Below are 57245 nucleotides of genomic sequence, written 5' to 3'. Positions count from 1 at the left end.
GCTTGATAAACTCCGGTAGCCACTCATCGATCGGTTTCGCACCGGTTGTCACCTCCTCCGCTAGCCGCATGTAGTCGTCGCCTACCTCCCTGCCCCGCTCCCGACGCGCGGCGGCCTTGCTCGCCATGGTGGGGAGCAGCGTGTTGACGGTCGAGGTCCCATGCACGACCTCGCTCGACCCGGGCAGGTTGCTCGTGAAGTAGCGGGGCGAGAGCTGTTGGGACCGCTCACCAGGAATCCCCGCCAGCACGGCGACGGCCGGCAGCACCACCGCCGCGGCCGGCGCCGCCCACCGCCACAGCCCGGGACGCTCGAACATCCAGTCCTTTATGCGCAGCAGGGTGGCCAAGAGCGCGCCCAGGCCGATTGGCGCCAGGAACCAGACCGGCGAGAGCCGCCAGCCCCCCACCAACGCGGCGTACGCCACGACCAGCATCGACGCGCCCAGCGCCAGCATGCCGGCCAGGATCTCGCTCCGCACCAGCAGCGAGAAGAGCTGCCCCACGGCGTACGCCACATACACTCCGACCAGCGCGGTGAAGAACAGTTGTGAGGCGACCTCAAGGACCTGGGCCTGCTCCATCTGCTCGGCGGCGATCGCGAGCGGGTTCAGGTCGCCGCCCGACATCCGGAACCGCCAGAGGTCCAGCCTCCCCAGCTCGGGCAAGTTCCGCCACACTGCGACCCATAAGGCCTCCGCGGCGACGACTAGCAGCAGCGTCAGGTAGCCGAGCCACACCACCTGCCGCGACAGCCACACGCCCCACGGGCGGCCGGCGTGCTCGGCCAGGAACCGGTAGCTGTGGCGCCGCTGGTCGGCGCGGAACGCTAACGCGCCGAACAACGCCGGCGTGAACAGGGGGCAGAGCATCGCGAGCCAGCCAGCGTCCGCAGAGAACGCCACGGCGAGCGCGAAGCAGCCCGACAACGCGACGCCGATCAGCGCCGCGGCGAGCGCCGTCTTCCAGCTCTCCCGGTGCGTCTGCCAGACGAGTCGCGTGAGCATGCCGCTCCGCGGCGGCCTGGTCGTCGCGCGGTCGGCAGCTTTCGTGCGGCCCCGGACCCTGGCGGTCTTCGGTTGGTCGAGCCAACGCAGGCCGAGCCAGGCGTCCAGTCCGGCGGCCAGCAGAACGAGGACGAGCCGACCCGGGATGGCGGCCTGGTAATCGTGGAGGGTGAACCCTTTGGCGTTCTCAACAGTAAGCAGCATCGCCGCCTGCCCGCTCAGCGACGCGGCCGCGATGGCGGCCACCGCGGCCAGCAACGGGTTGCGAATCAGCAGCGAAGCGAGCAGCCCCCACACAAACGCTTCAAGGATTGCGATGGCGCCCTGGCTAGCGATCATGCCGGCGAGAGGATCGCTCGGCCAGCGAACGCCGGATGCCAGCCACCCGCACGCCGCCAGCGTGGTAAGCACCGTCAGCGTCATCGCGATCCCGGCGACGACCTTTCCAGCGAACACCGCCGGCGCGTTGCGGGGGAGCCACTCAATCAGCGCGGCGGTGCCCTCCTCCCGCTCGACGGAGAACAGCGTGACCGCGGCCGCCACGGCGAACAGCGCCGCCGCGCTGAAGGCAATCGCCAGCATGGCCTCGGCCGTCGACGACCGCGGCACGAACAGCCATGCCGCCGCCATCACGAGGCAGGCGACCGCGGCCACGCCTAGGGCCAGCCCGCTGAGCATGCGGCACTCTTTCCATAGGAAGCGCTTGGCCAGACGCAGCGTCTCGGGCGCGGCGGGCGCTGTGGGGTAGGTGCCTGCGTTCATGGCGTGCGGCTTTCTGGTTTCGATAAACGGCTTTGGTGCACGAGTAGAATGGCGGCCGCGTCAGACTTGCTCCAACGGCGCTCGATGCTCCGCCGCCTGGCGTAGCGGGCCGCTCTGCTTCATGTAGGCCACGAAGATCTCTTCCAGGCCGGGCGTGCGGCGGTCGACCACCGCTACCGAGTCCAGCTCCGCCAGGCGGTCGATGGCCGCTTCGTCGTCCACGTCGCGCACCAGCAGCCGCCACTGCTTGCCGCGACGGCTGCTCTCCAAAAGCGTGCCGGGCGTGGGCGGCGGGGCGGACGCGGCGCCCTGCATCGTGGCGGTGATCTCGTAGGCGCCCAGCTTCAACCGGTCGAGCGGGTCGACCGCCAGCACCCTGCCCTCGCGGACAATCGCTACCTGGTCGGCCACGCGTTCCACCTCGCCGATCAGGTGGCTGGAGAGCAGCACCGTGTGGCCCTCGGCCGCCAGGTCGACCATGCTCTCGAGGAACTCCCGCCGCACCAGCGTGTCCAGGCCCGACGTCGGTTCGTCCAGCACCAGCAGGGGCGGCCGGTGGGCCATCGCCAGCGACAGCGCCACCTTCGCCCGCATGCCCTTGGACATCTTGCTGATCTTGCGGCCGGGGGGGACGCGGAAGCGGTCCAGCAGGTTGCGGTAGTGCTGCTCGTAGCCGTCGGGGTAGAAGCCGGCGGTGAACCAGCCGATCTCGGCGGCGGTCATCCACTCGTACAGCGTCGGCCGTTCGGGCACGTAGCCGACCTGCCGGCGGATCTCCTCGCCGTGACGGGTGCTGTCCCGCCCCAGCACAGACACCGCGCCGCCGTCGGGCGTCAGCAGGCCCAGCAGCATGCGGACCAGGGTCGTCTTCCCGGCGCCGTTCTCGCCGAGCAGCGCGAACACGCACCCTTTGGGCACGCGGAGGGTCGCCTCGTCGACGGCTGTGAACGAGCCGTAGCGCTTCGTGACCCGGTCGATCTCAATCACGTTGGTCATGCGTCTTCTCCCGCGTGCGGCCCTTGGAGAGCTTCTTGAGTTCCGATTCGAACAGCGTCTGCACCTCGTCGACCGGCAGGCCGGCGCCGAGCGCCTCGCGCAGCACGTCGTGCACGCGGCGCCGCATCAGGTCGCGGCGCTCTTTGCGGCAGGCGGTCTTGGCGCCGGCGCGGACCGCCATGCCGGTGCCCGGCACGGCCTCGACGATCTCCTGCCCCTGCAGCTCGCGGTAGGCGCGGGCCACGGTGTTGGGGTTCACGGCCAGCTCCTTGGCGAGCTCGCGGACGCTGGGGATCAGGTCGCCGGCGGAGAGCGCGCCGTCCGCGACGGCGAACATCACCTGCCGGGCGATTTGGTCGTAGACCGGCACGCCGTTGGCGGCGTTGACTTGCACGAACACGGCAAGGTTCCTCGTGCGAGGTAGGCTGACAAGCGATCTAGTGTTCTAGCACGATAGTACAGTAGCGGGGCGCGGGGGCGGAGTCAATCTTTTTTTCTTGTGGGTCCGGCGAGGGGGCACGGGTTGCGCCTCTTCGCCGGAAGGGGGCTGCTCCTAGCGTCCCGCCCGCTCGAAGCGGATCGACTTGCCGTTCTGCCGGATGACGAGCGTCAGGGCGGCTATCGATTTGCCGTCCCGTTCGACTTTGACGACGTCGGTCTCGGCGAAGGCGGCCGCGTCCCACCGGCCGGTCGTGGCGAAGCGGAGGTCGGCGCCGTCGCTACGTCCTAGGTAGCCGTAGGTGATCGGCCCGTGCCAGTTGATCAGCGACCGGGCATGGGGTCCCTGGCGTTGGACGGTCAGTGTGCGGCCCTGGCTGTCGCGGTACTCGCCGACCAGCTCGTCGAGCAGAGCCCGGTCGAGGTCCAGCTCGGCGTCGGCTTGAGGCTTGTCGTACGTGACGGGCGGCTGGCCGGCGAGCAGGTTCTCGCAGCTCGACTTCACCACATTGAACGGCGTCGACGCGTCGCTGCTCGCCAGCACGAACAGGCAGCCGTCGTCCGCGGGGTCGCGACGCACCGACGCCAGGAAGCCGCGGACGCTGCCGGTGTGTTCGTGCACCACGGCGCCCGATTCCAATGGGCGGACCCGCCAGCCGAGCGCGTAACCGGCGTCGCCGGGCGTGGTCATCTGGGCGTAGGACTCGTTGCTGATCAGCTTGCCGGCCGCCAGCGCGCGGTCCCACTTCCAGAGGTCGATCAGGTTGGTCACCAGCCCGCCCATGCCGCGGTACTGAAAGCCATACTCGCCGTAAGGGTGGTCGAGCGCCGAGCGGTCGGCGCCGCGGGTGGAAGCGCCGACCGCCACGGTGGCGCCACGGGGCGCCCGCTGGCCGGTGAAGCGGGAGCTGGTCATTCCGGCGGGCTTGAAGATGCTCTCGCGGACATACCGCGTGTAGGGCATGCCGCTCGCCTGCGCGACCACCTCGCTCAGCAGCGCGTAGCCCTGGTTCCAGTACTCGTGCCGCGTGCCCGGCTCGGTCCGCGGCCCGCCCGCGAGGAACGTCGGCAGCACCTTTGCCAGGTCGGTCCCGGCGCCGCGGGAGTTGTCCCGCGGGATGCCCGAGGTGTGCTGCAGCAGGTGCCGCACCGTGATCGCCTGGCAGTCGGCCGGAACGCCGGGCAGGTGCTTGCCGATCGGGTCGTCGAGTGACAGCTTGCCCTCCTCCGCCAGCTTCATCACCGCCACCGCTGTGAAGGGCTTGGTGCACGAGGCGATTTCGAACAGCGTTTCGACGGCGATCGCCTCCGAGTTCTTCCCGCCGGTCTGTCCGACGCCGACCGCGGCGATCACCCGCCCGCCGCGGCCCGCCAGCACGGCGCCCTGGAAGCCAAGGTCCTCGTGCGCCTGACGAACGAACGCGACGATCGCCTCGCCCGTTTCGCCCTCGGCGGTGAACCCGTCGTACGCGATTCCGGGGCCAGCAGGAAGAATCAGTACAGCGCCTATGGCGAGCAAGAGAAGGCGAAACATCGAGCGTCTCCCGAGTGGAATTGCTGTTTGCCGCACGCCGATCTAGTCTATCACGACCGCCGGCGTAGGCAATCGCTTCCGGGAATAGAATGCGACGCGACTCCGGAAGGACAGATTGGATCAATCGTCGCGCAAAGTAACAGGTCGCCCCATGACCGACGAGAATCCCTACGAGAGTGCGAAGTCGGCGCCGCCGGAAGCTGCTAGCGGCAGGGCAATGGCGTTTGTAGGCAAGGTTGCGCTCGCCATCGTCGCACTTCTGCTGTTAGCAGCGTTGCTGCTCCCAGCGACGCGGTCGGCGACTGGCGCTGCCCACCGCAACCATTGTCTGAGTCAGCTCAAGCAACTCACTCTCGCCATGGCGAACTACGAGGCCGTTCACGGGACGTTGCCTCCTGCCTACACGGTAGACGCCGAAGGCAACAAGCTGCACAGCTGGCGGACGTTGCTGCTTCCGTATTTAGAAATGCAGCCCCTCTACGAATCGATCGACCTCACCAAGCCATGGGATGATCCAGCCAACCAGCACGCCCGCGAGGCGTCAATCGACGTGTACAACTGCCCGAGCGCCGTCCATGACGAGGGCATGACGACCTACGTCGTGGTGACGGGCAAGGGGATGGCGTTTGATGGGCCGACGCCGACCAAGCTGAGCGATGTGAAAGACCTAGAGAGCGAAACGCTTGCGATCGTGGATGTTAACGGAAAGCGGGCGGTTCACTGGATGTCGCCTGACGATATCACGCTTGAGCAGTTGGAGGTCTTCTGGACCGAGGAGCACGGCCACCATCCAGGGGTAGTGCAGGCTGCCTTCATCGACGGCCGGGCGCGGGCCCTGTCCCAGCAGATGCCGCTGCTGCAGCTGCGGGCGATGCTGACCATCGCCGGCGGCGAGACCATTGGCGAAGAGTAGCGCGGCCGATCTCCAGGCCGACCAGCGGCAGCAGCCAGCTGAACCACGCGGCGTACGGGTAGATTCCGATCAGGCCGAACACCTCCGAAACGCCGCCGATCAACCGCAGCGCCACCGCCGAAGTCAGCAGCGCGAAGGTCCGTTGCATCCACTCGCGGTGCCGGTCAAAGTCGCGCTGCACCGCCGCCTTCCAGCCAAGCGCCGCGGTCGCGGCGGTCAGCACGGCCAGCGTGGCGAAGCCGACGCCGGCGATCGGGCCGGTCGCCGTGTAGCGGGCCATCCACAGCCCGCTCGGCGCCAAGAGCAGCAGCACCGCGGCCACGTGCAGCTTGCCCAGGGTCCGATGAAGACGCGGCCACGACCGCCACGCCCGCTCGGCCATCAGCGCGAGCCCCGACAGCAGGCAGAACGGCCCGGAGGCTAGGTGCGCGTAGAACGCCCACTGGTAGGCGCCAAAGAATGTGGTCTCGCGTCCCAGCAGGAATTCCGAACGGAAGTTGGGCGGGAGGTACTCGCCGTAGCCGAGCAGGATCCGCAGCAGTGTCTGCAGCACGAGCCAGCAGGAGAGCCACAGGATGACGCGTTGGGAGAGCAGGCTGTTTCGCATAGCGAGAGCCGATTCGACTCGGTGACCAACGGTTATTGCTGCTGGCGTTTGAACTGTGAGAATCGGTCGCGGCGCAAGTCAGGCCTGCTGAGGTACACCGACTCTACCATGCGCCCAACGCCTGACGGACCACGATCATCTGGCCCAGGTGGTACGCGTTGTGATCCGCGACGAGCAGTGCCTCGCGGAGGAGCGTCTGCCCCTCGCCCCACGGGAACGGAGCGAGCAGGTCCAGACTGGGGTCGGCGACTAGCGCTTGCAACTGGTCGGCGTCGTTGTGAAACGCGGCGATGGTTCGCTCCCAGGCGTCCGCGTCGGGCGGCGCGTCGTGTTCCGGCCAATAGCCGTCAGGAAAGTCGGGCGACTCGTGCGCCGGATTGCGCGAAAACTCCAGGATGTCCCATTGGGCAATCCGCATGTGCTCCAGCAGGCGCCAAGGCGTGTGGGGTGTGCCTGGTGGCTGCGCGCCCTGCAGCTCTGGCGGCAGATCGGCGACGACCTGGTCGAAGCCGATGTGGGCGTGTCCGCCGCGTAGCAGCCACAGAACGTGCTCTCGTATGTCGGTCATGCGGATCCCATGGGTAGCCGGTCGACACCTTGACGACACCAATCTTGATCGATGGCGTGCGGAAAGAGAATCCTTGCATTTTGTTTGCCAATAAGAACGGGGCCGCCCCAACTGTTGGAGCGGCCCCGCGTGTGGTAGTCAGTGCTAGTTGCCGTGTTGGCTAGCGGTTCCGCCGCCGGGTCGCGGCCGCGGCGACGACGAGCCCCGCCAGCGCTACACTCGACGGTTCGGGCACGGCGCCCGCGGCAACCAGCGCGTCGCCGACGTCAACGCCGGACAGGTCGCTGGACGCCAGGCTGTTCTGCTGCAGGAACCCGGCGAACTCGGGTGAGACAAGCAGGTTGGCGGCGATGTCCAGCGACGAACCGGTCGCCGCCAGCGAGCTTGGGTTCTCGATGTCGAAGAGGATCGCGGCGATGCCCACGGTGCTCTCGACGAAGAAGCCACTGGCGGCCCCGCCCAGCGTGCCGGCGCGGGCGCCATCGAAGCCGATCGTGAAGTTGCCGACCTCGACGGAGTCGCTGTTGAACAACACCGAGCCCTCGTGCTCGATGGCGCCAGAGAACGTGCCCAGGAAGTCGTCCGAGTCGTAGGCGAAGGTGGTGGGGAGGAGCGGGGCGGAGGCGGTGCGGGGATTGATCGGGAACGCGACCGAGCCATCGCCCAGCGAGCCCGGCGCTATTACCGCGTCGCTAACGCCCGAAAGGCTGAGCGAAGCCGCGGTCTCGAGGGCTGCCGTATCGAGCAGAACATTCGTCTGCCCGCTGTTCACAAACGAGGTGTCGGCGGCGGCGGGACTGACTAGCAGCAAGCAGAGCAGGGCGGGCAGCGGGAGTCTGTACTTCATGGTTCCTCTCCAGGTGGTCGGGACGGAAGGTGAACGCGAGATGCAACAGCGGAACATCGCCGCCAGGGTGGGGGGCGACGCTGTACAGAAACGGGGCGGATGCCCCGTGCGGGTGGTGGGGGTGCTGACGAGTGTCAGCGTGCGATGCAGATTGGCGGCTTCCGAGTCATGAGACGCGACCATCAACGAAAACGAGCGACGGAGGCCGACGGCCGACCACCTCGAAGACCCTAGGCGCCCACCGCCGATCGGGAAGGGCTGTTTCCAAAAAGTCCGCGCGGGGGTCTCTGCACGCCCGGCGCCCGCTTTGCACTTCGGGTCCCCGAGTCGCCCCCGCTGTTGCCGACCACCCCGCCAACTTAAGAAGGTTGAGAAGCGCCCATGCCGTTGTCCTCCACACTCCCCTGCCGGTTCACTGCTCTGGCGTTCCTCTTCGGCGCTTGTGTGCCTGCTTGGGGGCAAGCAACGCGTTCTCATGAAGAGGCGATACTCGATGAGGTGAAGTCGGTGCGTCGAGAGGTTGAGTCGCTCAACGAGAAGATTGATCGGCTGGAAAAGCTGTTGCAGGGTGATCGCTCCTCGGGTGACTTCTCGGCGGTCAGGCTGCGCGTCGAGTCACCAGATGGGACGCCGCTCGAGGGGTTCCGCGTCCGCCTCACTTCTGGGCAGCAGGGCGGCCGGCGGATCGAGGCCACCGGGGTCTCCAGCCCGGAGGGCGTCGCGCTCGATCGGCGGCTGCCGTACGGCGAGTACCGGCTGCGGGTCGACGATCCACAATACGAATGGGGCGAGACGTTTCGTTCGGTGATGATCGAGCCCGGCGTGGCGACCGACCGCGTGATCGTCGCCCCCGACCCAAGCCTGCGGGCCACGGTGCGGCTGGAGTCGGAGCTGGACTTCACCGGGCTTAAGGGGCTGCGGTTCGGGACGCTCCGCCGACCATCCGGGGCAGGGGTCGTGATGTACGACGCGCCCGAGCCGGGCGAGGAATCTGACCGCTGGGAGACCTTCCCGCGGCTCGGCGACGGCATCTCCTTCGCGGGGGTGATCGTACGCGTCAGCTCGACCCAGACGCTGCCGCAGCCCGACGGGGAAGACGCCGACTGGATCACGGGGTCGCAACGGTTCCTGCTGACGCGCGACAAGGCGTACCGCGTGCTCGACACCGATGGCGCGACGGTTGACCTGCCGGACGAGGGCTCGGCGTTCCGACCCAACAAGGACCACGAGTCCGAGTCCACCCAGCGGTACGACGCGGGCTACCTGTTGGCTGAGCTAGAAGAGCTGGACGCAGCTACGCCCGTCCTGGAACTCGCCGCCGGCGACGCCCAGGTGATGCTGACGAGCCTCGTGGGCCGCGCGACGGACGACGTCGCTCGCGCGCTGCGCCAGCGTACCCGTGAGTCAACCGACCTCGAAAACCCCACGGTCTGGCTAACGGCGCGGATCGACGAGGACTCCGCGTGGGTCCCTCGGTTCCTGAAACCGCCGGAGGCGACGTCCGACGGCAAGACCTCTGAATGGGCCCACGGCGAATCAGGCATCATGCACATCGTGATGCGCACCGTCGAGCTGCCGCCGGGCGACGAGGTCACGTTGAGGATCGAGTCGCCGTAAGGTGCGTGAAGATTGGCACGCGGGTGTGCGACATTCGCGTCCGAATGAGGACGGACTCGCAACAACGGCGCACGAGTGTGGGAACCGCGAACCAGCGCCGCTACCGAACCCTACACTCCGATTGCTATCAGATTCTTGTAGAAACCGGCCACTCAGCGCGGTCCAATAGAGGTGTCGCTGCTCTTGCGGGGGCGTCGGGCCTGCCCCGACGCAGCCGGACGTGAGAGTGCTGCGCCGGCGTCCATGGGGAGCGAGACTTTTGTCCCTATCGGCGCGCAGCAGAGGACAAAAGTCGTCCGAGCAATTCTAGGGGCAACAAGGTGCAAGCTTGTATAGCAGGGTGAAACGGCATTCGGCGCCTGAGGTGGGTGGCGACTTTTGTCCCTAAAAATCGATGCGCCAGAACGGGACAAAACTCTGCCTGACCATCGCTGAGGCTATGCCTTGCCGGCCGGCGGCAGGGCGCGGTAGGCGGCGCGGATTGGCTCGGCGCCGTGCTCGCGTTCCAGCCGGCGGATGGTGAAGTGTGCGCGGGCCAGGTTCTGATAGTGGTCGATGAAGTAGGTGTTGATCAGCGCGCCGCCGACCGCGCCGATCACGGGGATCGCCTGCGCGGCCAGCTTCTCGCTGACCACCACGCCGAACCGCTTGCCGATGGTCGAGATGAGCTGCACCAGCGGCGGCGCCGCCTTGTTGGACAGGCCGTGCTTGAGCACGTGCTGCGACGCGTCGTGGATCTGCCGGCCCATCGCGATGCGGACCGCGAGGTAGCCGATCTCGGTCTCGTCGTCGATGTCGGAGGACCGCCCGGGGTCGAGCGCGAACACCTCCAGGCAGGCCAGCCGTGACTCCATGTCGGTGAGGTCCTCGCCCAGGCTGCGGGCGATGTCGGCCACGCTGCGCAGGATCAGCACGGTCGAGACCGGCAGCTCGGCGGCGATGGTCGCGCCGCCGAACGCGCCGCCCGCGGCGCCGCTGAGGCCGGCCATCAGCTTGTGGGAGAAGTTGCGCGGCTTCGCGGAGACCGGGTCCGTGTCGCCGAGCGTGTTGACGGCGAAGTCGAGCGCCACGGAGAGCGACTTGTCGACCGCGGCGTAGAGCGTCTTTTCCGCGGAGTCGGGCAGCAGCTTGAGCGAGGCGGTGATCGGCGCGCCGATCATCTCGGTCAGTCGGTCGGCGATGCCGCGGTGCTCGAGGATGTCCCGCGCCTCGCGGAGCTCTTTGAGCACGTGTTCGGGGAGCCTGTTCGCGGGGACCGGCGGGTTGGGGTTTTCGTCCATCGGAGTCCTCGGTTGGTTGCCGCGGCTGGCGGCTGCTACTGCGGGGTGGGTTGCCAGTCCAGTTCGTCCAGGTCGAACGAGCAGAACACGATCTGGTCGTACAGCTTGTCGCCCGCTTCGTAGAGCAGGCCGACGCGGTTGTCGGCGAGCCGGGCGAGGTCGGAGTAGGCGGCTGGCCCGGCGCCGACGACGCACCGCTCGGCCCAGGTGGCGGCGTTGTCGCGGCTCAGGCGGAGCGTCATGTCGCGCCGCTTGGCGGGGTGCGACGGGCCGGAGTAGACGATCAGCGGGCCGTCCCGGTCGTGCAGGGCGATCGCCGAGTTCTGCACCACGGGCGACGCGAGCGCGGGCTCGGGGCGGAAGCCGGCGGTGAACGACCGGCCGCCGTCCTCGCTCACGGCCACCGCGCGGGTGGCCGGGTCGGCGCCGTGCTGGTCGCGGGCGTTCACGTAGATGCGGCCGTCGGTCAGCTGGAGGGCGACGCACTCGTTCGGGTGGACGGCGGAGTCGGGTTCGGTGGTGTCCCGGGCGCCGATCTGCCACGAGCGTCCGTGGTCGTCGCTGTAGACGAGGTGGGCGCCCCAGCCCCCGGTCGATCTGCTGCGGTGGTCGCACGGGATGACCAGGCGGCCGGCGTGCGGGCCGCTGGTGAGTTGCAGGCCGTGCACCGGGCCGGTGGCGTACCAGTTCCAGTCGGGGTCCTTCACGTCGGCGGTGATATCAACCCGGTCGGACCACGTGGCGCCGTGGTCGTCGGAGAAGCAGGAGAAGACGCGGTCGTTGTCGCGGGTGAACAGCAGCCAGACCCTGCCCGGGTGCTCGGGGTCGGCGGCGTCGACCACCGGCGTGGGGTTGCCGAGGGTCACACCGGCGTCGGGCGAGTCCCACTCGTCCTGCACCAGCTGCAGCCTGCCCCAGGTGGCGCCGCCGTCGGTGCTCCGCTTCACGACGAGGTCGATGTCGCCGGCGTCGCCCGGGCCGTTCTTGCGGCCTTCGGCGAAGGCGAGCAGGTCGCCGTTGGCGGCGCGGAGCAGCACCGGGATGCGGAAGGTGTGGTAGCCGTCGTGGCCGGAGCGGTAGACGGTGGTCTTGGGTGGTTCGGCGGCCGCGGCAGGGACGCCGGCGGTCGCGAGGCACAGCAGCGGGAGGGCGGCGAGCAGACGGATCGGGGGCATTGGGGGTCGCGCAGGGGTGAGGGGCGAGCCGGCGGTGTCGCGCTACTCGTAGCAATCGTTCGGGTCGGCCTCGGCGAGGTCAACCAGGAAGTCAGCCACCTTGGCGGTCACGGCGTCGAAGTAGCGGGCGCCCTTGTCGGCGGTGGCGGCCGAGGGGTCGCCGACGCCGGTGTCGTCGGTGACCTTGGTCCACTGCCTCGGCGCCCAGGCCCACTTCTCACGGAACGCCTGGATCCGCCACTGCCGGGCGGCGCCGGGGCCGGCCTCGTCGAGCGGGCGGACCAGGTCGGGGGCGAGGTGCAGCAGCAGGCTGGTTTCGAGTTCGTCGGCGTGGTCACCGCCGTGGTCGAAGTAGCCGTCGCGGGGGACAACCGCGAAGCCGTTCACCACGCTCAGGAAGACCGTGGTCCGCGCCTGTAGCTCGCGGACCATCTGGTTGAAGTGGTTGCCGCCGTGGAAGTTCAGCACGACCAGGTTCGGCACGCCTTGGCCCGCCAGGCTGTCGACCACGTCCCGCAGGACGAGCGCCTGCGTCGAGGGGTTCATGTTGATGGTCAGCGGCAGGTCGAGCTGCTGGGTGTTGACGCCGAAGGGGAGGGTGGGGAGCACCACGGCGCGGGCGCCACGTTCCCAGGCGCGGCGGGCCGACTCGATGGCGACCGCCTCGGCCTCGAGGTTATCGGTCGCGTAGGGGAGGTGCAGGTTGTGGGCCTCGGTCGCGCCCCACGGCAGCACCGCGACCCGGGACTCCGCCTGGCGGACCATCGGCAGGGTGCACTCGGCCAGCACGTAGGGTCGGGCGGGCATCGGCGGCTACCGTTTCTTTTTCTGCTTGCGGAGCTTCTTGATCATTTTTTCCCGCTCCTTGCGGGCCATCGCCTTGTCCTTGGACGACAGCCGCTTGCCGGTGCCCTGCTTCTTGCGGGTGAGGGCCCCGGTGGGGTTCTGCATCATCTCACCCTTGATCTGGTTGAACATCTTCATGCGGTCCTTCATGCCCTTGCCGGCCATCGACTTCATCATCTGGGCCATCGGCTCGAACATCTTGACCAGATCGTTCACCTGGTGGGGCTCGACGCCCGAGCCGGCCGCGATGCGGCGGCGGCGGCTCTGGTCGATGAGCTTGGGGTCGCGCTTCTCGGCCGGCGTCATCGAGTCGATGATGCCGAACAGCTGCTTCATGTCCTGCTCGGGGTCCATGTCCCCCATGCTGTCCATCATCCCCTTCATGCCGGGGATCATGCCCATCACCTTGCGGAGCGGGCCCAGGCGGGTGATCTGTTTGAGCTGCTTCTTGAAGTCGTCGAGGGTGAACTCGCCCTTGGCGAGCTTCTCCTCCTGGGCGCGCATCTCCTCTTCGTCGAATTCGCTCTGGGCCTTCTCGACCAGCGAGAGGATGTCGCCCTGGCCGAGGATGCGGCCGGCCATGCGGTCCGGGTGGAACTCCTCGAGCGCGTCGAGGTGCTCGCCGGTGCCGATGAACTTGATCGGCACGCCGGTGACTTCTTTGACCGACAGCGCGGCGCCGCCGCGGGCGTCGCCGTCGAGCTTGGTCATGATGACGCCGTCGATCTCGAGCGCCTCGTTGAACGCCTTGGCGCTGTTCACGGCGTCCTGGCCGGTCATGCCGTCGACCACCAGGTAGATCTGCTCGGGGCTGCACTGCTTGTCGATCCGCTCGAGCTGGCCCATCAGCTCGTCGTCGATGTGCAGCCGGCCGGCGGTGTCGAGGATGACCGTGTCGGCGCCTAGCTTCTTGGCCTGCTTCACGGCGTTGTTGCAGACCTTGACCGGGTCCTGCTCGCCGCGCTCGGAGTAGACCGGGATGTCGAGCTGCTCGCCCAGCACGTGGAGCTGGTCGATGGCCGCCGGACGCTGCAGGTCTGCCGCCACGAGCAGCGGCTTGCGGCCGCGGCTCTTGAGCATGCGGCCGAGCTTGCCGCAGCTGGTGGTCTTTCCGGACCCCTGCAGGCCGCACATCATCAGCACGGTGACGTCGCCCGGGCCCTTGAGGTGCAGCGAGTGGTCGACCGGCCCCATCAGCTCGATGAGCTGCTGGTGCACCACGCCGACCACCTGCTGGCTCGGGTTGAGCGACTTGAGCACCTTCTCGCCAACCGCGACCTCGGTCACGTTCTTCATGAACGTGCGGACCACCTCGTAGCTGACGTCGGCCTCGAGCAGGGAGCGCTCGACCAGCTTCAGGCCGTCCCGCATGTTCGACTCGGAGAGCTTCCCTTTGCCGCTGATGGACTTCAGGGCGGAGGAGAGGCCGTCTTGCAGGTTTTCGAACATAACCGACGTTCTAAGCAGTACTTAGGTAATGGCGTGCGGGACCGCAGAAACCTCCAATGTAGCCGATTCCGCCCCGCGTCGACAGCCGATGGGCCACCCCGTGGCGAGCGGCAGACGAATCCGCAAGACGGAAACAGCCGAGGGCCTACGGCCATCGGAGACGCCGCTGGAGTGTTCAGCCCCGCGGGTTCCACTGCGACGGTGGATCAGGCGGGGGCAGGAAGAGATCACGGAGCTCGTGGAATGCCCAACGAGTCTGCCGGACACTGTCAACTTGCTCAGAATACCGAACCGCGAATGACAGCATTGCGTCGACAAAGTCGACTGAGGCTCCTGCCGCTGCAGCGATATCGATGCGGCGCGGCTGAGAAATCGAGCCCGGGGACCGACGTTCCTCCGGCTCCAAAGCATCAATTACCGCAATGGCGTGCTGGGCGTCCTCCGTGAACGAAACCCCGCCGAAGGGAGACGCCATACCAGGCATCGCCTGGACGCCAGCCGCAAACGCCTCGTCGTTGGCAAGTCGCAAGAGAACCCGTCGGAGCGCCTCGAGTCTGTCCGGCGGCTCGGTAGTGGCGGACATTGATAAGGGGCTCGTTACTCGTTCTGCCCTTGCCGGCAGGTGATTGTCCGACGGATGTAATCCGTCGGCTATTTACTGGCGGCCGCGGTCAGCGCTTCGGCGACCTTGCCTGGCTCGAACACGCCGAGCTCGGTCACGATGCCGGTGATCAGCTCGGCCGGCGTGACGTCGAAGGCCGGGTTGTAGGTCTTGGCGTCGTCGGGGGCCGTCTGCTTGCCGAAGCCGCGGGTAATTTCGTCGTCGCTGCGCTCTTCAATGGGGATTTGATTGCCGGAGGCGAGCGTCAGGTCGAAGGTGGTGCTCGGGGCGGCGACGTAGAACGGCACGTTGTGGTAGCGGGCGGCGATGGCGGCCGCGTAGGTGCCGATTTTGTTGGCGGCGTCGCCGTTGGCGGCGATGCGGTCGGCTCCGACGATCACGGCCCCTACCCTGCCCTCCCGCATCACCTGGGCGTTCATCGAGTCGGTAATCAGCGTCGCGTCGACGCCGCGCTCCATCAGCTCCCACATTGTGAGCCGGGCGCCCTGCAGCAGCGGGCGGGTCTCATCGGCGTAGACCTTCGGCTCGCGGCCGCGGCGGTGCAGCTCGAAGATCACTGCCAACGCGGTGCCGTCGCCTCCGGTGGCGAGCGCACCGGTGTTGCAGTGCGTTAGGATGCCCGCGCCTGTTGGCAGGTCAGCCAGGGCGTCGGCGCCGTGGCGGCCAATCGCCGCGCACAACTCGTGGTCTTCGGCGTGGATTGCGCGGGCCTCGGTGAGCAGCCGAGCCGCTAGGCGGGGCGCCTGATGATCGGCGATTGCGGCCCGCATGCGGTCGAGCGCCCAGAACAGGTTAACCGCAGTCGGCCGGCTGGTCGCCAGGTAGTCGCACGCCGCGGCGGCCGACGCCTCCGAGTCCCCCGCCAAGCAGACGCCGTACGCGGCCGCGACGCCAATCGCCGGGGCGCCGCGCACGCTCAGTCGCTTGATGGCCTGCCAAACGTCTTCGACGGTGCGGCAGTCGAGGTAACTAGTTTCGGTGGGGAGCCTGGTCTGATCGAGCAGTCGCAGATGACCGTCGAATTCGCCAATCCATTCAATTGTCTTCGCCATGCCGGCGATTATAACGCGTGCCGACCTGTCAGGCATTGAGCACAAGTGGAACACTGGTGCCCACTAACGGGATCCGCTGGATTCGACCTCGGACTTGCCGCGAATCGAACGCTGCACCGGGCCAGTACTAGTGTCGACTAGCGTTCCTCTCAGGAGGGTAGGCTTCACCGCTCGAACTGGTCGGAGTACTCCAGCCCGAACGTATCGGCCACCGGACGGTTGGTGACGGCGCCGTGGAAGATGTTGACGGCGGTCGCCAGCTCAGGGCTCTTTGCTGCGGCAGCCTCGACGCCCTGCTCCGCGATCCGGATCGCCCACGGCAGCGTCACGTTGCAGAGCGCAAAGGTGCTGGTGCGGCCCACCGCGCCCGGCATGTTCGCCACGCAGTAGTGCACCACGTCGTGCACGATGTAGGTGGGGTCGCTGTGGGTCGTCGGCTTGCTGGTCGCGATGCAGCCACCCTGGTCGATCGCGACGTCGCAGATCACCGAGCCGGGCTGCATGATCTTCAGGTCCTCCTCCTCGATCAGCCGTGGCGCCTTGGCGCCGGGGATCAGCACGGCGCCAATCACCAAATCCGCTCGCTCCAGCTGCTTGCGGATGGTGTGACGGTCGCTGAACAGCACGTCGACGTTGGCGGGCATGATGTCGTCGAGGTACCGCAAGCGGTCCATGTTGATGTCGAGGATCGACACGTTCGCCTGGAAGCCGGCGGCGATCTTGGCCGCGTTGGCGCCAACAACGCCGCCCCCCAGAATCGTGATCCAGGCCGGCGCCACGCCGGGCACGCCGCCGAGCAGGATGCCGCGACCCATCTGCGGGCGCTCGAGGTACTTGGCGCCCTCCTGAACGCTCATGCGGCCGGCCACCTCGCTCATGGGGGTGAGCAGAGGCAGCCGCCCCTCAGCGTCGCGGAGGGTCTCGTAGGCGACGCAGGTCGACTGCGAGGCGACCATCGCGTCGGTCAGCTCGCGGCTGGCCGCGAAGTGGAAGTAGGTGAACAGGATCTGCCCGGGTCGGATCAGGGGCCACTCGTCTGGCTGCGGCTCCTTCACCTTCACGATCATATCCGCCCTGGCGAAGATGTCGTCGCGGTTGGCCACCATCTCAGCCCCCGCCGCTTGGTAGGCTTCGTCGGGCAGCCCGGAGCCCAGCCCGGCGCCCGATTCGACCAGCACCTGGTGACCTCGGCGGGTCAGCTCCTCGGCGCCAACCGGGAGCATGGCAATGCGGTACTCGTCTTTCTTAATTTCACGGGGGACGCCAACGATCATGGCGGCGGAACTCCAGGCAGGGGGCGGGTTTGGTGGGATTCTGCGATTCTAGATCCGCTCCAAAGTGGCGTTAAGCGGTGTGCGCACGCTATGCGCAGGATTTACCCAATAGCGCAGACGCGACCAACCCGCGCCGCCGGCAGCTCGGCCACCCGAGGCGGGCCCTGGGCGCGGCCTTAGGCCTTGTGCCTGTGTGGGCCGACCGTTAAACTGCCGAATTCCCGTGTCCCCGTGGGCCGCTGGAAGGGGGACACCCTCAGCCGGCCCGCTCTCGACAAGTACGTGCTGACGAAGACGGACGAACCGATGCAAAAGACGTTCATGGCCAACGCCGGGCTGCTGGATTCGGGCGAGATTGAGCGCAAGTGGCTGCTCGTCGACGCCGAGGACCAGATCGTAGGCCGCCTGGCGAGCGACATCGCCGTGATCCTGATGGGCAAGCACCGCCCGACCTACACCCCGCACGTCGACACCGGCGACTTCGTCGTCGTGGTGAACGCCGAGAAGATCAAGTTCACCGGCAAGAAGTGGGAGCAGAAGGAGTACGCCTGGTACACCGGCTACCCCCGCCAGCGGACCATCAAGGCCGGCGACCGCCTGGAGCGCAAGCCGGAGATGATCCTCGAGGAGGCCGTCCGCCGGATGCTGCCCAAGAACAAGCTGGCCTCGAAGATGCTGGCCAAGCTAAAGGTCTACGCCGGACCCAACCACCCGCACCAGGCGCAGTCGCCCGAGAAGGTCGTGCTGGGCGGCAAGGGCCCGAGCCGCTGCGGCAAGACCAACGACTAACGCCGGCCAGCTCGCCGGCTGTTAGCCTCGGCGGCCAACCACACACCACCCACCAACTACTAATCACTCGCACATGAGCACCGCCACCGAAAAGGACGCCCTGGGAACCGGCCGCCGCAAGACCAGCGTGGCCCGCGTCCGCATCCGTCCCGGCTCCGGCAAGATCACCATCAACAAGCGGGAGCTGGAAGAGTACTTCCCGATCCAGCAGGACCGCAACGCGGTAGTCGCCCCGCTGACGCAGTGCGAGCTGAAGGACTCGGTCGACGTGATCATCCGCTGCCACGGCGGCGGCAACACCGGCCAGGCCGGCGCCTGCATGCAGGGCATCGCCCGCGCGCTGGTCAAGTACGACTCCGACCTGCACGACAAGCTGCGTGAGGGCGAGTACCTCACCCGCGACAGCCGCATGAAGGAGCGGAAGAAGCCCGGTCTGCACGGCGCCCGCCGTGGCACCCAGTTCTCCAAGCGTTAACGCTCGGAGCGAGCGGTGGTGCTGCTACCGGGCGTTACCGCCCGGGCTCGTCGGAGCAGCCCACCCAGAGCCAGCGCCACCCGCGCAGCAGAACGTTAGAACACAAAAAGGCCCGGTCATGCGACCGGGCCTTTTCGTTTGGGCGCCATTCCTCCCCGGCGGACGGGACCCCGCCGGGCGGCTGGCCGGCCGAGTCCTTCGGCCGTCCCTGTTCTATGTAATCCGCTTCGAGTTGAGTTCAGGAAGCGGGCTGAACATCCAACTCGTTGGTCTTAGACCAGCTCCTTGCGGGCGCCAATCAGCGTCCGCAGCCGCTCCGCCAAGAGGGCCGCGTCGAACGGCTTCTTGAACGTCTCGTTGATGGTGGAGCGGTCGAAGCTCATCGACGACCCGTCGTCCGGCAGCAGAGCGATCAGGATCGTCTCGCTGAAGTCGGTGTTGCGACGCAGGTTCTGGCAGATCTGCAGCGCCTCGACGTGCCCGATCGAGAAGTCCACGATGATGCAGTCCGGGTGGAAGCTCTCGGACTGGATCCCGGCCTCGAAGCCGCTGGCGGCCGTGGAGGTGCGGAAGGACTTTTCGGCGGGAAGCTCACGCTTGAGGTTCTCGATCAGGACCTGGTCCTGCGCGACGATGAGCACCTTGGCCATCGCCTCGTCCTCCAGGTCGCCCAGCGGCATGCCGTGCTCCTTGAGGAACTTAATCAAATACTCGCGGGGGATGCGGCGGTCTTGCGATCCGGGGATTCGGTAGCCCTTCAGGCGACCCGAGTCGAACCACTTGCTGACCGTGCGGGGGGCCACTTTACAGATCTTGGCGACCTGACCAGTAGTGAAGACCTTCATCGGGCTCTCCAATTCTCGTCTTGCTGTTTGTTCGCTCGGCTCTGGACGCTGGTGCGCGCCAAATGCCAGAGCCGTCTATCGCCCCTCACGTACGCACCCGCTACTCGCGAGCAATCCCTGCTCCGGAGGCGTTCGCCAGCCGGTCGCACGTGTCTGGGTCGGGGCTGTTACACAATGTTGAAGCCGCTTTTGGTGGGGACAGGTCCTTCTGATCCACGACCTCTCTCTAAGCCGGATCGGCAGGCGCCAGCACGGAGGATTGGGAAAAACCGTCGCGGAAGGAAGACTCGACGCAGCCAGCGCCGGGTAATCCCTCCAAGACGCCCAACCCCACCCTGCTGTTGGGTCGCGCCGTTTGAGCGCAGCTCCAGCCGAGTCGGGGAAACAGAAGGAACCATTCAGACGCTACAGCATCGGCGCGGGGCGCGCACTAGCGGCGATAGCGTTTACCGGTGGGACGGTTTGGCAGGCTCCCCCCTGCGAGCGGCCCTTTCCCGACGCCCCGCGTCTTCGACGCAGGGTGTCTGTCCGGAGCCACCCGTCCGATACCTAGTTTCGTTATTCTGGGGGGGCCTACTTGAGGAACTTTCTCGCGTGGCGGCGAGTAGGCCGGTTGTTCCGCTCGACGCGGCTGTGCGCCCTGTCCGCATTAGTCATTACGCAGTATTTGATCGAGTTGTGCGGCCCCCCGGCGCCGCCGGTCGACCGCTAGTCGGCCCGCCGCAACCCGCCGCGGGGGCGCGGGTCCCGCGCCCCCTCAAACGCCACCTCCGGGATGTTGGTGAACGCGATCCGCAGCGGCGCCGCGTCCCGCGACTTGTGCATCGACGCGAAGTACAACGCCGTCGGCCCCAGCTCGGCGTTGACCGCGTCCATCACCCGCGACGCGCGGATCGCCTGCTGGTGGTCGGCGAACAGCGGCAGGCTCTGCGGCGCGGTCAGGCCGTAGAGCGTGACCGAGGCCTTCAGCGGCTGCATGCCCCGCGGGCGGCACTCCCAGGCGGCTTCGAGCGCCTTGAGCAGCGTCGGCGTGTCCTGCACCCCGCCGAGCTTGACGGTCACTCGCCACGCGGGGCCGTCGCCGAACTGGCTTATCTCCACCTCCATCCGCCCCGCCGCGTAGCCCAGGCGCCGCAGGCGGGCCGCCGCCTTGTGCAGCAGCCTGGTCATCACGGCCCGCGCGCCGGTATCGGTCCGCAGCTCCGGGGGCAGCACGTGCGAGTGCCCCACGCTGCCCCGCTTGGTCGGCGGGTCGGGCACGTCCTCGCCACGCAGCCAGCGGCTCCACTGCTCGCCCACCTTGCTCCGCCAGATCATCCGCATGGTTTCCGGCGGCGTCGCACAAAGCTGGCGGACCGTCCGCACGCCGAACTGCTCGAGCCGCCGCTGCATGCCGCGGCCGATGCCCGGCAGGTCGCCCAGCTGCAGCGGGTGCAGCGCGTCGGGCAGGTCTTCCAGGCCGAGGTGGGTCAGCCCGTCCGGCTTGCGCATCCCGGCCGCCACCTTCGCCAAGAAGCGGTTGGGCGCCAGGCCGACCGAACACCGCAGGTGCCGCCCCACCTGCGTAGCCACGGCTTGTTTCACCCGACCGGCCATCTCGAGCGCCGGCGCCCGCTCGCGGTGCTGCAGCGAGAGCCGGCAGGCGAACTCGTCGATCGACCACACCCGCTCGATCGGCAGCACGGTCTCGATGGCGGCGATGATGCGGTGGTGCAGTTCGATGTACTGCTCGTGCCGGCCTTCCACGAGCCGGAGCCACGGGCAGAGCTGCTTCGCCTGGCCGACGTTCGTGCCCGTGCGGATGCCGAACTGCCGCGCCTCGTAGCTGACCGCGATGCAGCAGGTGCGGTCGGTCATGGTGGGCACCACGGCCACCGGCTTGCCCCGCAACGCCGGCTGCAGCTGCTGCTCCGCCGAGGCGAAAAACGCGTTCATGTCGAGGTAGAGCCAGCGTGTGGTTGCCATCGAGGCTCCAAATGGGAAATGCGTAACACCAAAGCGCCAGCGCGGCTGCAGGCGCCGGGGGCGCTCCGCGCAAGCGGAAGCCCCCGCGTCCCAGCGTGAACAAACCGGCGCACCTCACCGGTGCCGCCAGCGGGGCGCCACTGCCGATTCGCCACAGGTTTCTGTCCGATTCGTTTTGTCCAAAAACACGCGCGGAGCGGACAAAACTCGGGGCGCAATCCCGCCTGGGATTACAGTAAGTGCTTAAACGTCCGCTCATTGCATCGATTCACTCCGGAAGCAGGGCAGGGTTTTGTCCGTTTTTGCGCGCGGAGGGGACAAAACCAACTCGGTTTGTTCGGGTCGCCCAACGCGCGCAGCGGTCGCGCAGTTTAGTGCCTCGGTGTGTACGCATGAACATCACTGCCATTAGATCGGACCGACCGGCCGTTTGCCACCACAATCTTGCCGCAGGAGCAAGAAATCCGGCGCGTGCCACGGCCCCTCGGTAGCACGGCGGTCCCCGCCGTGTTGCCCACCGGCGGCGTCAGACCGAAGGATTCGGGCCGCGCATCGTGCTCGTTCGCCACCGAAGCGGAGCCCGTCGCGCTCCTCCCTCGGCGGAGGACCGCCGAGCTACACTCGGACGCGGCCAATGGTGACGACCCAACAGACCGTTCGACTCGTAGCCCCCCGCTTCGCGGGGGGATCAAGCACGGCCGCCGCCGCGTTGATCAGCCGCCACGCTCTGGGCCACAAGAACCCCCCGGCAGAGCCGGCGGCTACGAGCCGAACCGGTAGCTATCGTACTCCGGCAGCGTGGCGAAAACGGCGCGGACGTTTCACGCCGATCCTTCGTAGGGCCGGGCTCAACGTCGCTGAGGTTGGGCACATCGCGGCGCATTCACCTCGAGCGCAACTCCGTGCGGTTGGCCCAACCTCGGCGCATGCCGGGGTGGAACGAAGATGCCGCTACTCCTGTCGGCATGCTCTCGAACGAACACTTAGGAGCGAGCATCCCGCAAGTATCGCGAGCCACACGGTCGTCGGTTCCGGGACCAGGGTGACGGTGAGTCTTGCGTCAGTTGAGAAAAAATGCAGCCCAGCACCACTAGTCGAATTGAGGTCAAACGAGAATGGCGTACCGTCGGCCAGGATGCCGGACAAGGTTTGGTCTCGTTCTGGCACGACGACACCTAGGTGAGGCGTCAATCCCGTCAAGGGCATGCCGTCAAGGTAGAACTCAAGACCAAAAAGATTGAGCGTGTCGGCAACGCTTATGCTCGTGAGGTTCCAAAAGTCGCCACCGCTGATATCCACGGTGCCTTCACGGTGCGTCAGGCCACCGGTGAACTGTCCACCCGATATCTCTAGCCTACCTCCATAACCCACGCTGATCCGAGCCGCGTGGCTCCCACCCGAGATTCGGAACTTTGAGTTGTTGAAGATGGTAACGGATCCATCGACCGACCCACCATCTATCACGACATCCGATGCTGTGGCGCCGAATGAGCCACCCACGCTGCCGTTCGTGAATGTGACGCGACCATTGATGGCCTCAATCGAGCCACCAATCGTCGCATCGTTTACTTTCAACTCGCTTCCCGAAAGCACTTGCACCGAGTACTCGACCTCGCTCCCTCCAAAAAGTTCCACATACGCATCGGCGTAGACTCCGATGCCGCGAACGGATGCCCCGTCGATTCTCGCTACCGTTCCTGGGAACGCTTCGAACAGAGCGCCGACTTCTCCGCCAGTAATTTCCACCTGGCTGTTGTGGGCTTGAAACCCGACGTCTACTTTTCCACCGGAGATACGGACTGTGCTATCGACGACTTCGGCGAATCTGCCAACGCGACCTCCAGCAACGTTCAAGGTTGCCCCGATTGCGGTGAAGTTATCCGGCAACTCTCCGCCATCAACAAGCGTCAGTTCCTGACCAGGTCGAAGTCCATTTACGCCGTTGCCTAACGGAGTGTCGAGCACTTTCGGATTTAAGTCTGCAACTGGCAACGAAGTGCGAGTGAGTTTGATGTCCCTCAGTTCCTCGCCAATTGGATTCGCCTGCGGACTGAAGACGAACGGGGTTCCGTCACTGAGTACTCCCGCAAATACCTGCACGGGTCCACCACGCCCGACCAGAGTGATCTCGTCTGCATCGTAGTCCTCTCCGTTGAGCTGGAACTCGCCCCCAACAAACTCTACGTCGCTGCCTTCCCACGTCCGGAAGCTTGGCCCCACAGAGCCGCCAGCCAAAGTCACTCGACTTCCCTCGAACGCATTGAATCTCGTGCCTACATTTCCGCCGGTGATACTGACCACTGCTCCCCGGTAAGCCGCAGAGCGTTCTCCGATTGAGCCGCTCGACATGTCTACCCTGGCATCCTGTACCCTCAAGCCCGCACCGACAACACCCCCGCTGATATCAACCGACCCGCCGACTACTTCAACGCCAGCTCCAGCATCGCCTCCTTCGACCTCAAGTGTTCCACCAACGACGGCAAAATTGGCCTGAAGCGTTCCCCCGTGTCGCAGAGTTAGACGTTGACCTGGCCGAAGGCCGGAAGGCCCCTTTGTCTGCGGAGTATCCACGACACGAGGCGTCGTATCAGCTGGCGCCAACGGCACCCGGGTCAGCGACACGCCTTCCAAGCGGTCACCGTGGAGGGGGGGGAAGATGAACGCTGAGCCATCGCTCAAAGCACCCGTGAACACGTCGCCATCTCCGAGTGTGATGTTCGTACCGGCGAAGGCAGCACCGTTCAGAGAGAACTCTCCGCCGATTAGTTCGACACCAGCCCCGCTTACGGTTCGCAATGACCTAGCTACGCCACCGCCGGAGATCACGATCTCGCTTCCCGCCGCCGCGACAACACTGCTAACGACATTGCCGCCAAACCCTACGGTGCCACCGCTGATGACAACTCTACTACCGGCATGGGCTTCAATGCTGTCGACTCTGCCTCCGGTCATGTTGACCGTGGTGCCGGCATGGGCCTGAAGCAGATTGCCGACTCGGCCATCCGTAATAGTCACATCACTATCGAACGCTTCAAATCCGGCGCCAACGCTACCGCCGTCTATGTAAACGGTGCTCCCAGGATACGCGTAGAAGTAGTCGCCGATTGACCCACTAGTCAAACTAACCGTACCGCTCGCGACTTTGAGGTTACGACCGACCTCGCCTCCTTCCACGGAAAGCGTCGCTTCGACGGCCGAGAAGTTTCCCGGGAGAACGCCGCCTGGCAGAACTGTGAACTCCTGGCCACTCCGCATACCCGCGAAGTCCCCGCTGATATCCGTCGCGATGCTTCTAGGCCTTAAGTCTGCCGCCGGGATAGCGACGCTCGTAAGCGTCACATCCTGGAGCTCATCACTACCGTATCGCCCAAGCGGGCTAAATATGAACGGAGAGCCGTCTTCAAAGGTTCCGGTCAGGACTCCGTCTGCATTGGTGAATCGGTCGAGCGTCACGGTGTTTTCAGCGACCGGAACACCGCTCAGCATGAACTCCGCACCGACAAAGTTGACCGCGCTACCCTGCACGGCTCGGAACGGCCTGCTAATGGCCCCTCCCGAAATCGAGGCCATTCCGCCAATCCACGCTCCGCCTTCGAGCATTCCGCCAGAGACAGACAAGACACTGCCCACATGCGTCATAAAACCACTAACGGTTCCACCGGAAATGGCTACCTGGCTGCCCGCATTTGCACTGAAACCTACCCCTACAGTGCCACCTTCCACGTTGATGATACTGCCGGCATTGGCCCGGAGTCCGGTGCCGACCACACCGCCAGCACCCACATTGAGGACATCGCCCGAGTTGAGGTTGAACGCATCGGGAATTGTACTAGGCGGGGCGTTGAACACCGTCTGGCCATGAACCAATGCCGCCAATGAGACGGATGCCACGCAAACTGCGAAGACGCAGGTTCTTCTCGCGGTAGGTAGGAGCATGATGGTCGCCTTCTCTGCTGTTCTACGAAAAAACCCCGCCAGCAATACCGCGGCTAGCCCCTGCTCTTGGGGAGCCAACGGAAATTGATGCGGGGTTGTACCACGTCTAGACCAGGCCGTGACGGGATTGCCCAATCCCGTCGTTGTTCACTCAGTATATCGTCGCTGCAGATAATTGAGCAAGTGAAACGCACGCGTCGAGAGAGTCACAACCCAAGATCGTGGAAAGACAAACCACGGAGGAACTGGTCGGCTTTGCAATCGATTCCCCAAGCGAACGGCAGGGTGCGTTCGCACCCGGTAGCATGCACATCATCTGCTGAGGTTTCGTCGTCTGCGGCGCCGGAGGGCGGCAGCGAACTCACCAAGGTTGCTACAACCTCGGTCAGAGTCGGGACGCCTGAGAGTGCACCGGCTTCAACGTACGGCGCAGCAGCACCAACCGCGCTAGGCAGCCTTCCGCTCGCCGCCCATCACCTTCTCGGGCCGGATGTTGCCCTCTTCGTCGACCTCCTCGAAGCGGACCGCGACCTGCTTCGACACGCCGGACTCCTGCATGGTGATGCCGTACATGGTGTTGGCGTCGGTCATCGTCTTCTTGGAGTGCGTGATCACGATGAACTGTGTGGACGAGAGGAACTCGCGGAGCACGCCGGTGAAGCGGCCGATGTTGGCCTCGTCGAGCGCGGCGTCGACCTCGTCGAGCACGCAGAACGGGCTCGGCTTGCTGCGGAACAGCGACAAGAGCAGCGCGACGCAGGTCATGGTCTTCTCGCCGCCCGACAGCAGCGAGATGCTGCTGAGCTCCTTGCCGGGCGGCTGGGCGGCGATCTCGACGCCGGCGTCCAGCGGGTCGTTGCCGTCGGCGTCGACCAGCACGATGTCCGCCTCGCCGCCGCCGAACAGCTGGCGGAACAGCTCGCGGAACTCGCCGCGGACCGCCTCGACCGTGGCCAGGAACATCTTGCGGGTTTCGACGTTGATCCGCTGCGTGAGCCGCTCCAGCGAGTTCTTCGCGTCGGAGAGGTCGTTGTACTGGGCGGACAGCTCGTTGAACCGGGCCTCCAGGTCGTCGAGCTCCTCGATCGACTCGAGGTTCACCGCCCCCACCTCGCGCACGTTGTCGCGGAGCGTGGCGATCTCCCGCTCGATGGCGTCGCGGTCCTCGACCTCCTCGGGCGCGGCCTGGTCGAGCGGCGCCTCCGTCAGGTCGATGCCGTAGTCGTCCCGCATGCGGGCGGACAGCGCGGCCTGCTCGTGCCGCACCTCGGCCAGCTCGATCTCGTGCCGCTGCCGCTGCGACTGGAACTGGTCGATCTGCTCGCGACGCTGCCGCACGGCGCGGTCGATCAGCCGCCGCCGCTCGTTGACGGCGGCCAGCTCGGCGTGCACGCGGTTGCGCGTGACGGTCAGCGACTCGGACTGCAGCGTCAGCAGGTTCAGCCCGGCCTGCGCGGCCAGCAGCCGCAGCTCGTGTTCCTCGATGCGAGTGCGGAGCTCGCGGACGTCGGCGAACGCCTCCTCGCGGGCGCGTTGGCGGTCGGTCTGCGGACCGGTCGTCTGGGCGTGCTGCGACTGCAGGATCTCGGCGCGCTGCTCCGCGCGGGCGAACTCCACCCGGCGTTCGACCAGGCGTTGCTCGAGCTGCTCGAGCCGTTCGGCCGCGCCGCGTTGCTCCTCGCCCGCCTGGGCGAGCCGCTCCGCCAGCTCGGCGCGGCGGGTGGCGAGCGCTTCGGTCTGCTCGCTAACGCGGAGGAGCTGGGCGTCGAGCTCGTCACGCTCACGCTGGACGGCTTCGGCTTCCGCGACGCGCTTCTGCCGCTTCTGGTCGAGCGACTCGATCCGCTCCTGGAAGCGTCGCGACGCGTGCCGGGCTTCGGCGCTCGACTCGGCGGCCTGGTTGCGGCGCCGCAGGGCCTCGCGTTCGGCGGCCTGGCTCTGCTGGATCTGCTCGGCGAGCTCCTCTGCCGCGTGGGCCGCGGCCGCGAGCGCCGACTCGGTCTCGGCGAGCTCCGCGCGGAGGTCGTCGCCGCGGGTCTTGCGCGTTAGCAGCCCGCGGGACTCGTCGCGCGGGCCGACGGAGATCACGCCGTCGGAGGTGATCGACTCGCCGCTGTAGGTGACGAAGCTGAGCCCGCGGCCGGGGCCGTTGGCCAGCCGCTCGGCGGTGGCGAGAGTGTCGACAAACCAGACGCGGCCGAGCAGCCGCCTGACCAGCGACGCGTGCGCAGGTTCGAACTCCACGAACTGGTCGGCGCGGCCCATCACGCCGGGCTCATTGGACAGGTCGACGCGGTCGACGACGCTGGCCGTGGGGAGCGAGTCGAGCCGCTCGAGAGAGGTGCGTCGCGCCAGCCGGCTGACGCCCGCCGCGAGCTCGGCCAGCAGCTCGGCGCCGGAATCAACTACCAGGTGGTGGGCCCGCTCGCCGAGCGCCGCCTCGACCATGGGCGCCGAGTCGTAGTCGACGTGCAGCAGGTCGGCCACGATCCCCTGCACGCTCCAGCGGGACTCGCCGTCGTGCGCGGCCACGCCGGTGCGGAGCGAGTCGAGGTCGGTTTCTAGCTGCTCGATCGCCTCGATCTGGTGGCGGAGGCTGACCAGCCGCGCCTCGCCGGCGGCCGCCTGCTTCTGCTCGTCCGCGTGCCGGCTGCGGAGCTGGTCGGTGAGCGTCTGCTGCTCGGCGTGTGCGGCGTCGTGCTGCTGGAGCGCTTGCTGCGCGGCGGCGGCCTGCTCGTCGGCCTGCTGCTGCTGGCGGGTCGCGTCGGAGAGCTGCTGGTCGAGCTGGTCCCGCTCGGCGGTCGCTTTCTCGAGTCGGCGGGCGAGCGCGGCGAGCTCGTCGCGGAGCTGGCTGGATTGGGTGGCGTTGGCCTCGGCATCCGACTCGGCGGCGGCGGCGGATTCGGCGGCCTCGGCCGCGGCGACGCGGGCGGCGGTCAGCGCCTGGTCGGCCTCTTCGCGCTGCCCTTCCAGGTCGGCGAGCTCATCGGTCAAAGAGGTGAACGCCTGCTGCGCCACGGCGAGCTGCTGGCTGAGGCCGACCGCGTCGGCGGGGTCGTGGTCGCGGGTTTCGGCGAGGATGCCGACCAGGCGGTTCCGTTTGTGGGCGAGCTCGTCGTGCAGCTCGTCGATGCGGCTCGCCTGCGCCTGGAGGGTGGCCCGCGCGGCGCCCATCCGCTCGCGGACGGAGGTGAGCCGGCGGTCGGCGTCGGCGGCGGCAGACGCGGCTTGCTGGCCTTGCGCGTCGAGCCGCTGCAGCTCCGCCTCGGCCTGCTCGAGCGTGTCGGCGCCGCCGTCGGTCTCCTGGGAGAGCTCGTTGATGTCGCGGCGCAGCCGCTCTTCGCGGGCGGCGAGCGTCCGCCAGTCGGCCATGCCGAGCACCGTGCGGAGGTGCTTCAGCCGCTCGGCCGAGTCGCGGTACCGCTGCGCGCGGCCGGCCTGCTTCTTAACGCGGCGGAGGCGGCCCTCGACCTCGTCGACGATGTCCGACAGCCGCAGCAGGTTCTGCTCCACCCGGGCGAGGCGTTTGGCGGCCTCGTGCTTCTTGAGGCGAAAGCGGCTGACGCCGGCGGCCTCCTCGAAGATGGCCCGGCGGTCCTTGGGCGACGCGCGGAGCATCGCGTCGACGCGGCCCTGCTCGATGATGCTGTACGACTCGGCGCCGACGCCGGTGCCGGCGAGCAGCGCGCGGATGTCGCGGAGGCGGCTCGGCGCGCCGTTGATCAGGTACTCGCCCTCGCCGCTGCGGTAGACGCGGCGCGTGATCCGCGCGACCGGCGCTTGCAGGTCGAACAGGTTGGTGGAGTTGTCGAACTCGAGGGTCACCTCGGCGGCGTTCATCGGCTTGCGGCCGGACGCGCCGTTGAAGATGACGTCGGTCATCTCCTTGCCGCGGAGCGACTTGGCGCTCTGCGTGCCGGTGACCCACTTGATGGCGTCCACCACGTTCGACTTGCCCGACCCGTTGGGCCCCACTACGCAGGTCACGCCGGCGTGGAAGTCGAGCCGCGTCTTGTCCGCAAAGCTCTTGAATCCGCAGAGTTCGAGGGCTTTGAGCATGGGAGGGTGGGACGCGGGTCGTGGGGCTTTGTGGCGTCGACTGCTTGCTGCGGGGGCTGTTGCGGCGCCGACCGGGCTCGGACGGGGGACCCCCTACGCCGGCCCCGCCGCTACTTCTTCCCGAACAGGTCGGGCATGGGGGTGGCCACCTTGTACGGCGCGGCGCCGGCCTCGTCGGGGGGGAGCTCCTCGTCGCCGGGGTGCAGCTCGCGTCCGGGCTCGGGCAGCGCGTCGACACGGAAGCGGCTGGAGAGCGCGCCGTCGCGTTTGGCCTGCCGCAGCGCCTGGACCACGTCCGGGTACGCGCCGCCGAGCTCGACGATGGTCCGCACCAGCGCGTCGACGGTCGGCTCGATCACCCGCTTCTGGGGCTCCTCGCCGGAGGCGATGCGGGTGACGATGATCTCGTCGCCGTACATGCCGTTGATCAGGATGTTCTTGCCGGCGTCCAGCACCAGCGGCGTCTGGAGGCGCTGGTTGGCGCCGAACACCACGACCTCCGGCCGGTAGCTGCGCGTGACGTGCACCATCGGCGGGCCGCCGACGTCCAGCACGTGGTAGCTGAAGCGGTCGCTCAGACGCTCGCCACGGACCAGCGGGTCGTTGGAGTTCATGGACCACAGCGCGCGGAAGGCGCCGTAGCGGGTTTCGGCGCTGGTGGCGTCCAGCAGCGACCGGAGCGCGTCGTACGCGACGATGTCCTCCATGGCGCCCAGCGCGGCGAGCGAGTTGATGCGCAGAGCCGGCTCGGTCCTCGCCGCCTCGGCGAGCGCCTCAACGGCGACTGTCTTGTCGAGGTAGGCGAGCGCCTCGGCGGAGTAGAACCGCACCTCGATGTCGTCGGACTTGAGGCCCTCCTCCAGGATCTCCACGGCCTGGTCGGAGCCGACCGCCTCGAGCCGCACTGCGGCCTTTGCAGTGGTGAGCGGGTCGAGCAGCTGCGTCTGCAGTCGGATGAGCCGCTCCTGCAGCTCGGTCGGCGACTCGTTGACCGTCACATTGCGGATCACCTTGATGTACCGGCCCACGTTTTCCTTGTAGCGGGGGTGCATGGCCAGCTCGACGTACTCGTCGGTCTTGGCGGTCGCGACGCCTTTGCGCTGGCCGTCGCGGTAGGAGTAGAAGCGGTCGTTGACGCTCTTGGCGATCGCCGTGGCGAGGCGGACCGACTGGTGCTTGCGGTCGATCATCAGGCCCATCGAGCGGGATTTCAGCGCGACGCCGCCGCCCAGGATGCGGCCGCGGGTCATCGTGTTCTCGCCGGCGTTGTCGGTCGCCACGCCGTCCACCAGCACCGGGCCCTCGCAGACCGCCAGCTCGTGGCCGGTGTGGAGCGAGTCGCCTAGCACGGCCATCTCGGACATGCGCGCCGGCAGCACCCATCCGCCCGCCAGGCTGGTCGCCTCGGTGCGGGTTGGGGTGCGGACCTCGATGTCAAACCGGTCGCCCTCCTGGATGCCCGGGGGCAGCAGGCCGAGGACCAGCACCAGCGCGTTGTCCGACTGCGACAGGTACTGGCTCGGTTGGGGGATCTGCCGCCGCTTCATCTCGTCCAGCAGCGCCGCGCGCTGCGCGGTGGGGGGGGGGTCGCCGCCGGTGCCGTCGAGGCCGGTGCAGAGCGAGATCGCCTCGACCTTCACGTAGTTGGCGCCCGTGGGGTGCGTGAACGTCGAGATGAAGTGCGCGTCCTCGTCGTCCACCAGCTCCTCGAGCGAGGTGTGCTGCTCCTTGGGACGCATCCACGTGCCGGCGCAGCCGGGCAGGCCGACGCCCAACAGGACGAGGAGGCGGATCAGGCGGATCTCCACTGCGCGGCGCATCATGCTCGGCGCTCCGGGTCGTAAACGGTGTCGTTTGCCGCGTTGCTTCCTGCGACGCGGGCCGCCCGGCCCAGCGCGCAGCATGCGCGCCGCCGAGCAAGCGGGCGGAGGGTAACGACTTACCCTAACCGGATCAAGACGCGTCCCCCCGGATGGCCGACGCGCGCCGCAAGCTGGCGCCGCTAGCGGCTACGGCGGGTCGTGCCCGCCGGGGTTCCAGGGGTGGCACCGCCCGATCCGCCGCAGGCCCCGCAGCGAGCCCCGCAGCGGGCCGTGCTTGAGCACCGACTGGATGAAGTAGGAGCTGCAGGTGGGCGTGAAGCGGCAGTTCTGGCCCAGCCAGGGGCTGATCAGCAGCTGGTAGCCGCGCGCCAGCATGACCAGCAGCGCGGTCGGCAGTATCTGCAGACCCGCCACCAGGAACAGCCAGAGCGGCCTCACGGCTTGCCCCGCCGGCTTCCGGGGGGGCGGGCCACCTTGGCCGCCAGCCGTTTGAGCGACGCCTGCACCACCGGCAGGGTTGGCTCCTGCCGCGAGCGGGGGATGCACACCAGGTCGATCGGGGGCAAATCGTGCTGCGACAAGCGGAACGCCTCGCGGAGGACCCGTTTCCAGCGGTTGCGGGTCACGGCGTTGCCGACCTTCCGCGACACGACCAGCCCCAGCCGGGGGCGCCCCAGCGGGTTGGCGAGCCCGTACACCACAAGCCGCCCGTCGGCGGCGCTGCGCCGAGCGGCGAACACGGCGTCAAACTCGGCGCTCTTGAGCAGGTGGGCCGACTTGGGGAAGGTCAGCGCTGGGGGGTTGGGGGTGTCCATCAGGGGCTAGCTCCGGGTCTCGTCGGACCGGCGGCGGGCGTCGATCGTGTCGGACGAATCGGCGCTCCTGGGCCCCGGCGGGTCTGCCCCGCGGTCGGGCGGGGGCGAACCGGGCTGCGGCCACTGTCGGGGCGGCGTGCGTTCGCGCACCACGCGGCGGACCCAGCGGGCGCCGACCATCGTCAGCCCGATCAGCGCCAGCCCGGTGAGCACCAGCGCCAGCAGGCTCATCAACACCGCCGCGCGCTCGGTAGGGGGGAGCTGCTCGAGCGGCGTTGCTTGTTCGTCCGCCTGGGCGAGGAGCAATGGCAAGTTCATCAGCGCCGCCTGGGGCTACCAGCGCAGGTTCGCGCGGGGGTTCTGGGGGTGACGCTCGGCGATCTCGGCGATCTGGCCGCGTTCTTCATCGGAGAGCCCCTCCGGCAGCGCGATCTGCAGCTCCACGTACAGGTCGCCGGGCGGCTTGCCCTCGGGACGCACGCCCTGACCCTTGAGCCGCAGCTTCTTGCCGCTGGAGGTCCCCGCGGGCACGCTCACCGACACGGCGCCGTGCGGCGTGGGCACGTCGATCTTGGCGCCCTGGACCGCCTCGGCGAGGGTGATCGGCGTCACCACGTCCAGCCGTGTGCCGCGGCGGGTGAACTCGGGGTGCGAGGCGACATGGATTGTCAGCAGGATGTCGCCGTCCGGGCCGCCGCCCGGGCTGGGCTCGCCCTGGCCCCGCAGGCGGATCTTCTTGCCGTCCTCGATGCCGGCCGGGATCTTCACGCTGATGGTCTCGGTCTTGCCGTTGGCGCGGCGGACGCTCAGCGCGGCCTCGCCCCCTTTGACGGCCGAGGAGAACGGCACGGTGATCTCGTGCTCCAGGTCGGCGCCCTTGCGCGGGGCGGTGCGTGGTCCGCCCGCGGCGCCGCCGCCCATCCCGCCGCCGAAGTGCTTGAACAGGTCGGCGAACCCGCCGCCGCCGGCCCCCGCGCCGCCGAACAGGTCGTTGAGGTCGACCTCCTCCGCGCCACCGCGGTAGCCGCCGCCGGGCCAGCCCTGCCGGCCGCCCCCCGGGCCGCCGGGACCGCCGCCCATGGACTCGAAGTTGGGGCCGAAGCGGTCGTACTGCTCCCGCTTCTTGGGGTCGCTGAGCACGTCAAACGCCCGCTGCACCTCCTGGAACTTCTCCTTAGCGGCGGCGTCCTTCGGGTTGAGGTCGGGGTGGTACTTGCGCGCCAGCTCCCGGTACGCCTTGCTGAGCTCGTCCGAGCTGGCCGAACGCTTCACGCCCAGGGTTTCGTAGTAGTCTTTGGCCATCAGCCGTTGGTTTTCTCGCGTGTTCGCCCACCTTGCTAGCCCCGGCCCCGCCGGGCCAGGCAAGGCTCCATTCTAGCGGTCCTCCCGGCCCGGGGTACCGCCGCCGGCATTGGATTTCCCACGCCCGCGGGGTACCCTGAACGATTGCGCGCGGCGGCCCAGCCGCCAGGCTATGGCCCCCGGATCCCACAACCCCCTCGCGTGCCCCGCATGACATCGCTGGCCACCCCCGAGACCCGTCCGACCGCCCCCGCGGGGCCCGCCATCCGGATCCTCGGGGCCCGCACGCACAACCTGCGGGACGTCAGCGTCGACATCCCCCGCAACAAGCTGGTGGTGATCACCGGCGTGAGCGGCAGCGGCAAGTCGTCGCTGGCGTTCGACACGCTGCTGGCCGAGGGGCAGCGGCAGTACATCGACTCGCTGAGCGTGTACAGCCGCCAGTTCTTCGACCAGATGCAGCGGCCCGAGGTCGACCTGATCGAGGGCCTGCAGCCTGCCGTGGCGATCGACCAGGGGGGCGGCAGCCACAGCCCCCGCAGCACCGTCGGTACGGTGACCGAGGTCTACGACTACCTCCGGCTCCTGTACGCACGCTCGGCCGATCTGGTTTGCGCCGAGTGCGGCGCCGCGATCTCGCAGCAGGAGCCCGAGGAGATCCAGCAGGTCATCGAGGGCATGCCGGAGCAGTCGCGGGTGATGATCCTCTCGCCGCTGGTGCGCGGCCGCAAGGGCCGGCACGCCGACGTGCTGGACCACGTGCGCAAGGCGGGCTTTGTGCGGGTGCGGATCGACGGCGTCACCTACCCGATTGAGGACGCGCCCGAGCTGGCGGCCGGCAAGAAGCACGACATCCAGGCGGTGATTGACCGGGTGGTGATCCGCGAGGGCATCACCGCGCGGATCGAGGAGTCCGTTCGGCTGGCCATCAAGAACGGCGACGGCGTCGTGCTGCTGGTGTACCAGACGCCCGAGAGCAAGCAGCAGGACCCGGACACCTGGCTGGAGCGGGTCTTCAACACCCGCTACGCGTGCCCGGACTGCAAGTCGGGCGTGGCCGAGGTCGAGCCGCGCACGTTCAGCTTCAACAGCCCCTACGGCGCGTGCCCCGGGTGCGCCGGGATGGGCGTCGACGAGGGGTTCGACCCGGAGCTGGTGCTGCCGGACCTGACGCTCTCGCTGGCGGAGGGGGCGGTGGCCCCATGGCGTGGCGCCACGCCGGCCGCCGCCAAGAAGCACGACGCCGCGCTCGCGCCGCTCCTTGCCGCCCGCGGCGTGGCCGCGGACAAGCCGCTGGACAAGTGGCCCGAGGGCGCCGTGCAGCGGCTCTGGACCGGCGACGGCGGCGAGTTCCCGGGGCTGCTCTGGCTGCTGGAGGAGGAGTACGCCACGACCAAACGCGCCGGCGCCCGGGAGAAGCTGTCCGCGTTCCGCGGCGGCGTGGTCTGCTCCGACTGCAACGGCGCCCGCCTGCGGCCCGAGGCGCGGTCCGCCCGCGTCGGCGGCATGGCGATCCACGAGCTGTCCCAGCTGCCGATCCGCGACGCGCTGGCGTTTGTGCAGGGGCTGGAGTTCGACGACGAGGCGGCGCCCGTCGCGGGGCCGCTGGTCCGCGAGGTGTCGCAGCGGCTGGCGTTCCTGGACAAGTCGGGGGCGGGCTACCTCACGCTGGACCGCGCGGCCAGCACGCTCTCGGGCGGCGAGCTGCAGCGGGTCCGGCTGGCGGCGGGCCTGGGCAGCGGCCTGGTCGGGGTGATGTACCTGCTGGACGAGCCTTCGGTCGGGCTCCACCCCCGCGACAACGACCGCCTGCTCGCCACCCTCCGCGATCTTCAGCGGCTGGGCAACACCGTGATTGTCGTCGAGCATGATCAGGCGCTGATGCGGGCCGCGGACTGGATCATCGACGTCGGCCCCGGCGCCGGCGCCCGCGGCGGCGCGATCGTGGCGGAGGGCACTCCCGAGCAGCTCGCCGCCAACGCGGACTCGGTCACCGGCCGGTACCTGGCGGGCGAGTCGATGGCCGACGCGCCCGAACGCCGCCGCAAGATCGTCAAGAGCCGGTCGCTGCGGCTGGAGGGCGCCACGCTCAACAACCTGCGCGGGGTCAGCGTCGACGTGCCGCTGGGAACGCTGGTCTGTGTGACGGGCGTGAGCGGCAGCGGCAAGAGCTCGCTGATTGTCGACACGCTCGCGCCGGCGCTCGCCAAGAAGCTCCACGGCGCGGTCCGCAAGCCGGGCCCGTACGCGTCGCTGCGTGGCGTCGCGACGCTGGATCGCGTGGTGGAGGTCGACCAGTCGCCGATCGGCCGCACGCCCCGCAGCAACGCGGCGACCTACACCGGCCTGTTCGACGAGGTCCGCCGCGTGTTCGCCAAGACGAAGCTTGCTCGGCAGCGCGGCTACAAGGTGGGCCGCTTCAGCTTCAACGTGAAGGGCGGCCGCTGCGAGGCCTGCCAGGGTCAGGGGCAGAAGAAGATCGAGATGAACTTCCTGCCCGACATGTACGTCACGTGCGACGAGTGCAACGGCGCCCGCTTCAACCGCCAGACGCTGGCCGTGAAGTACAAGGACAAGTCGATCGCCGACGTGCTGGCGATGCCGGTCGACGAGGCCCGCGACTTCTTCAGCGAGCACCCCGCCATCGCCCGCATCGTTGACGCGCTGCACGACGTGGGGCTCGGCTACCTGCCGCTGGGGCAGCCCTCCACCACGCTCTCCGGCGGCGAGGCCCAACGCATCAAGCTGGCCGACGCGCTGGCGGCCGCCAGCGCCGAGGGCGCCCCGTCCACCCACACGCTGTACCTGCTGGATGAGCCCACCACCGGCTTGCACGCGTACGACGTGGGTCGCCTGCTGGGCGTGCTGCAGAAGCTGGTGGACGCCGGCAACTCGGTGCTGGTCATCGAGCACGACCTGGACGTCATGCGGGCGGCGGACTGGATCATCGACCTCGGCCCCGAGGGGGGCGAGGCCGGCGGTCAGGTTGTCGCGACCGGCACCCCCGAGCAGATCGCTCGCTGCGACGAGAGCTTCACCGGCCAGTGGCTGGCGAAGGATTCGTAGCGGTCGGCCCAGCGGGAAACGCCGTGCTCTGCGTCCGTGGCGGCGTCTCGGGGCCCCGACTACATCTGGCCGAGAACATCGGCGGCCGCCTGGCGGACGTCGCTGTGGTCGTCGGAGCTGGCGATGGCCTGCAGCTGCGCCTTGAGCGGCGTGCCCGCCACGCCTAGGCGGCCGATCGCGTCGATCGTGTCGATCTGCAGCTGTGGGTCCTGGCTCTTGAGGCCCTGCTTCAGCACCTCGGCGGCCGCGGCGAGCTGCTCGCCCGAGGGCTGCATGCCCGCCAGCGCCCAGGCGGCGGCCAGCTTGTCGAACTCGTCGCTAGTGGACTTCATGAAGGCCGCCAGCTGGTCTCGCGCGGCGGCGGCGCCGCCGGTTTCGCGGAGGGCGTACAGGGCGCTGTGGCGGGCCGCCTGCGAGTCCTCCGCCAGGCCTGCGGCGATCTCGCCGCTGGCCGAGGCGGCCGCCGTGCCGATTGCGCCCAGCGCGAAGCGGATGCGGGTGGCCTGGTCGGGGGTGGCGTCCTTCAGCTTCGCGGCCAGCGCGTCAACGGCGGGGGCGGCGTCCGGACCCAGCCGGCCGATGACCTCGATCGCGACGTCCGCAAACTGCGGGTTGCTCAGCGCCGTGGTGGCGCGATCGAGCACCTTGTCGGCTCCCAGGTTGGCCAGACCCGCGGCGATGTTGGACTTCTGCGTGTCGCTGGCGCCCTGCAGCGCGGCCAGCATGGCGGCGGCCACATCCTCGGTCGGAGCGTTCAGCTTGTTCAGCCCAACGGCCGCGGCGTCGTGCACCTCGGGCCGGTCGCTCTTGAGACCTTCCGCCAGTTTCTTGAGCGCCGCCTGCTGGGCGTCAGGGTCGTTGGGGTGCAGGACCGCGATCGACCAGGTGGCGACCATCTGCTGGAACTCGCCGCCCTCGCCAGAGAGGCGACGCAGCAGTTCGGTGGAAGACTCATCGCCCAGCATCGCGAGCGTGTAGCACGCCGCGATCCGTTGCGAGTCGATTTCGGTTTCCGCGGCCAGCTTCTGCACGACCGGGGCCGCGTTCTGGGCCGGGTCGCCGATGGCGGCCAACGCGAGCATCGCCTGCTGCTGCACCAGCGGGTCATTCGAGCGGAGCAGCAGTTTGGTCAGCTCGCCGGAGGTTTCAGCGCAAGGGGCGCCGATCTCGGAGATCGCCAATGCCGCCAGGTAGGCCGACTTATCGTTCGCCAGGGCCTTCTTCAGCAGGGGGGTCGCGGCGCCGCCGGCGTCGACCAACGCCTCGAGCGCGTGGACCATCACGCTCTGCTGCTCCGACTGGAGGGCCTTCTCGAGGGCGGCGGCCAGCTTCTCGGGGCCGGGTTTGAGCTGCTTGAGGGTCTGCAGCGCGGTGCGGGCGACCCGTTCATCGGGGGAGCCGACCTTCGCCATGATGGCGTCGACCACCTCCGGCGACGTGTCGCCGATGCGGGTCAGGGCGATCATCGCGTGCACCTGCACGACGGGGTCTTCGTCCGAGAGCAGCTCGGCGATCGGTGCGGCTGCCGGCTTGTGCCCCAGGTTGCCTAGCGCGCGGGCGGCGCGCCAGCGCTGCTGGGGGTCGTCGCTGCTGAGGTAACCCGTCAGCTGCTGTGCCGACTCCGCCGACGGGCTGAAGCCCAGGTCGTCGATGGTTTCGTACGTGGACACGTCCGCGCGGAGCCCGGCGGGGGCGAGGGCCGCCAGGGCGGCAAACGTCAGAAGGAGGGAACGCAGCATAGGTGAACGCCTTGCGGGAGGGTGCTGTTCGGTCGGTGCGGGGCGGGCTACGAGAGGTTGGCGTCGAGCTCGCGGTCGAGTTTCAGCAGGAACCGGAGCGAGGGGCTCACCGCCTGCTGCGGGTAGTTCTCCTTGTCGGCGGTCACCGCCATGCGGAACTCCTTGATCAGCTTCTTGGCCTCGAGGTAGTCGGGGCCCGCCAGCGCGCCCTCCTGGGCCTGCTTCTCGAACAGCTTGGCCAGCGGGTCGCGGTACTCGGAGAAGCTGTCGTCGGCTAGCACCATGGGCCACTTGATAGCGCCGGTGGTCGGGTCGAGGTCCTCGGACGTAAGGCTGGTCAGCATGTTCCGCTGGCGGACCTTCTGGCGGTGCTGGTTCTCTTCGTACCGCTTCTGGGCGGTGTTCTGCTCGTAGATCTTCTTCTTCTCCCAGTACGTGTTGGTCGCCTGGATCTGGTTATCCAGGTTCTGGGAACGCGCCTGACCCATGTTGATGGCGGCCTCCGAGTTCAGGAGGTTCTTCACGCCCTGAGACCGCATCATGTCCGACTCGCCGCGGGCGTAGCTCTCGCCGGCGGTCGAGGCGTGGTAGCCCCCGCCGTAGTAGCCGCCGTAGTAGCCGCCATACGGCTGCGCCACGGCGACGGTTGCGGGCAGGGCGGCCGCAAGGGCGGCGAGGAGGAGGCTGGTTCTCGCTGAGAATCGCATGGCAAGCCTGTCGGATTTCGTAGAAATGGCGGAGCCTCTAGTGTAATTCAGACTTCCGCGAGTATAGCGCCGCGGGGGGCCGGTTTCCAGCATTTCCGGGCTAGAACCGCTCGAACACGGTCGCGATCCCCTGCCCGGCGCCAATGCACATGGTCGCCAGCCCCAGCGAAGCGTCGCGGTCGGCCATGGCGTGCAGCAGGGTCGTGGCAATCCGGGCGCCGCTGGCCCCTAGCGGGTGACCGATGGCGATCGAGCCGCCGTTCACGTTAACCCGGTCCAGGTCCAGCTCCAGGGCCCTGGCGCAGGCCAGCGCCTGGGCCGCGAAGGCCTCGTTGAGCTCGATGAGGTCGATGTCCGCCAGCTTCAGCCCGGCCCGCTTGAGCGCCTTCTTGGTGGCCGGCACAGGGCCCGTGCCCATCACGCAGGGCTCCACCCCGGCGACCGCGGTGGCCAGCACCCGGGCCATCGGCGTGAGCCCCAGGTCCTTGGCCCGCTGCTCGGACATCACCAGCAGCGCGGCGGTGCCGTCGTTCAGCGGGCTGCTGTTGCCCGCGGTGACGGTGCCGATCTTGGGCATGAACGCCGGCTTGAGCGAGGCGAGCGCCTCGAGGCTGGTGTCGGCGCGGACGCACTGGTCGCGGGAGATCAGGGCCCGCTCGCCGGACTCGTCGCGTCCCCACGTGGGGACGATCTCCGCCTGCAGCCGGCCGGCGTCGTACGCGGCGACCGCCTTCTGGTGGCTGGCCAGCGCGAAGGCGTCCTGGTCCTCGCGGCTGATCCCGCCGGTCTGGGCGAGGAACTCGGCCGTGACGCCCATCATCAGCGCCGCCTTGCTGGTGCGGTGGAACAGCGCGGGGTTGATGTCGATGCCGGCGTCCATCGGGAAGTGGTGCATGTGCTCCAGCCCGCCGACGATCTGCACGTCCTCCGCGCCGGCGGCGATGGCGTGCACCGCCTGGTTGAGCGCCTGCAGGCTGCTGCCGCAGAGCCGGTTGACCGACGCGCCGGCGGCGGTGAACGGCAGGCCGGCCATGATCGCCACCAGCCGGCCCACGTTCAGCCCCTGCTCGCCCTGCTGCTGGGTGCAGCCGAGGATTACGTCCTCGACGGCCGTGGGATCGACGCCGGTCCGCTCGACGAGCGTCCGCACCAGGTGGACCGCCAGGTCGTCGCTGCGCACGTCGCGGAACACGCCCCGCTCGGGGTGGGCGCGGCCAATCGCGGTGCGGCAGGCGTCGATGATGACGGCGGACATAGTTGGAAGCTGGTAGTTGAGAGTTAGGTGTTGGTTGGCCGGCGGCTAGCTCAGAGGATGGTTTCTTTCTCTCCGCCGGTCGAGTGCGACAGGTCGTAGAACTTGCCGCCGTCGGCGGCGACCTGGGTGAGTAGGGCGGTGGGGCGGAAGCGTTCGCCGAGCGGCTCCAGCGGCTTCAGACGCTCCAGGATCGCCGCGGCGCCGATGGTGTCGGCCCAGTGGAACAGGCCGCCCTTGTGCGGGGGGAAGCCGATGCCGAGGATCAGCGCCAGGTCGACGTCACGCACGTCGGCGGCCACGCCGTCTTCGACCGCGCGGGTCGCCTCGAGCAGCATCGGCAGCATCAGCCGGTCGACGATCGGGGCGTCGACCTCGGCCCGCCGGCGGTCCTCGTCGATGAGCTTGGCGGCCTCGTCGCTCGGGACCCCCTTGGGCGGCTTGCCGGGCTTGGCGGAGGGGTAGTCGAAGAAGCCGCGTCCGTTCTTCTGGCCCAGCCGCCCGGCCTCGACCAGCCGCTCGACGATGGTCGCCGGCACGACGCGGTCGGGGAACGCCTCGAGCATCACGCCGCCGGCGTGCAGGCAGGTGTCCAGCCCGACGACGTCGTACAGCGTGATGGGGCCCATCGGCATGCCGAAGTCCTTGGCGGCCCGCTCCACGTCCTTGATCGGGACGCCCTCGCTGACCAGCAGCGCGGCCTCGTTCATGTACGGCAGCAGCAGGCGGTTGACCAGGAAGCCCGGCCCGTCGTTGACGATGACCGGCGTCTTGCCCAGGCGGCGGGCGTAGTAGGCCATCGCCGCGATGGTCGCCTCGCTGGTGCGCTTGCCGCGGATCACCTCGACCAGCGGCATCTTCCGCACCGGGTTGAAGAAGTGCAGGCCGCAGAACCGGTCGGGGTGCGCCAGGCCCTCGGCGAGCTGCGAGATCGGGATGGTCGATGTGTTGGAGCAGAGGATGGTGCGCTCGCCGAGGTGCCGCTCCAGCCGCTCGAACAGCTGGTGCTTCACCTCGAGGTTCTCGACTACCGCCTCGATGACGATGTCCGCCCAGCCGAGTTCGGCGTCGGACAGCGCGGCGTCGACCAGCGCGGACCGCTCGATCGCCAGCTCGGCGTCGACGCTCTTGGTCTGCTTGTTGTACGACGCCTCGCGGACCACGCCGGAGATGCCGGCCAGCAGCGACTCCTCACGCATGTCCGACATCGACACCGCGATGCCGCGCTTCACGTTGGCCGCGGCGATGCCCTGGCCCATGATGCCGGCGCCGATCACCGACACCCGCCGCGCGTGCTGCCAGTGTTCGGAGCTCTCGTCGGGCGACTGCCGCGACCCGACGTCGGTCTTCTTCGCGCGGTCCTGCAGGAAGAACACGTTCAGGAGCGACCGGTTGACCGGCGAGCCGAACAGCGGCGCGAACCGCTGCGACTCCATCTCGCACGCCGCCTCGAGGTCGACCTGCGACGCCTCGAGCATCAGCTCCAGCGCCGCCAGCGGCGCCGGGTAGTGCCCGCCGGTCTGGCCCTGGATGTACGCGCTGGCCGTGGCGCCCAGGAAGCCGAGCTCGGTGGGGTCGATCGTGATCGGGTCCGACCAGGCCTTGCGGTCCGCCAGGTAGTCGCCGCTGTCCGACTCGGCCGCGACCATCCGCCGCGCGGCGTCGATCAGCCCCTCCGCGTCGGACACCAGGTCCTCCGCCAGGCCGAGCTTGGCCGCCTCGTGGGCGCCCACGGACTCGCCGCCGGTGACCAGCTCGACCGCGTTGGAGAGCCCGATCATCCGCGGCGTGCGGGCGGTGCCGCCCCAGCCGGGAAACAGGCCGAGTTTGACCTCGGGGAAGCCGAATTGTGTCTTGCTGCTGGTGGTCAGGATCCGGCGGTCGCACCACACGGCCAGCTCGGCGCCGCCGCCGACGCAGATGCCGTCGATCGCGGCGACCGTCACGTAGCCGCAGGTCGCCAATCGGCCCAGCAGCTGCTGCCCGCGTTGCGACACCCGCTGCACCTCCTCATCGGACTGGTCCAGCCCGGCGGCGAACTCGGTCAAATCGGCGCCGGCGATGAAGATGCCCGACTTCGCGGACACGAACACCAGCCCGCTGACCCCCGACCGCTTGTCCAGCGCGTTGAGGTGGCCCTCGATCTCGTCCAGCACGCCGCTGGAGAGGAGGTTGGCGCTGCTGCCCTGGCGGTCGAGCGTGATCACCGCCAGGCCATCGTCATGGACGGCCAGCGAGGTGTGAGAAGAGCCTGACATACGGGAAGAATACACCGCACCCGCCCCCCGGGCTACTGAGGGTCGGCGGCGGGACGCGGCGCGGGCGGGGCGTTAACCGCCGCCGCGGGAGCATTCGGAATAACCGGCGCCGGCCGCGTGTTGACACCCAACGCGCCCGCCGGGATCCTGGCGCCATGACCGAACCAGGCCCCCAAGATCACCCGCCCGCACGCCCGTGGGCCTTCCCCGCCCTGCTGGCGTTGGTGCTGGCGTTGGTGGTCGGTTGGCGGCTGCTGCCCTTCGATCGGCCGGCCCCGGCGCCGCCCGTCCAGCCGCTGGCCGGCGAGGTGGAGCCGCTGCCGGGCGAGGTGGAGGTGGTGGTGCAGATCGACGAGACGACGCTTGACCAGCAGCACGTGCCGCCCACCGGCGGCACTGTGCTGGCGGTGCTGCAGGCCGCGGGCGGCGAGTCGCCCGCGTTCGTGCCGGAGGTGCGGGGCGAGGGCGCCGGGGCGTTCGTGCTGTCGGTGGGCGGCGTCGCGAACGAGGGCGCCGGCGGCCGCAACTGGACGTACTCGGTCAACGGCCAACCGGGCGACCGCAGCGCGGCGATCGCCCCGGTCAAAGACGGCGATCGCGTCTTGTGGAAGTTCACGCCGCCCGAGTAGGATCTGGGGTCGGCGCCGCGGCTAGTCCGCCGGCCCGCTCACGCGATTCTCGGACTTTCTGGAGCCTCTGCCCGTGCGGGACAAGAAGACAACGGACCTCGTCATTTTCGGGCTGCTGGTGGCGATCGGCGTCGCGGGGCGGTGGGGTCAGCCGGACTGGTGCGTCACGCCGATCGCGGCCGTGACCCTGCTGGCGGGCTACTGGTTCGGGCGTCCGGCGGTCGCGGCGGTGGTGCCGCTGCTGGTGATGCTGATCAGCGACCTCGCGCTGGACGGGTACCAGAACTTTGGCGTGATGGCGTTGGTGTACCTCGCCATGGCGGCCCCGGCGGTGCTGGGCGTGTGGCTGCGCACCGGCGATGGCGTCGGCTGGTGGGCCAAGCTGGTCACCTGCTCGCTGATCCCCGCCACGGTGTTCTGGCTGACCAGCAACTTCGCCGTGTGGGCCTGGTCGACGCAGCCGTACTACGAGAAGACCCTCGGCGGCCTGCTGCAATGCTACACGATGGCGGTGCCGTTCTTCGGCCGCATGATGGCCGGCGACCTGGCGTTCACGCTGGTGCTGTTCGGCGCGATGCTGATGGCGGGCGCCGGCCGCGTGGTGAAGAGCCGCGTCGCGACCTAGACGCAGCGCAGCCTCATCAGCCGCGGGGCGTTGGCCCCCGGTCTACGAGGATGACGAGCCGCCAATTCCCGGGCAGGCGGCGGCGTCAGGAAGCCGGACGCCAACGCGTTCCGGCTGATTCCAGGGCGCCGGATTAGATACCGACGGCACGCTAGTTGGCGCCTAGCAGCTCTTCCTCTTCCACCACGGGGGCGTCGGAGGCCTTGCAGCCGGCCACGCTGTCGATCTGGTCGGCCATCGCCCGCACGCTGTCGGTCACGTCCAGGTCGATGTTCGAGTTGTCGTTGGCGGCGGTGATGGCGCTCTGGGCGGCGGTCTCGATGGCGGTGATCGCCGTGGCGTCCTGGCCGGCGAGCGGCTTGACCGCGGTCAGGCCCGCCTTGAGCTGCTCGAGCTGCGCGGCCAGCCCCTTCCGCTCGTACACCCAGCCGTTCTCGTCGGCGCGGTAGCGGTCGGATTTCTCCAGCGACGACGACATGCGTCCCCGGCTGCGCTGCAGGTCGACAAACTTCTCCGCGGCCTCACGCTCGTACGCGCCGATCGTGCAGGCGAGGCTCTTGACCGCCCCGACCGTGCTGTTGGCGACCGCCGGCGGCACGCCCTCGGTGTTCATCTTCTCCAGCAGCATCGCGGCGGCGCTGCGGGCGCCGAGGTCGGCCTTGGTGTCGGCGATCAGCTTGGCGATCGCGTCGACGAACACGCCGTCCTTGCCCGCCACGCCCAGGTTGGCGATGGCGCTGGCCGCCTGCAGCTTGATCCAGTACTGCACGTCACGGGTGGTGCCGGGGCGGAACTCTTGCTGGTCGACCGCCTCGAGCAGCATCATGGCCGTGGCCCGCTTCTCGTTGGCGCCCAACGCGGCAAAGTGCTTGGTGTGACGCTCCAGCCCGATCAGCGCCGCGACCTCAAGGTAGGTGGGGAACTGGTCACGCTTCTGGATGATCACGCACAGCAGCTTGTTGGCGGCGCCGAGCGGAACCGCGGCAGTGTCGTTTTTCGTGGCGTACTTCTCGTCGAGCAGGCCGAGCGTCAGCACGGCGTTGTACTTCAGCGGGGCAGGGAACCGCCCGGCGGCGACCCCCTTGGCCCAGTTGTACGCCTTCTTGGTCAGCTCCTGCTGAACCGACGGGTGCGAGCCCCAGATATACCGATCGAACAATTCCGTCCGCATCTTCGCCAGGTTGCCAAGCGACTCGGGGTCGGTCTTCAGCATCTCCGGGAAGTAGTAGCGGTCGAAGTACTGGTCGAACACCTCCTTGTCAGCGCCGGTGATCGGGGCGTTGGTCCAACGCTGGATCGTGGTGCCTTTGCGGGCGAGCTGCCGCATGTTGATCTCGTCGTCTTGGGCGTAGGCAGGCGCCGCCGTCAGCACGACGCAGACGGCAAGCAGGCCCAGGACGGCACGCAGGTAGCGGGGAGCAGGCACAGTCGAAACTCCGCGAGGAGGTTGGGTTTGTCGAGAGGGTCACCGGCCCCGCCCGGGGCACGCGGTGGGCGTCCACGCACTGGGTTCGTCCCCCAGGCGGATCACTATTGCGGCCTCGGCCCCTGTCCGGCGGGCGTTTTGATGAGCGCAACTAACCTCCACACTAGCAAGGGGTTGCGAAAAATGTCAAGCTGCCAGCGGCAGACCCACCCGATTCTTCCCTACAACCAGGACAGAACGCCCGTGACGCTGCTCTACCGACACCCCGACTTCCTGCAGCACGACACCGGCCGCCACCCCGAGAACGCCGGCCGGCTGCGGGCCATCGACGAGCGGCTCGACCAGTCCGGCCTGCCCGGCCGCTGCTCGACGCCCGAGTGGGCGCCGGCCACCCTCCAGGAGCTGCTGCGGGTGCACACGCCCGGCCACCTGGACGCGCTGGACGCCCTAGCCCACCGCGGCGGCGGCCAGGTGGACTCCGACACGGTGGTCAGCCCCGCCAGCATGGACGTCGCGCGGCTGGCGGCCGGGGCGGCGACCGACGCGGTGCGGCGGGTCGTGGCGGGCGAGGACCGCACGGTGCTGTGCATCGGCCGGCCCCCGGGCCACCATGCCACGGCCGACCGTGCGATGGGGTTCTGCCTGCTGAACCACGCGGCCATCGCGGCCCAGGCGGCGGTCGCCGAGCACGGGCTCGACCGGGTGCTGATCATCGACTGGGACGTGCACCACGGCAACGGCACGCAGGAGCTGTTCTACGGCGCGTCGCACATCGGGTACTTCTCGATCCACCGCTGGCCCTTCTGGCCCGGCACCGGCGCCGCCGACGAGACCGGCGCCGGCGACGGCCTGGGCGCCACCCGCAACCTGCCGGTCGAGATGGGCGAGTCACGCGACCGGTTTCTGTCGTACTTCGCGCGCGAGCTGGAAGCGTTCGCCGACCAGATCAAGCCGCAGCTGGTGGTGCTGAGCGCCGGTTTCGACGCGCACCGCGCCGACCCGGTCGGCTCGCTCGGCCTCGAGACCGAGGACTTCGTCAGCCTAACGCAGACTGTGAAAGATGTCGCCGCCGCGCACGCGGGCGACCGGCTCGTGAGCCTGCTCGAGGGCGGCTACAACGCGCCGGTGCTGGCGGAGTGCGTCGCTGTGCACCTGGAGGAGTTGTTGGATGCGTAGGTAGTACGTCGGTCACATGTGCGACGAACGCCCGTTCATCGGATTGTGGCACTGTGACTCGGCAATGCCAACTGCTTCAGCGTCTTGAACTGGCTCTGATTCGGCTAAGACCGCTACGTCAGGCACAGCCAGCTTAAGTGGCTGACTAGCGCGCTGGTGGTGCGGATCAGGGCCCGTCAGGGCGCCATGCCCACACGCTAATGAGTGTGGGCATGGCGCTGGCTTCTCAATTTCCAGTCGTTAGTAGGAGTATTTCGAGACCGCTGCCGCATCTCGCAAGTAGAACATCCCGTTCTCGATGTAGAAGTCGCCTCCCTCAAGCACACACTCCGCAAGGTGCCCGTACAAGTCACTGCCCTTCGACCCCGCCAGTATGCTGATGAGGTAGTGTCGCGCGAACGTTCTCATAAACGGCGAGTACTCGGGATGCGATTGCATCCAGGTTTCAACGCGAGCCTCTAATGTTGGTGACAGTGTCGTAGTACCGGCCGAGATGTCAGGCAACGACGGACTTCCGGGAAACTGCCGTTCCTTTTGGATTAAGTACGAGTACACACTGGAGGCGTACTGATGAGCCTTGGCGTAATCGAAAGGACACCTTGACGCCTCGAGAGCCGCCATAGCAGCCTCTGCTTCGTGGACTCCCATTCAAGACTCCTTGGCGACAGGCGCCTTAAACGCCTTCCTCGAACTCACCCATCCCACAACCACTCCAGCGCCTGCGGCAGCGTCTGCTGTTTTGCGGCGCGGTCGCAGTGGCGGGCGCCACGGCAGAACACGAACTGGTACGGGTACTCCTTAGCGGCCAGCACGCGGGCCATCCGCTCGTTGGCCAGCACCCAGTCGTGCATTCCGTCACGCATCACGTTGGGGTTCAACAGGTCGCGGTCGCTGACCTGCAGCCAGATGCGGAGCGGCTTCTGGGGGCTCTCGGGGATAATCCGCTCGTGGTAGTCCCACGCGCCGCCGGGCGTGTCGGGGTTCCAGGGCCACTGCTGGTTCACGTACGTGCCGGAGTAGCTGAGCACGCGGCGGTACAGGTCGGGCCGGAACCAGGCCATCGTGAACGCGCAGGCCGCGCCGGAGCTGCAGCCCATCGTGGCGCGGGCGTTGGGGTCCTTGGTGATTTTTACTTTGCACTCACGCTCGACGAGCGGCAGCACCTCGCTCTCGACGAACTCGGCGTACTGGGCGGAGAGGGTGTCGTACTCCAGGCCGCGCTGGCTGCCCTGGGCGTCGCCGCCGCCGTTGCCGATCGACACCGCGACCATCGCCGGCACGCGGCCCTCGGCGATGAGGTTGTCGAGCGTCGTGAAGAGCAGCGGGTCGGGGCCGTCGGCGCCGACGATCAGCGGCGCCGGCTGGTCGCGGTCGAGCTGCCGCGGCACGTACACCTCGACCTGGCGGGTGTACGGTGCGTCGTGGCTGGTGGTGACGATCAGCCGCGCGGGGTTCTCCGGGTCGGGGGTGCCGAAGGTCCCCCGGCGGCGGGCGATGCCGGGGTAGATCTTGCTGTCGGCCGACTCCATCGTGAGGCGGAACACCTCACCCTGCGGCACGCCGGGCCGCTTCTTGGCCGCTGGGGCGACCTGATACTCCGGGCCGATGACAAAATTGCCCACCGCGTCCACCGGCGGGACCTGCCCGGGGCCCAGCGTGGTCATCTCCAGCGGGCCGTCGGCATCGGGCTGCCGAGCCGGTTGGGCCAGCGCCGCGCCGGACGACGTAGCGATGAGGAGCGAAGCAGCAGCAAGCGAACGGAGCATGGCGGTCGGTGGGCTGAGGAGGCGAGGAGGTTCGCCACCAGCGTACACTAACCGCGTCGCGGCTGCCTGGCTGGGCCGGGAAGCGGCCTGAGATTCGGACTCCAGCGGGCGCGGGCAGCAGGGGGCGCCGTTGACGCCCGATCTTCACCCGGTGTTTGGGTGGCGGGGGCGCTCCGCGGTAGCGGAAGCCCCCGACCGTGGGAGGCCGGTGGTGGGTACATCGCGGGGGCTTCCCTTCGGGATCGCCCCCGGCGCCCGCACCCGATACTGGGTGGTTGATGCCGCTCAAGGCGCGCGGGCTACTCGTCGCCGAACACGCGGGTGCTTTCTTCCTTGCGGACCGGCTGGGCGAGGTCGTCCGAGGCGACCTCCACCACCAGGCGGTGGTCGCCGGGCTGGGCGCCCTGCACGCGGACCTTGAAGGTCATCTCGGCCCGGGGCGCGAGCTGGCGGATCGGCTCGAACTGCACGCCGCCCGCCTGGATGCGGTGGCGGGCGTCGCCCGCGGCGGAGACGATCCGCATGCCGGCCGGCGCGGCGGCCTGCACGCGGACGTTGGTGGCCGCCTTGGTGCCCTGGTTCGCGACGCGGATCTCGTACTCGGTCTCGCCGCCGACCTCGATCGGGTCCTCGAGGTCGAGCACGGTGAACTTGAGCGCGGCGATGCCCTCGACGGCGGTCTGGTGGATCGCCTCGTCGGACAGGCCGTTCTGGGCCTCGCCCTTGATCTGCAGCTGCTGGTCGCCGGCGGCGACCGGGATGGTGGTCAGCTCAACGGCGCCGCTCTCTCCGGAGGGGAGCTCGGCCAGCGACCAGTACACGGCGTGGCTGGTGGCGTCGTACTCGCCGAGGTTGTTTGCTTTGACGAACTTCATGCCGCGCGGCAGGCGGGTCACCAGCCGCAGGTTGTGCGCGGGCGCGGTGCCGGGGTTGCCGATCTTCACTGTGTACGTGGCCGGCCGTTCGAGGAACCGCTTGGCGGGGCCGTCCACCGCCACCTCGAGCGCCGGGGCGACAACCTCGAACTCGACCTGCTGGTCGACCTGCAGGTTGCCGTCCGCCTGCGCGGTGAGCACGTTGACCACCTTGCCGGGCCTCTCGGCGAGCATGTTGAGCTGCAGGCGGCGGGTCTCGCCGGCGCGGAGCGTGCCGACCTCGAACTCGAGGGTCGGGCCCGCGGCGTGGCGGAGGTTCTCGGGCACGTTCTCGAGGATCATCACGCCGGTGGCGTCGCCGGTGCCGGGGTTCTTGATCTCGATCTGGATCTGCTGCTCCTGCCCGACCAGCACTTGGCTGGGCGCGGTCATGCGGATTGCGAGCTGGGGACGCGTGCACTTGGTCTGGACGGACGCCTCGGCGGCGAAGCTGACGGTCGCCACGCTGCCGATCTGGCCCTCCTCCATCGGGGTCATCTCGATGGCGAGGGTCTTCTCTTCGCCGGGCGCCATCTCGCCGAGTTCCCACACCAGCTCGTCGCCGGCGGACTGCGCCTGCGGCGTGGTGGAGGTGAGCTGCACGCCGGCGGGGGCCTGGTCGCGGACCACCACCTGCTTCGCCGGCCGCTGGCCGACGTTGCGGACCTTGATCAGGAACTTGCACGGCTTGCCGACCTGGATCTCGGCCGGTGCGAACTTCTGGATCGCGAGGCTCGGCTGCTGCCGGCCCTCGAGCGCCCGCTCGCCCGGGCGGCCGGCGCCATCGGCGGGCAGGCCGCCGCCGAGGCTGTCGACGGGCGCGGTCATCGTGTGGGGCTCGGCCGGGTACGCCGCGTCCTGCGGCGGCATCGGCGTCGAGTACAGCGGCTCCTCCTGCGGAGCGCTGCGGGCGGTGAGCACGGAGTGCGAGTCGGCGTCGGCCATCGGCAGGCCGGCGGGGGCCTGCTCCGGCTGGCGGAGCGGGTTGGGTTCGGTGGGCGGCTGGTCCAGCAGGTCCTGCTCGAACGGCGCGGCGCCGATCGGGGCGGGCTCGCTCAGCGGCGCCATCTCTTCGCTCTCCTGCGGCAGCGCGTCGAGCGGGCCGCCGACCGGCTGGGCGGTGTCGGCGGGCGGCAGGCCGAGCGGGGTCGGCGGGAGGTCGTCGATCGGCTCAACCGCGGCGACCGGCACCACGCCAGAAGCCTGGTCGGCCGCGCCGAACGCGGCCACAGCGCCGGGGGGGGGGCCGATCTGGTCGGATGCGCCGGCGTCGGCAAACGCCTCGCGGGCCGGGGCGGAGCCGGCGTTGTCGGTGGTCGGGGCCGGGCGGAGCGGGTTGCCCTCCGGCAGGCCGGCCGGCGGGAAGTCGGGCTCGAGGTCGTCGTACGAGGGGCTCTGGCCGCGGGCGATCGGCTGGTCGTCGGCGGCAGCGGCGAGCGGCCCTTCGCTGCCCATCGGAGGCAGCGGCGGCGCGGAGACGGCGTAGCGGTCATTCCCAGCGGGCGCGGGGGGGAGGGCCGCGGGCTCCTGGGGCGGCGCGGCTGGCAGTCCGGCGGGCGGCTGGTTCAGCGCGGCCAGCGGGTTGCTGCTGGGCACCTCGGGGGCGCCGTCGGCCCAGGCCTCGACGGCCTCGTCCAGCGTGGCGGCGGCGACCTGCGCATCGGCCTGCGTCGGCGCTGACGAATCTATCAGCGTGTATCCGCCGTAGCCCCCTCCGCCGAGGACGCCGGAGGCGAGCAGTGTCTTCGCGAGGGTGCTAAAACGCTTCGTGCGCTGCGACATGGGAGTCTCTTGACCGATCACGGGTTTGGTAGTCGGGCGGCGTCATGCCGCCGTGGGGCTGGCGGGGGCGCTGGGCAGAGCCTGCGCACGCCGATCGCCAGCGCGGTGAATACCAAAACCAGCCAGGGCCGCAAAGGGCGATTGGCCGATCGGAAAAGCCTAGGGGTCGCGACACAGCGGCCGCTGTCGCTGCTAGCGGACGTGCGACAGCGCCATCAGGCAGTAGGCGGTGACCAGATTGGGGTCGCTCTCCAGCCAGCGGTCGTTCGGGTTGACCCACGCGCCGTCGGCCCGCTGGGCGTCGGCCAGCTTGGCCACCAGCTCGGCCCGCCAGTCGTGGGCGGCGCCGTCGGTCTCGACCTTGTCGACGCCGATTGCGCCCAGCGCCTTGGCGAACACCTGGTAGTAGTAGAACTGACCCTGGGCGCCCATGCCGGGGTTCTCGTCCAGGGTGTAGTGCTTCTGGATCCAGTCGTAGGCGGCTTTGACGCGGGGGTCGTCCTTGTCGACGCCGGCGAAGATCATGCTCTTCAGGCCGGCGTAGGTCATCGATCCGTAGCTCCGCAGGCCGCCCTCGGGGGTGTCGCCGGCCTTGCTCTGGCCGCCGGCGGCGACCGTGTAGTAGAAGCCGCCGTCGTCGATCTTGGCGGCGAACTCGGTGGTGTTGTACTCGGTCTCGAGGTTCTGGCACCGGCTCACAAACACCAACGCCCGCTGCATGGCCGGGTCGTCGGCGCCGGCGCCCAGCTCCTTCAGCGCGTCGATCAGGAAGCTGGTGTTGGACAGGTCGGGCCGCTCGCTGCCGCCGTAGCCGGCGCCGCCGTAGTACATGCTCGCGGTGTCGTGTCCCTCCTCGCCGTCCCACTGCAGCTTCTTGAGGAACCTGTCGGCGCCGGCCAGCAGCTTGTCGTAGCGGCCGTCCTTGTTCGCCTTGGTCAGGCACATGACCGACAGGCAGGTCTCGTAGTTGCGGTGGTTGGAGCCCTCCAGGTAGATGCCGCCGTCCGGCTTGGCGAAGCCGACGATGTACTTGAGCGCCTTGCTCACCACCGGGTCGCTCGGCGTACGCCCGTGGCTTAGCAGGGCCTCGGTCGCCAGCGCCGTGATGGCGGGGCCGGTCTGCGAGGTCCACGAACCGTCCTCGGCCTGCGAGCCGGCGAGGAACTGGATCCCCTTGCCGACGGACGCTTCGTACTGCTTCTGGGCCTCCGGCGGCAGCTCGGCGGCGGGGGCCGACGCGGCTGAGAGGGACATGGCGACCAACAGCATCGCGCGGACGGGGGTGAGCATTGGGTGACTGCCTTGGTGGTGAGGATGGTGCCGGCGGCGCGGACGCCGCCGGTTTGTGTTAGTAGAGGTAACCCCGTCGGCCACGCTGACGGCTGTGGCTTGGGACGCCGAAAAGGTCGACACGCAAGTCGCGCGGCGCGACACCCTACCCGCCGTAGGCGATCCAGGCCAGCACGCCGATCCAGCCGACCCAGGCGATCGCCGCCGCCGCCAGCATCGCCGGCCGCCGCCGGGGGGGCGCCGGTCGGGCCGAGGGGTCGGCGTCGGTCACTGCGAGTTGCCCTTGCTCGGCTGCAGGGTCTGGAACACGGACTGGGTGGCGAAGCCCGACTCGAAATCGAACACGTCCTGGAAGTCCTCGCGGCGGTCGGACTCCGTCTTCCGCATCTGGCCGATGTCGATCAGGTTGAACACGATCTCTCCGAAGTCACCGGTGTTGGTGACGCCCCAGTGCTCTAGCACACTGCGTGCCAGCAGGCCGTACTGCTCTAGCGCGTAGCGGCGGATCGCCTCGCAGAGCTCTTGCCCGGTGACGTGGCGGTCGTCCTGGTCGTCGTCGGGGTCGAACGCTTCGTCGCCCGCGGCTTCGGCAGGCTCGTAACCCTCCGACAGCGATTCGGAGTCGAACGTCTCGCCGGGGGCCGACGGCTGCGCGCTGCCCAGGTTCATCTTCTCCTGGCCGTACTTCAGGGCGTCGAACACGAAGACGTACGAGTCGAAGTGGTACCGCTTGTCGCGACGCAGCAGTTCGGCGAGTGGGTGGGTCGAGTCCAGCATGGGGGCCAGCTAGGGTTGGCTTGTCAGTCGTTGTCGTTGGGCGGGGGTGGGGTGTTGTCGTCTGCCGGGGGCGTGCCGCCGGTTTCTGGCTGCTTGCCGTCGGCCGCGGGCTGGCCCGCGTCGGCGCCGGGGGGCGGGGCCGGCTTGTCGCCGCGGCTCTGCCGTTTGGGGCGCCGCCCGTCACGCCGCCCCTTCTGTTTTTCGTCGGCCGGCGCGTCGGCCTCGTTCTCTGGGGATTTCTGTTTCGGCTTCGCCTCGCCCCCACCGCCGCGTGGCGTTACCGACAGCACCTGGCTCTGGTCGATCACGATCCGCCGCGAGTCTTCGGTCTCGATCAGCAGTTGGCCGGCCAGGATCTCTTGCGAGAGCACGCGTCCCTTCCCCTCGCGGGTCAGGACCTCGGCGCCCACGCGTGGCAGCTCGCGTTGGATGTCGCGGTAGGTGTCGTACTCGTAACGCAGGCAGCACTTCAGCCGTCCGCAACGCCCCGAGATCTTGGTCGGGTCGAGGGTCGCCTTCTGCAGCTTGGCCATCTTCATCGACACCGGCGGCATCTCTGACAGGTGGGTGTTGCAGCAAACGGGTTTGCCACAGTCGCCGTAATCGGCCAGCAGCTTCGCCTCGTCGCGGACGCCGATCTGCCGCATCTCGATGCGGGTCTGGAAGTCCTTCGCCAGCACCTTCACCAGCTCGCGGAAGTCGACGCGGTCCTCTGCTAAATAATAGAATATTACGCGTTCGCCGCCGTAAAGGTGCTCGACGTCCACCAGCTCCATCTCGAGGCCCAGCTCGGCCACCCGCTGGCGGCAGGTCTCAAGTTCCCGCTGCTGCTGCTCTTGCAGCTTGCGGAGCTCGATCTCGTCGTCGTGTGTGGATAGCCGCAGGATGTGCCCGCCGCGGGTCTCTTTCATCTGCGAGATCACGTGGTCGGTGGCCTCGCAGAGCACCTCGCCCGACTCCTGGCCGCGGCTGGTGCGGGCGATTACCTGGTGGCCCCGCGCAAAGCGGTCGCCGCCGCGCGTCGAGAAAACGCCCAGCCGACGCATGGCGCCGTAGCGGAGGACATACCGTGGCATGGTGTGCTGTGGTGAGGGGCGTCGATGGAACCGGGCCGACGCCGGGGATTATACCGCATCGGCGCGCTTCCCCATAGGCAACCGGGCAGGCCGCAGCGGCCGGTTTGTGCCCCTCAGGGGGCGGCCAGACCGATCCGGTAGGCAAAGCGGGCCGCGTCCACCGCCTTGTGCACCCCCAGCTTCTTCATCAGCCGCGAGCGGTGGTTGTCGACGGTGCTATCAGCAAGGTGCATCATGCGGGCCATCTCGCGGACGCTCAGCCCGGCGGCGATCAGCCGCAGCACGTCGCGTTCGCGCGCGGTCAGCAGCGTGAGCACGCTCCGCTGCCGCTGCCAGTCGGTGCGGGCCCCGGGCGGCTGGCGGTCGGTGTAGGACCAGGCCTCGGCGGCGACCTTCAACAGGGCTTCGGCGACTTCTCGCCACGGGGAAGAGTAGGGCAGCTCGGCGCAGGCGAGGTTGCCGCAGGCGTCCCGCCGCACCGAACTGCAGGTCGGCTGTCCGGTCAGGCGGACGTAGCCACGCACTGCGGACCACGACAGCAGCGGCAGCCGGTTGTCGCGGTCCTGCAGCGAGTCGACCAACGCGACAACGTGCCCGCGGTCGGCGTCCTTGCCCGGATCGACCAACGCAAACCGCTGGTCCTGCCGGACGAGCGCGGCGACCGCCTCGCGGGTCAGCGGCAGGCGGAAGTCAACCGCCACCGGCAGGGCCGTGGCCGAGCACCGGGGGCAGTGAGAAGTCGGGTTGGCATTGGCGTCGCCGGGCAAACGCATTGGTACTACAGAGCTGGGTGAGCTTGTAACGGGGTCTGACTCTCGTTCGCAGAGTTGGGCGTTGTTATTGGTAAGGTGCGAGTGCGGCGGTACGCCTGTCTTTCTTTCAAGCGTAGCGGCGCCGCGGTTTCCGCTTGTAGACTCGGGACAAGTCGCTGCCGTATTCGATTCCGTTGGGGCGGCGACGCTTCGACGATGCCTCTATACCGGCGCACAGGTCAGCCAGCAAACCGTCAATCGGCGGCGAAAACTCACGCTCGGGCCACGCGCACTGACAGGCGTCAAACGACGATTCCGCGGCGTGCGCAGGTCGACAACGCCGCGGACCGCGCAGGGTTGGCGGCACGACCGGTGACACGCGTCTGTCACCGCGGACGATGGAGATTGCCTCGATTACCCGCGCAGGGCGGGCGATCCGGGCTCATTGCCACGGTGGGACGCACCGTTAGAATCGCAAAGGAACTCACTGGAGTGACACGACCGCCCAAGAAGGAGGACGCCCATGCCCGTTCAGTCGTGCGAGACGCTCGCCAAAAAGAAGTGCCTGCCCTGCGAGGGCGGCGTGGACCCCATCAACCCGGACGAGGCGGCCGAGCAGCTGCAGGAGCACCCGGGCTGGCGGCTGACCCATGACGGGAAGCGGATCCGCAAGGATTGGGTGGTGAAGAACTTCATGGCCGGCATGAAGTTCTTCGAGGCCTGCGCCGAGGTGGCCGAGGCCGACGGGCACCACCCGGACCTCCACCTCGAGGGCTACCGCAACGTGTCGGTCGAGCTGTGGACTCACGCCATTGGCGGCCTGTCGGAGAACGACTTCATACTGGCCGCGAAGATCGATCAGCTGCCGATCGACCTGAAGTAGCCGGACCTCGAGCAGCGCTGCCGCTGAGGAGGGGCAGGGCGGATCGTGTTCGATGACGCAGCAGCTCGCCCCAAAGCATCGCGCGGCCTACGAGTAGGCCGGCTCGCTGCTGACGCCGTTCGGGTTGACGACCACCAGCGCGTTCTCGATGCGGCGGACGCCGTCGATGCCGCCGAGGAGTGACTGCGCCATCTGCTTCAAGTAGAACGTCGGGACCCGCCCGTCGAGACGCAGCACGCCGCCGTGGAAACGGCACGAGACCGACCTGCTGAACAGGTGCGAGCTGTGGTTCAACGCGTCGGTGGCCGTCTGTTCTACTTGCTGTTCGATCGACATAAGGGATCCTCGGTCGTTCAGGGTTTGGTCCCCGCCCCGGGGTGATTCTGTGGGAAACCAGCAGGAGACGGAAAGATCAGTTTCTTTCGGCCCGCGTGAGCACACGGCGTGCCACCAAACCTGATAGCAGCAGGAAAACAACCCGATGCCCCGCTTCCTAGCGGCCACAGAGCCATCGCGGTTTCAAGCTAGCGGACGCGGCTACGCGGTGGGCGCCTAGGTGTTGAGCGGCGGCGCCGCAATTGTGAACAAGGAGCGAGCAGATGGATGTTCAGGAACCCTTCCCGGCGATGGTCGTCAGAGAGACCGCTGACGGGGCGGCCAGCCGGATCGAAGAGCTAACGCTTGGCGACCTCCCAGAAGGGGGGGTCGTCATCCGGGTCGAGTACTCATCGCTCAACTACAAGGACGCCCTGGCGTCGCAGGGGCATCCGGGCGTGGTCCGCAGCCTGCCGCACGTGCCGGGCATCGATTGCGCTGGCGAGGTCGTATCGAGCGACGCGGCCGAGTTCCGTCCCGGCGAGAAGGTGCTGGTGACCGGCTACGACCTCGGCAGCGGCGCCTGGGGAGGCTACAGCCAGTACGTGCGCGTGCCGGCGGAATGGGTGGTCGCGATGCCCGATGGGCTGACCCCGCGGCTGGCGATGGTCTACGGCACGGCCGGATTCACGGCCGCTCAGTGCGTGCAGGCCCTGGTCCGCGGCGGCGTCGAACCGGCGGACGGGCCGGTCGTGGTCAGCGGGGCGACCGGCGGCGTCGGCACGCTGGCGGTCGCGATCCTCGCCAAGCTGGGGTACGAGGTGACCGCGGTGTCGGGCAAGCCGGACCGGCACGACAGCCTCCTCCGCCTGGGTGCCGCGGAGGTCGCGGGCCGCGAGCTGCTGTCGGGCGATGACCGGCCGCTGTTGAAATCGCGCTGGGCCGGCGCGGTCGACACCGTGGGGGGCGCCCCGCTCGCCACGCTGGTCCGCTCGCTCAACCACCGCGGCTGCGTGGCCGCCTGCGGCCTGACCGCCGGCGAGCAGCTCCCGCTGACGGTCTACCCGTTCATCCTGCGGGGGGTCACGCTGGCCGGCATCGACTCGGCGAAGTGCCCGCGGGCGCCGCGGATGGAGGTCTGGCGGCTGCTGTCCGGCGACTGGCGGGTCGACCTCCCCGACGAGCTGGTGTCCGAGACGGATCTCGCGGGGCTCCCTGAGCAGATCAGCGCGATGCTGGCGGGCGATCACTTTGGGCGGACGCTGGTCGTCCCCAGTTGCTAGAAGGCTCAACGGCAACCGTGGACCAACGCCCGGCGGCTGATGAGGCAGGCGCCTGCCACGAAATCAGCCGGCAGGTGTTAGCGTCCAGTTCCCTTGCCTTTTCGTTCCCATCCTCCGGTTTGCTGCTGAAACCGGCCACGCGGAGTGGTCCAATGGTGGTGGGACTGTTCGTTCACTTGTGCGGCAGTCGGGACCTGCTGCGCATGGAGATCGGGCCGCTCGCACGGCAATTGTCCGCTCCGCGCACCCGAATCGGACAAAACCCCTGCCGCCCTTTGGAGAGGCAATTCGCGTAAGGCGTTCAAATCAAAACGCTTAGGGGGAAAGGAGGGAGAAGATATGCCCCGAGTTTTGTAGCTCTGTAGAAATCTTATCGTTGCTAGCTAAACTGTAGGTAGTGTTGTTTCCGTACGGTGTGGGTGCGAACGACGAAGTCTCCCATCGCGTTGCTGCTTGCCGCCCACGAGCTGGGTCGTCGGACGGTGCGTCGTTACTGGCATCACCGTGCCCCGAAGAAGTTCACGCTCCCTCAGC

47 protein-coding genes (1 of these 47 running past the window's edge) are annotated in these 57245 nt (G+C 68.5%); 10 read left to right on the top strand and 37 right to left on the bottom strand.

The window, feature by feature from the left end; translation table 11 throughout:
* From KOR34_RS10730 to KOR34_RS10715, 4 genes are all read right to left on the bottom strand, one after another.
* Positions 1–1768, bottom strand: partial view of a hypothetical protein gene (locus tag KOR34_RS10730; protein ID WP_146564583.1) — the 5' portion only. 1259 nt of this gene lie to the left of the window's left edge; 1768 of the gene's 3027 nt are visible here — the first part of the coding sequence; the start codon lies at positions 1766–1768; its stop codon lies off the left edge, out of view.
* Between the two features lie 60 nt (positions 1769–1828).
* Positions 1829–2764 (bottom strand): ABC transporter ATP-binding protein, encoded by a 936-nt coding sequence (locus KOR34_RS10725; protein ID WP_146564582.1) that lies wholly within the window; start codon positions 2762–2764, stop codon positions 1829–1831.
* Positions 2748–3164, bottom strand: coding sequence for a GntR family transcriptional regulator (locus KOR34_RS10720; RefSeq protein ID WP_146564581.1), 417 nt, complete (start codon positions 3162–3164; stop codon positions 2748–2750). Before KOR34_RS10720 ends, KOR34_RS10725 begins: the two co-directional genes overlap by 17 nt.
* A gap of 153 nt (positions 3165–3317) precedes the next feature.
* On the bottom strand, positions 3318–4736 hold the full coding sequence (locus tag KOR34_RS10715) for a serine hydrolase domain-containing protein (protein WP_146564580.1): 1419 nt from the start codon (positions 4734–4736) through the stop codon (positions 3318–3320).
* A gap of 151 nt (positions 4737–4887) precedes the next feature.
* Here KOR34_RS10715 and KOR34_RS10710 point away from each other — a divergent pair, with 151 nt between their 5' ends.
* Positions 4888–5649: a DUF1559 family PulG-like putative transporter gene (locus tag KOR34_RS10710; protein WP_146564579.1), complete on the top strand. Its 762-nt coding sequence runs from the start codon at positions 4888–4890 to the stop codon at positions 5647–5649.
* On the opposite strand, the gene KOR34_RS10705 is transcribed toward KOR34_RS10710, so the two are convergent.
* From KOR34_RS10705 to KOR34_RS26645, 3 genes are all read right to left on the bottom strand, one after another.
* Complete coding sequence (locus KOR34_RS10705) at positions 5549–6256, bottom strand: DUF2306 domain-containing protein (RefSeq protein WP_146564578.1); 708 nt, start codon at positions 6254–6256, stop codon at positions 5549–5551. The genes KOR34_RS10710 and KOR34_RS10705 overlap by 101 nt on opposite strands.
* Positions 6257–6359: 103 nt before the next feature.
* Positions 6360–6824, bottom strand: coding sequence for a DinB family protein (locus KOR34_RS10700; RefSeq protein WP_146564577.1), 465 nt, complete (start codon positions 6822–6824; stop codon positions 6360–6362).
* Between the two features lie 160 nt (positions 6825–6984).
* On the bottom strand, positions 6985–7671 hold the full coding sequence (locus KOR34_RS26645; RefSeq protein WP_197531317.1) for a PEP-CTERM sorting domain-containing protein: 687 nt from the start codon (positions 7669–7671) through the stop codon (positions 6985–6987).
* A gap of 381 nt (positions 7672–8052) precedes the next feature.
* On the opposite strand from KOR34_RS26645, the gene KOR34_RS10690 reads away from it, so the two are divergent.
* On the top strand, positions 8053–9288 hold the full coding sequence (locus tag KOR34_RS10690; protein ID WP_197531316.1) for a carboxypeptidase-like regulatory domain-containing protein: 1236 nt from the start codon (positions 8053–8055) through the stop codon (positions 9286–9288).
* Positions 9289–9725: 437 nt separating this feature from the next.
* Here the strand turns inward: KOR34_RS10690 and KOR34_RS10685 are convergent, their stop codons facing one another.
* The 7 genes from KOR34_RS10685 to ald all read right to left on the bottom strand — a co-directional run bounded on the left by KOR34_RS10685 (position 9726) and on the right by ald (position 16986).
* Positions 9726–10568, bottom strand: a complete 843-nt coding sequence (locus KOR34_RS10685; protein ID WP_146564574.1) for an EcsC family protein — start codon at positions 10566–10568, stop codon at positions 9726–9728.
* 35 nt (positions 10569–10603) lie between these two features.
* Entirely contained in the window at positions 10604–11743 is a 1140-nt protein-coding gene (locus KOR34_RS10680) for a sialidase family protein (protein WP_146564573.1), read from the bottom strand.
* Positions 11744–11785: 42 nt separating this feature from the next.
* A complete protein-coding gene (locus KOR34_RS10675) occupies positions 11786–12550 on the bottom strand; it encodes a creatininase family protein (RefSeq protein ID WP_146564572.1) in 765 nt (254 codons plus the stop codon).
* 6 nt (positions 12551–12556) lie between these two features.
* Entirely contained in the window at positions 12557–14038 is a 1482-nt protein-coding gene (ffh, locus tag KOR34_RS10670) for a signal recognition particle protein (RefSeq protein ID WP_146564571.1), read from the bottom strand.
* Between the two features lie 175 nt (positions 14039–14213).
* Positions 14214–14522, bottom strand: coding sequence for a hypothetical protein (locus KOR34_RS27495; RefSeq protein ID WP_390620786.1), 309 nt, complete (start codon positions 14520–14522; stop codon positions 14214–14216).
* A 167-nt stretch (positions 14523–14689) separates the two neighbouring features.
* Positions 14690–15712: an S-methyl-5-thioribose-1-phosphate isomerase gene (gene mtnA / locus KOR34_RS10660; protein WP_146564569.1), complete on the bottom strand. Its 1023-nt coding sequence runs from the start codon at positions 15710–15712 to the stop codon at positions 14690–14692.
* Positions 15713–15876: 164 nt separating this feature from the next.
* Positions 15877–16986 carry an alanine dehydrogenase gene (gene ald, locus KOR34_RS10655; RefSeq protein WP_146564568.1) on the bottom strand — a complete coding sequence of 370 codons (1110 nt, stop codon included), beginning with the start codon at positions 16984–16986 and terminating at the stop codon, positions 15877–15879.
* Between the two features lie 306 nt (positions 16987–17292).
* Between ald and rplM the strand changes: the two genes are divergently transcribed.
* Complete coding sequence (gene rplM, locus KOR34_RS10650; RefSeq protein WP_146564567.1) at positions 17293–17775, top strand: 50S ribosomal protein L13; 483 nt, start codon at positions 17293–17295, stop codon at positions 17773–17775.
* A gap of 73 nt (positions 17776–17848) precedes the next feature.
* Entirely contained in the window at positions 17849–18250 is a 402-nt protein-coding gene (gene rpsI / locus KOR34_RS10645) for a 30S ribosomal protein S9 (RefSeq protein ID WP_146564566.1), read from the top strand.
* Between the two features lie 272 nt (positions 18251–18522).
* On the opposite strand, the gene KOR34_RS10640 is transcribed toward rpsI, so the two are convergent.
* From KOR34_RS10640 to KOR34_RS10600, 9 genes are all read right to left on the bottom strand, one after another.
* Positions 18523–19095, bottom strand: a complete 573-nt coding sequence (locus tag KOR34_RS10640; protein WP_146564565.1) for a helix-turn-helix domain-containing protein — start codon at positions 19093–19095, stop codon at positions 18523–18525.
* A gap of 708 nt (positions 19096–19803) precedes the next feature.
* Positions 19804–21060: a DNA polymerase Y family protein gene (locus tag KOR34_RS10635; protein WP_146564564.1), complete on the bottom strand. Its 1257-nt coding sequence runs from the start codon at positions 21058–21060 to the stop codon at positions 19804–19806.
* Positions 21061–22011: 951 nt separating this feature from the next.
* Complete coding sequence (locus KOR34_RS10630; protein ID WP_146564563.1) at positions 22012–24996, bottom strand: hypothetical protein; 2985 nt, start codon at positions 24994–24996, stop codon at positions 22012–22014.
* A gap of 447 nt (positions 24997–25443) precedes the next feature.
* Positions 25444–29055 (bottom strand): chromosome segregation protein SMC, encoded by a 3612-nt coding sequence (gene smc / locus KOR34_RS10625; protein WP_146564562.1) that lies wholly within the window; start codon positions 29053–29055, stop codon positions 25444–25446.
* Between the two features lie 110 nt (positions 29056–29165).
* Positions 29166–30878, bottom strand: a complete 1713-nt coding sequence (locus KOR34_RS10620) for a flagellar basal body P-ring protein FlgI (RefSeq protein ID WP_197531315.1) — start codon at positions 30876–30878, stop codon at positions 29166–29168.
* Positions 30879–31064: 186 nt separating this feature from the next.
* Entirely contained in the window at positions 31065–31316 is a 252-nt protein-coding gene (gene yidD / locus KOR34_RS10615; protein ID WP_228714571.1) for a membrane protein insertion efficiency factor YidD, read from the bottom strand.
* Positions 31313–31693, bottom strand: coding sequence for a ribonuclease P protein component (gene rnpA / locus KOR34_RS10610; RefSeq protein ID WP_146564560.1), 381 nt, complete (start codon positions 31691–31693; stop codon positions 31313–31315). Before rnpA ends, yidD begins: the two co-directional genes overlap by 4 nt.
* A 6-nt stretch (positions 31694–31699) precedes the next feature.
* Entirely contained in the window at positions 31700–32011 is a 312-nt protein-coding gene (locus tag KOR34_RS10605) for a hypothetical protein (protein ID WP_146564559.1), read from the bottom strand.
* 15 nt (positions 32012–32026) lie between these two features.
* Entirely contained in the window at positions 32027–32995 is a 969-nt protein-coding gene (locus tag KOR34_RS10600) for a DnaJ C-terminal domain-containing protein (RefSeq protein WP_146564558.1), read from the bottom strand.
* Positions 32996–33205: 210 nt separating this feature from the next.
* Here KOR34_RS10600 and uvrA point away from each other — a divergent pair, with 210 nt between their 5' ends.
* Positions 33206–36061, top strand: a complete 2856-nt coding sequence (gene uvrA, locus KOR34_RS10595) for an excinuclease ABC subunit UvrA (RefSeq protein WP_146565949.1) — start codon at positions 33206–33208, stop codon at positions 36059–36061.
* A gap of 59 nt (positions 36062–36120) precedes the next feature.
* Here uvrA and KOR34_RS10590 read toward each other — a convergent pair whose 3' ends face one another.
* The 4 genes from KOR34_RS10590 to KOR34_RS10575 form a co-directional block, all read right to left on the bottom strand.
* Positions 36121–37800: a HEAT repeat domain-containing protein gene (locus KOR34_RS10590; protein ID WP_146564557.1), complete on the bottom strand. Its 1680-nt coding sequence runs from the start codon at positions 37798–37800 to the stop codon at positions 36121–36123.
* Positions 37801–37847: 47 nt separating this feature from the next.
* On the bottom strand, positions 37848–38507 hold the full coding sequence (locus KOR34_RS10585) for a hypothetical protein (protein ID WP_146564556.1): 660 nt from the start codon (positions 38505–38507) through the stop codon (positions 37848–37850).
* 100 nt (positions 38508–38607) lie between these two features.
* Complete coding sequence (gene fadA, locus KOR34_RS10580) at positions 38608–39762, bottom strand: acetyl-CoA C-acyltransferase FadA (RefSeq protein WP_146564555.1); 1155 nt, start codon at positions 39760–39762, stop codon at positions 38608–38610.
* Positions 39763–39812: 50 nt separating this feature from the next.
* A complete protein-coding gene (locus KOR34_RS10575) occupies positions 39813–42017 on the bottom strand; it encodes a 3-hydroxyacyl-CoA dehydrogenase NAD-binding domain-containing protein (protein WP_146564554.1) in 2205 nt (734 codons plus the stop codon).
* Positions 42018–42172: 155 nt separating this feature from the next.
* Here KOR34_RS10575 and KOR34_RS10570 point away from each other — a divergent pair, with 155 nt between their 5' ends.
* Positions 42173–42646 carry a DUF4430 domain-containing protein gene (locus KOR34_RS10570; RefSeq protein ID WP_146564553.1) on the top strand — a complete coding sequence of 158 codons (474 nt, stop codon included), beginning with the start codon at positions 42173–42175 and terminating at the stop codon, positions 42644–42646.
* A gap of 73 nt (positions 42647–42719) precedes the next feature.
* Complete coding sequence (locus tag KOR34_RS10565) at positions 42720–43271, top strand: DUF6580 family putative transport protein (RefSeq protein WP_146564552.1); 552 nt, start codon at positions 42720–42722, stop codon at positions 43269–43271.
* A 151-nt stretch (positions 43272–43422) separates the two neighbouring features.
* Here KOR34_RS10565 and KOR34_RS26640 read toward each other — a convergent pair whose 3' ends face one another.
* Positions 43423–44697 carry a hypothetical protein gene (locus KOR34_RS26640; protein ID WP_197531314.1) on the bottom strand — a complete coding sequence of 425 codons (1275 nt, stop codon included), beginning with the start codon at positions 44695–44697 and terminating at the stop codon, positions 43423–43425.
* Positions 44698–44880: 183 nt separating this feature from the next.
* Here KOR34_RS26640 and KOR34_RS10555 point away from each other — a divergent pair, with 183 nt between their 5' ends.
* The gene (locus KOR34_RS10555) at positions 44881–45873 is read left to right on the top strand and encodes a histone deacetylase family protein (protein ID WP_228714570.1); all 993 of its coding nucleotides are present in this window, start codon (positions 44881–44883) and stop codon (positions 45871–45873) included.
* 240 nt (positions 45874–46113) lie between these two features.
* On the opposite strand, the gene KOR34_RS10550 is transcribed toward KOR34_RS10555, so the two are convergent.
* The 8 genes from KOR34_RS10550 to KOR34_RS10520 all read right to left on the bottom strand — a co-directional run bounded on the left by KOR34_RS10550 (position 46114) and on the right by KOR34_RS10520 (position 54251).
* Positions 46114–46521 (bottom strand): hypothetical protein, encoded by a 408-nt coding sequence (locus KOR34_RS10550; protein ID WP_146564551.1) that lies wholly within the window; start codon positions 46519–46521, stop codon positions 46114–46116.
* 44 nt (positions 46522–46565) lie between these two features.
* Complete coding sequence (locus tag KOR34_RS10545; RefSeq protein ID WP_146564550.1) at positions 46566–47639, bottom strand: alpha/beta hydrolase; 1074 nt, start codon at positions 47637–47639, stop codon at positions 46566–46568.
* A 299-nt stretch (positions 47640–47938) separates the two neighbouring features.
* A complete protein-coding gene (locus KOR34_RS10540; RefSeq protein ID WP_146564549.1) occupies positions 47939–50335 on the bottom strand; it encodes a CARDB domain-containing protein in 2397 nt (798 codons plus the stop codon).
* 192 nt (positions 50336–50527) lie between these two features.
* Positions 50528–51625 carry a prenyltransferase/squalene oxidase repeat-containing protein gene (locus KOR34_RS10535; protein WP_146564548.1) on the bottom strand — a complete coding sequence of 366 codons (1098 nt, stop codon included), beginning with the start codon at positions 51623–51625 and terminating at the stop codon, positions 50528–50530.
* A 145-nt stretch (positions 51626–51770) separates the two neighbouring features.
* Positions 51771–51896, bottom strand: coding sequence for a hypothetical protein (locus KOR34_RS27325; protein WP_261342646.1), 126 nt, complete (start codon positions 51894–51896; stop codon positions 51771–51773).
* Positions 51893–52402 carry a Minf_1886 family protein gene (locus KOR34_RS10530; protein WP_146564547.1) on the bottom strand — a complete coding sequence of 170 codons (510 nt, stop codon included), beginning with the start codon at positions 52400–52402 and terminating at the stop codon, positions 51893–51895. Before KOR34_RS10530 ends, KOR34_RS27325 begins: the two co-directional genes overlap by 4 nt.
* Before the next feature lie 23 nt (positions 52403–52425).
* Complete coding sequence (ricT, locus tag KOR34_RS10525; protein ID WP_146564546.1) at positions 52426–53478, bottom strand: PSP1 domain-containing protein; 1053 nt, start codon at positions 53476–53478, stop codon at positions 52426–52428.
* A 113-nt stretch (positions 53479–53591) separates the two neighbouring features.
* Positions 53592–54251: a helix-turn-helix transcriptional regulator gene (locus KOR34_RS10520; RefSeq protein WP_146564545.1), complete on the bottom strand. Its 660-nt coding sequence runs from the start codon at positions 54249–54251 to the stop codon at positions 53592–53594.
* A 502-nt stretch (positions 54252–54753) separates the two neighbouring features.
* Here KOR34_RS10520 and KOR34_RS10515 point away from each other — a divergent pair.
* On the top strand, positions 54754–55113 hold the full coding sequence (locus KOR34_RS10515; protein ID WP_146564544.1) for a 4a-hydroxytetrahydrobiopterin dehydratase: 360 nt from the start codon (positions 54754–54756) through the stop codon (positions 55111–55113).
* Positions 55114–55200: 87 nt separating this feature from the next.
* Here the strand turns inward: KOR34_RS10515 and KOR34_RS10510 are convergent, their stop codons facing one another.
* On the bottom strand, positions 55201–55449 hold the full coding sequence (locus tag KOR34_RS10510) for a BON domain-containing protein (protein ID WP_146564543.1): 249 nt from the start codon (positions 55447–55449) through the stop codon (positions 55201–55203).
* Between the two features lie 263 nt (positions 55450–55712).
* Between KOR34_RS10510 and KOR34_RS10505 the strand changes: the two genes are divergently transcribed.
* Entirely contained in the window at positions 55713–56711 is a 999-nt protein-coding gene (locus KOR34_RS10505) for an oxidoreductase (protein ID WP_146564542.1), read from the top strand.
* Positions 56712–57245 lie beyond the last annotated feature (534 nt).

Origin of the sequence: Posidoniimonas corsicana, assembly GCF_007859765.1 — a bacterium.
GTDB classification, from domain to species: Bacteria; Planctomycetota; Planctomycetia; order Pirellulales; family Lacipirellulaceae; genus Posidoniimonas; species Posidoniimonas corsicana.
Note: the sequence above shows the minus strand (reverse complement) of the source record. Positions and strands in the feature narration are given on the sequence as shown.

Excerpts from the sequence above, each read along its gene's own strand:
- KOR34_RS10675 (WP_146564572.1), bottom strand. The coding sequence starts at position 12,550 with ATGCCCGCCCGACCCTACGTGCTGGCCGAGTGCACCCTGCCGATGGTC.
- KOR34_RS10585 (WP_146564556.1), bottom strand. The coding sequence starts at position 38,507 with ATGCGATTCTCAGCGAGAACCAGCCTCCTCCTCGCCGCCCTTGCGGCC.
- KOR34_RS10700 (WP_146564577.1), bottom strand. The coding sequence starts at position 6,824 with ATGACCGACATACGAGAGCACGTTCTGTGGCTGCTACGCGGCGGACAC.
- KOR34_RS10705 (WP_146564578.1), bottom strand. The coding sequence starts at position 6,256 with ATGCGAAACAGCCTGCTCTCCCAACGCGTCATCCTGTGGCTCTCCTGC.
- KOR34_RS10630 (WP_146564563.1), bottom strand. The coding sequence starts at position 24,996 with ATGCTCCTACCTACCGCGAGAAGAACCTGCGTCTTCGCAGTTTGCGTG.
- KOR34_RS10690 (WP_197531316.1), top strand. The coding sequence starts at position 8,053 with ATGCCGTTGTCCTCCACACTCCCCTGCCGGTTCACTGCTCTGGCGTTC.
- KOR34_RS10590 (WP_146564557.1), bottom strand. The coding sequence starts at position 37,800 with ATGCTGCGTTCCCTCCTTCTGACGTTTGCCGCCCTGGCGGCCCTCGCC.
- KOR34_RS10550 (WP_146564551.1), bottom strand. The coding sequence starts at position 46,521 with ATGGGAGTCCACGAAGCAGAGGCTGCTATGGCGGCTCTCGAGGCGTCA.
- KOR34_RS10620 (WP_197531315.1), bottom strand. The coding sequence starts at position 30,878 with ATGATGCGCCGCGCAGTGGAGATCCGCCTGATCCGCCTCCTCGTCCTG.
- ald (WP_146564568.1), bottom strand. The coding sequence starts at position 16,986 with ATGATCGTTGGCGTCCCCCGTGAAATTAAGAAAGACGAGTACCGCATT.
- KOR34_RS10520 (WP_146564545.1), bottom strand. The coding sequence starts at position 54,251 with ATGCGTTTGCCCGGCGACGCCAATGCCAACCCGACTTCTCACTGCCCC.
- KOR34_RS10545 (WP_146564550.1), bottom strand. The coding sequence starts at position 47,639 with ATGCTCCGTTCGCTTGCTGCTGCTTCGCTCCTCATCGCTACGTCGTCC.
- KOR34_RS26645 (WP_197531317.1), bottom strand. The coding sequence starts at position 7,671 with ATGAAGTACAGACTCCCGCTGCCCGCCCTGCTCTGCTTGCTGCTAGTC.
- KOR34_RS10605 (WP_146564559.1), bottom strand. The coding sequence starts at position 32,011 with ATGAACTTGCCATTGCTCCTCGCCCAGGCGGACGAACAAGCAACGCCG.
- KOR34_RS10725 (WP_146564582.1), bottom strand. The coding sequence starts at position 2,764 with ATGACCAACGTGATTGAGATCGACCGGGTCACGAAGCGCTACGGCTCG.
- KOR34_RS10640 (WP_146564565.1), bottom strand. The coding sequence starts at position 19,095 with ATGAAGGTCTTCACTACTGGTCAGGTCGCCAAGATCTGTAAAGTGGCC.
- KOR34_RS10570 (WP_146564553.1), top strand. The coding sequence starts at position 42,173 with ATGACCGAACCAGGCCCCCAAGATCACCCGCCCGCACGCCCGTGGGCC.
- KOR34_RS10510 (WP_146564543.1), bottom strand. The coding sequence starts at position 55,449 with ATGTCGATCGAACAGCAAGTAGAACAGACGGCCACCGACGCGTTGAAC.
- KOR34_RS10685 (WP_146564574.1), bottom strand. The coding sequence starts at position 10,568 with ATGGACGAAAACCCCAACCCGCCGGTCCCCGCGAACAGGCTCCCCGAA.
- rplM (WP_146564567.1), top strand. The coding sequence starts at position 17,293 with ATGCAAAAGACGTTCATGGCCAACGCCGGGCTGCTGGATTCGGGCGAG.
- KOR34_RS10515 (WP_146564544.1), top strand. The coding sequence starts at position 54,754 with ATGCCCGTTCAGTCGTGCGAGACGCTCGCCAAAAAGAAGTGCCTGCCC.
- KOR34_RS10635 (WP_146564564.1), bottom strand. The coding sequence starts at position 21,060 with ATGGCAACCACACGCTGGCTCTACCTCGACATGAACGCGTTTTTCGCC.
- KOR34_RS10555 (WP_228714570.1), top strand. The coding sequence starts at position 44,881 with ATGTCAAGCTGCCAGCGGCAGACCCACCCGATTCTTCCCTACAACCAG.
- KOR34_RS10680 (WP_146564573.1), bottom strand. The coding sequence starts at position 11,743 with ATGCCCCCGATCCGTCTGCTCGCCGCCCTCCCGCTGCTGTGCCTCGCG.
- KOR34_RS10600 (WP_146564558.1), bottom strand. The coding sequence starts at position 32,995 with ATGGCCAAAGACTACTACGAAACCCTGGGCGTGAAGCGTTCGGCCAGC.
- uvrA (WP_146565949.1), top strand. The coding sequence starts at position 33,206 with ATGACATCGCTGGCCACCCCCGAGACCCGTCCGACCGCCCCCGCGGGG.
- ricT (WP_146564546.1), bottom strand. The coding sequence starts at position 53,478 with ATGCCACGGTATGTCCTCCGCTACGGCGCCATGCGTCGGCTGGGCGTT.
- rnpA (WP_146564560.1), bottom strand. The coding sequence starts at position 31,693 with ATGGACACCCCCAACCCCCCAGCGCTGACCTTCCCCAAGTCGGCCCAC.
- KOR34_RS10505 (WP_146564542.1), top strand. The coding sequence starts at position 55,713 with ATGGATGTTCAGGAACCCTTCCCGGCGATGGTCGTCAGAGAGACCGCT.
- smc (WP_146564562.1), bottom strand. The coding sequence starts at position 29,055 with ATGCTCAAAGCCCTCGAACTCTGCGGATTCAAGAGCTTTGCGGACAAG.
- ffh (WP_146564571.1), bottom strand. The coding sequence starts at position 14,038 with ATGTTCGAAAACCTGCAAGACGGCCTCTCCTCCGCCCTGAAGTCCATC.
- mtnA (WP_146564569.1), bottom strand. The coding sequence starts at position 15,712 with ATGGCGAAGACAATTGAATGGATTGGCGAATTCGACGGTCATCTGCGA.
- KOR34_RS10535 (WP_146564548.1), bottom strand. The coding sequence starts at position 51,625 with ATGCTCACCCCCGTCCGCGCGATGCTGTTGGTCGCCATGTCCCTCTCA.
- KOR34_RS10540 (WP_146564549.1), bottom strand. The coding sequence starts at position 50,335 with ATGTCGCAGCGCACGAAGCGTTTTAGCACCCTCGCGAAGACACTGCTC.
- KOR34_RS10575 (WP_146564554.1), bottom strand. The coding sequence starts at position 42,017 with ATGTCAGGCTCTTCTCACACCTCGCTGGCCGTCCATGACGATGGCCTG.
- KOR34_RS10710 (WP_146564579.1), top strand. The coding sequence starts at position 4,888 with ATGACCGACGAGAATCCCTACGAGAGTGCGAAGTCGGCGCCGCCGGAA.
- KOR34_RS10715 (WP_146564580.1), bottom strand. The coding sequence starts at position 4,736 with ATGTTTCGCCTTCTCTTGCTCGCCATAGGCGCTGTACTGATTCTTCCT.
- fadA (WP_146564555.1), bottom strand. The coding sequence starts at position 39,762 with ATGTCCGCCGTCATCATCGACGCCTGCCGCACCGCGATTGGCCGCGCC.
- KOR34_RS27495 (WP_390620786.1), bottom strand. The coding sequence starts at position 14,522 with ATGCCTGGTATGGCGTCTCCCTTCGGCGGGGTTTCGTTCACGGAGGAC.
- rpsI (WP_146564566.1), top strand. The coding sequence starts at position 17,849 with ATGAGCACCGCCACCGAAAAGGACGCCCTGGGAACCGGCCGCCGCAAG.
- KOR34_RS10530 (WP_146564547.1), bottom strand. The coding sequence starts at position 52,402 with ATGCTGGACTCGACCCACCCACTCGCCGAACTGCTGCGTCGCGACAAG.